The 57,671-nt window shown below is 39.0% G+C and carries 45 protein-coding genes (2 of these 45 cut by a window edge); 22 read left to right on the top strand and 23 right to left on the bottom strand.

The window, feature by feature from the left end; translation table 11 throughout:
- Together M2419_RS25920 and M2419_RS25915 are read right to left on the bottom strand one after the other, a co-directional pair.
- Positions 1-1,183 carry the 5' portion of a RagB/SusD family nutrient uptake outer membrane protein gene (locus M2419_RS25920; protein ID WP_153845699.1) on the bottom strand. The gene continues 440 nt to the left of window position 1, outside the view, so only the first 1,183 of its 1,623 coding nucleotides appear in the window; the start codon lies at positions 1,181-1,183; its stop codon lies beyond the left edge, outside the window.
- Positions 1,184-1,196: 13 nt separating this feature from the next.
- Positions 1,197-4,226 carry a TonB-dependent receptor gene (locus tag M2419_RS25915; RefSeq protein WP_259256034.1) on the bottom strand — a complete coding sequence of 1,010 codons (3,030 nt, stop codon included), beginning with the start codon at positions 4,224-4,226 and terminating at the stop codon, positions 1,197-1,199.
- Positions 4,227-4,751: 525 nt separating this feature from the next.
- Between M2419_RS25915 and M2419_RS25910 the strand changes: the two genes are divergently transcribed.
- Together M2419_RS25910 and M2419_RS25905 are read left to right on the top strand one after the other, a co-directional pair.
- Entirely contained in the window at positions 4,752-5,231 is a 480-nt protein-coding gene (locus tag M2419_RS25910) for a cation:proton antiporter regulatory subunit (RefSeq protein WP_046672804.1), read from the top strand.
- Positions 5,232-5,234: 3 nt separating this feature from the next.
- Entirely contained in the window at positions 5,235-6,476 is a 1,242-nt protein-coding gene (locus M2419_RS25905; protein WP_153845697.1) for a cation:proton antiporter, read from the top strand.
- 99 nt (positions 6,477-6,575) lie between these two features.
- Here the strand turns inward: M2419_RS25905 and M2419_RS25900 are convergent, their stop codons facing one another.
- Both M2419_RS25900 and M2419_RS25895 read right to left on the bottom strand, forming a co-directional pair.
- Entirely contained in the window at positions 6,576-6,905 is a 330-nt protein-coding gene (locus tag M2419_RS25900; RefSeq protein ID WP_046672802.1) for a metal-sulfur cluster assembly factor, read from the bottom strand.
- The gene (locus tag M2419_RS25895; protein ID WP_153845696.1) at positions 6,902-8,071 is read right to left on the bottom strand and encodes a glycosyltransferase family 4 protein; all 1,170 of its coding nucleotides are present in this window, start codon (positions 8,069-8,071) and stop codon (positions 6,902-6,904) included. The genes M2419_RS25900 and M2419_RS25895 overlap by 4 nt, the downstream gene beginning before the upstream one ends.
- Before the next feature lie 111 nt (positions 8,072-8,182).
- Between M2419_RS25895 and M2419_RS25890 the strand changes: the two genes are divergently transcribed.
- From M2419_RS25890 to M2419_RS25880, 3 genes are all read left to right on the top strand, one after another.
- On the top strand, positions 8,183-9,151 hold the full coding sequence (locus M2419_RS25890) for a polyprenyl synthetase family protein (protein WP_153845695.1): 969 nt from the start codon (positions 8,183-8,185) through the stop codon (positions 9,149-9,151).
- 84 nt (positions 9,152-9,235) lie between these two features.
- On the top strand, positions 9,236-10,012 hold the full coding sequence (locus tag M2419_RS25885; protein ID WP_046672799.1) for an amidohydrolase: 777 nt from the start codon (positions 9,236-9,238) through the stop codon (positions 10,010-10,012).
- Positions 10,013-10,278: 266 nt separating this feature from the next.
- Entirely contained in the window at positions 10,279-10,722 is a 444-nt protein-coding gene (locus M2419_RS25880) for a MarR family winged helix-turn-helix transcriptional regulator (RefSeq protein WP_046672798.1), read from the top strand.
- A 102-nt stretch (positions 10,723-10,824) separates the two neighbouring features.
- On the opposite strand, the gene M2419_RS25875 is transcribed toward M2419_RS25880, so the two are convergent.
- The 4 genes from M2419_RS25875 to M2419_RS25860 form a co-directional block, all read right to left on the bottom strand.
- A complete protein-coding gene (locus tag M2419_RS25875) occupies positions 10,825-12,381 on the bottom strand; it encodes an FMN-binding glutamate synthase family protein (RefSeq protein ID WP_153845694.1) in 1,557 nt (518 codons plus the stop codon).
- A 186-nt stretch (positions 12,382-12,567) separates the two neighbouring features.
- The gene (locus tag M2419_RS25870; protein WP_153845693.1) at positions 12,568-13,329 is read right to left on the bottom strand and encodes a Rossmann-like and DUF2520 domain-containing protein; all 762 of its coding nucleotides are present in this window, start codon (positions 13,327-13,329) and stop codon (positions 12,568-12,570) included.
- The gene (locus tag M2419_RS25865; protein WP_153845692.1) at positions 13,329-15,788 is read right to left on the bottom strand and encodes a heme lyase CcmF/NrfE family subunit; all 2,460 of its coding nucleotides are present in this window, start codon (positions 15,786-15,788) and stop codon (positions 13,329-13,331) included. The genes M2419_RS25870 and M2419_RS25865 overlap by 1 nt, the downstream gene beginning before the upstream one ends.
- A gap of 19 nt (positions 15,789-15,807) precedes the next feature.
- Positions 15,808-16,215, bottom strand: a complete 408-nt coding sequence (locus M2419_RS25860) for a cytochrome c maturation protein CcmE (RefSeq protein ID WP_046672794.1) — start codon at positions 16,213-16,215, stop codon at positions 15,808-15,810.
- A gap of 386 nt (positions 16,216-16,601) precedes the next feature.
- On the opposite strand from M2419_RS25860, the gene M2419_RS25855 reads away from it, so the two are divergent.
- Entirely contained in the window at positions 16,602-17,561 is a 960-nt protein-coding gene (locus M2419_RS25855) for a lipid A deacylase LpxR family protein (RefSeq protein ID WP_153845691.1), read from the top strand.
- Positions 17,562-17,649: 88 nt separating this feature from the next.
- On the opposite strand, the gene M2419_RS25850 is transcribed toward M2419_RS25855, so the two are convergent.
- Positions 17,650-18,900: a dicarboxylate/amino acid:cation symporter gene (locus M2419_RS25850; RefSeq protein ID WP_259256004.1), complete on the bottom strand. Its 1,251-nt coding sequence runs from the start codon at positions 18,898-18,900 to the stop codon at positions 17,650-17,652.
- 538 nt (positions 18,901-19,438) lie between these two features.
- On the opposite strand from M2419_RS25850, the gene mnmD reads away from it, so the two are divergent.
- Complete coding sequence (gene mnmD, locus M2419_RS25845) at positions 19,439-20,110, top strand: tRNA (5-methylaminomethyl-2-thiouridine)(34)-methyltransferase MnmD (RefSeq protein ID WP_182330726.1); 672 nt, start codon at positions 19,439-19,441, stop codon at positions 20,108-20,110.
- Between the two features lie 643 nt (positions 20,111-20,753).
- Here the strand turns inward: mnmD and M2419_RS25840 are convergent.
- The 4 genes from M2419_RS25840 to M2419_RS25825 form a co-directional block, all read right to left on the bottom strand.
- Positions 20,754-21,443 (bottom strand): SMUG2 DNA glycosylase family protein, encoded by a 690-nt coding sequence (locus M2419_RS25840; RefSeq protein WP_182330727.1) that lies wholly within the window; start codon positions 21,441-21,443, stop codon positions 20,754-20,756.
- Positions 21,444-21,546: 103 nt separating this feature from the next.
- A complete protein-coding gene (locus M2419_RS25835) occupies positions 21,547-22,044 on the bottom strand; it encodes a peptidylprolyl isomerase (RefSeq protein WP_046672788.1) in 498 nt (165 codons plus the stop codon).
- Between the two features lie 37 nt (positions 22,045-22,081).
- Complete coding sequence (locus M2419_RS25830; protein ID WP_259255992.1) at positions 22,082-24,082, bottom strand: thioredoxin domain-containing protein; 2,001 nt, start codon at positions 24,080-24,082, stop codon at positions 22,082-22,084.
- Between the two features lie 50 nt (positions 24,083-24,132).
- Entirely contained in the window at positions 24,133-24,975 is an 843-nt protein-coding gene (locus tag M2419_RS25825) for a hypothetical protein (protein WP_182330729.1), read from the bottom strand.
- Between the two features lie 192 nt (positions 24,976-25,167).
- Between M2419_RS25825 and M2419_RS25820 the strand changes: the two genes are divergently transcribed.
- The 7 genes from M2419_RS25820 to M2419_RS25790 all read left to right on the top strand — a co-directional run bounded on the left by M2419_RS25820 (position 25,168) and on the right by M2419_RS25790 (position 36,266).
- Entirely contained in the window at positions 25,168-25,782 is a 615-nt protein-coding gene (locus tag M2419_RS25820) for an RNA polymerase sigma factor (RefSeq protein WP_182330730.1), read from the top strand.
- Between the two features lie 2 nt (positions 25,783-25,784).
- Positions 25,785-26,795 (top strand): FecR family protein, encoded by a 1,011-nt coding sequence (locus M2419_RS25815; protein ID WP_259255976.1) that lies wholly within the window; start codon positions 25,785-25,787, stop codon positions 26,793-26,795.
- An 18-nt stretch (positions 26,796-26,813) separates the two neighbouring features.
- Entirely contained in the window at positions 26,814-29,384 is a 2,571-nt protein-coding gene (locus tag M2419_RS25810; RefSeq protein ID WP_259255955.1) for a TonB-dependent receptor, read from the top strand.
- Between the two features lie 5 nt (positions 29,385-29,389).
- A complete protein-coding gene (locus M2419_RS25805) occupies positions 29,390-30,208 on the top strand; it encodes a DUF4249 family protein (protein ID WP_182330733.1) in 819 nt (272 codons plus the stop codon).
- Between the two features lie 103 nt (positions 30,209-30,311).
- Positions 30,312-31,010: an AcvB/VirJ family lysyl-phosphatidylglycerol hydrolase gene (locus M2419_RS25800; protein WP_182330734.1), complete on the top strand. Its 699-nt coding sequence runs from the start codon at positions 30,312-30,314 to the stop codon at positions 31,008-31,010.
- A 67-nt stretch (positions 31,011-31,077) separates the two neighbouring features.
- A complete protein-coding gene (locus tag M2419_RS25795) occupies positions 31,078-33,582 on the top strand; it encodes a DUF5686 and carboxypeptidase-like regulatory domain-containing protein (RefSeq protein ID WP_259255954.1) in 2,505 nt (834 codons plus the stop codon).
- Between the two features lie 113 nt (positions 33,583-33,695).
- Positions 33,696-36,266 (top strand): flippase-like domain-containing protein, encoded by a 2,571-nt coding sequence (locus M2419_RS25790; RefSeq protein WP_259255952.1) that lies wholly within the window; start codon positions 33,696-33,698, stop codon positions 36,264-36,266.
- Positions 36,267-36,311: 45 nt separating this feature from the next.
- Here M2419_RS25790 and M2419_RS25785 read toward each other — a convergent pair whose 3' ends face one another.
- Positions 36,312-36,803: a histidine phosphatase family protein gene (locus M2419_RS25785; RefSeq protein WP_182330737.1), complete on the bottom strand. Its 492-nt coding sequence runs from the start codon at positions 36,801-36,803 to the stop codon at positions 36,312-36,314.
- A gap of 336 nt (positions 36,804-37,139) precedes the next feature.
- On the opposite strand from M2419_RS25785, the gene M2419_RS25780 reads away from it, so the two are divergent.
- From M2419_RS25780 to M2419_RS25770, 3 genes are read left to right on the top strand one after another with little or no spacing between them, the layout of a single operon-like run.
- On the top strand, positions 37,140-38,369 hold the full coding sequence (locus tag M2419_RS25780) for a hypothetical protein (protein WP_259255945.1): 1,230 nt from the start codon (positions 37,140-37,142) through the stop codon (positions 38,367-38,369).
- A 52-nt stretch (positions 38,370-38,421) separates the two neighbouring features.
- The gene (locus M2419_RS25775; RefSeq protein ID WP_259255943.1) at positions 38,422-39,471 is read left to right on the top strand and encodes a glycosyltransferase family 2 protein; all 1,050 of its coding nucleotides are present in this window, start codon (positions 38,422-38,424) and stop codon (positions 39,469-39,471) included.
- Between the two features lie 7 nt (positions 39,472-39,478).
- On the top strand, positions 39,479-40,738 hold the full coding sequence (locus M2419_RS25770; protein WP_259255935.1) for a glycosyltransferase: 1,260 nt from the start codon (positions 39,479-39,481) through the stop codon (positions 40,736-40,738).
- Here M2419_RS25770 and M2419_RS25765 read toward each other — a convergent pair.
- A complete protein-coding gene (locus M2419_RS25765) occupies positions 40,722-42,731 on the bottom strand; it encodes a glycosyltransferase (protein WP_259255927.1) in 2,010 nt (669 codons plus the stop codon). The genes M2419_RS25770 and M2419_RS25765 overlap by 17 nt on opposite strands.
- Before the next feature lie 262 nt (positions 42,732-42,993).
- Here M2419_RS25765 and M2419_RS25760 point away from each other — a divergent pair, with 262 nt between their 5' ends.
- The 3 genes from M2419_RS25760 to M2419_RS25750 are packed head-to-tail and all read left to right on the top strand — an operon-like array spanning position 42,994 to position 45,894.
- Positions 42,994-44,019, top strand: a complete 1,026-nt coding sequence (locus M2419_RS25760; RefSeq protein WP_259255923.1) for a hypothetical protein — start codon at positions 42,994-42,996, stop codon at positions 44,017-44,019.
- A complete protein-coding gene (locus tag M2419_RS25755; RefSeq protein WP_259255922.1) occupies positions 44,009-44,851 on the top strand; it encodes a glycosyltransferase in 843 nt (280 codons plus the stop codon). The genes M2419_RS25760 and M2419_RS25755 overlap by 11 nt, the downstream gene beginning before the upstream one ends.
- A gap of 44 nt (positions 44,852-44,895) precedes the next feature.
- Entirely contained in the window at positions 44,896-45,894 is a 999-nt protein-coding gene (locus tag M2419_RS25750; RefSeq protein WP_259255921.1) for a hypothetical protein, read from the top strand.
- 26 nt (positions 45,895-45,920) lie between these two features.
- Here the strand turns inward: M2419_RS25750 and M2419_RS25745 are convergent, their stop codons facing one another.
- Together M2419_RS25745 and M2419_RS25740 are read right to left on the bottom strand one after the other, a co-directional pair.
- Positions 45,921-46,934, bottom strand: coding sequence for a hypothetical protein (locus M2419_RS25745; RefSeq protein ID WP_259255920.1), 1,014 nt, complete (start codon positions 46,932-46,934; stop codon positions 45,921-45,923).
- Complete coding sequence (locus M2419_RS25740; protein WP_202883713.1) at positions 46,931-47,686, bottom strand: glycosyltransferase family 2 protein; 756 nt, start codon at positions 47,684-47,686, stop codon at positions 46,931-46,933. The genes M2419_RS25745 and M2419_RS25740 overlap by 4 nt, the downstream gene beginning before the upstream one ends.
- A 357-nt stretch (positions 47,687-48,043) precedes the next feature.
- Between M2419_RS25740 and M2419_RS25735 the strand changes: the two genes are divergently transcribed.
- Together M2419_RS25735 and M2419_RS25730 are read left to right on the top strand one after the other, a co-directional pair.
- Complete coding sequence (locus M2419_RS25735) at positions 48,044-48,709, top strand: glycosyltransferase family 32 protein (protein ID WP_182330745.1); 666 nt, start codon at positions 48,044-48,046, stop codon at positions 48,707-48,709.
- 31 nt (positions 48,710-48,740) lie between these two features.
- On the top strand, positions 48,741-49,700 hold the full coding sequence (locus tag M2419_RS25730; protein WP_182330746.1) for a glycosyl transferase family 90: 960 nt from the start codon (positions 48,741-48,743) through the stop codon (positions 49,698-49,700).
- Here M2419_RS25730 and M2419_RS25725 read toward each other — a convergent pair.
- From M2419_RS25725 to M2419_RS25700, 6 genes are all read right to left on the bottom strand, one after another.
- On the bottom strand, positions 49,695-50,804 hold the full coding sequence (locus M2419_RS25725; protein WP_182330747.1) for a glycosyltransferase family 1 protein: 1,110 nt from the start codon (positions 50,802-50,804) through the stop codon (positions 49,695-49,697). The two genes, M2419_RS25730 and M2419_RS25725, sit on opposite strands and share 6 nt — an antisense overlap.
- Positions 50,801-51,826 carry a glycosyltransferase family 9 protein gene (locus M2419_RS25720; RefSeq protein ID WP_182330748.1) on the bottom strand — a complete coding sequence of 342 codons (1,026 nt, stop codon included), beginning with the start codon at positions 51,824-51,826 and terminating at the stop codon, positions 50,801-50,803. The genes M2419_RS25725 and M2419_RS25720 overlap by 4 nt, the downstream gene beginning before the upstream one ends.
- 3 nt (positions 51,827-51,829) lie before the next feature.
- Positions 51,830-52,435: a DUF4254 domain-containing protein gene (locus M2419_RS25715; protein ID WP_075994236.1), complete on the bottom strand. Its 606-nt coding sequence runs from the start codon at positions 52,433-52,435 to the stop codon at positions 51,830-51,832.
- A gap of 108 nt (positions 52,436-52,543) precedes the next feature.
- Positions 52,544-54,028, bottom strand: coding sequence for an NADH-quinone oxidoreductase subunit N (locus M2419_RS25710; RefSeq protein ID WP_182330749.1), 1,485 nt, complete (start codon positions 54,026-54,028; stop codon positions 52,544-52,546).
- Positions 54,029-54,034: 6 nt separating this feature from the next.
- Complete coding sequence (locus M2419_RS25705) at positions 54,035-55,636, bottom strand: NuoM family protein (RefSeq protein ID WP_182330750.1); 1,602 nt, start codon at positions 55,634-55,636, stop codon at positions 54,035-54,037.
- 3 nt (positions 55,637-55,639) lie between these two features.
- Positions 55,640-57,671, bottom strand: partial view of an NADH-quinone oxidoreductase subunit L gene (locus tag M2419_RS25700; protein WP_153845665.1) — the 3' portion only. The gene runs 23 nt beyond the window's last position; the window shows 2,032 of its 2,055 coding nt (coding positions 24-2,055); its start codon lies off the right edge, out of view; the stop codon is at positions 55,640-55,642.

The following is a 57,671-nucleotide window of genomic DNA, read 5'->3' as shown; positions in this document are numbered from 1 at the left end:
CATTGCCTGATTCTTTGATGGCGTCGGTAAGTACGATCTTCTTGCCATAAAGTTCAGGGACGGAAGGATCGTTATAATACCAATCGCGTTTGATATTGAAAGATGAATTTCTGACATCTTGTTTTTCATAACTATCCAGCCACCATTGATAAGGGCGTACGTGCCCAAGACCTCTTCCACCAAGTGAGTCGGCCAAAGCAAATCCTTTTTGTTGTGAATAGAAAGGCACCCAGGCACGTTTACTCCAATCCGTGTAGCGGTCGCCGCCGCCTTGTGTATTGTATTCCAATTGGATGGCCCAGATCGTTTCTTGATTGCCGGAACCGCGATTTTGATTGTTTTCGATAAACATATCGTGGAAATAATCCCCGGGTTTATCTTTTTCGGCACCAAAACGTTGATCGTTCAATTTAAAATAGCCACTTTGAATAACTTTGTTGGCAGCTTCTGCAGCTAAATCTGGCTGTCCAGCTTCGATATATGCTTCTGCCAGGTAGTGTAAAGCAGCCCATTTCGTCAATTTACCTTCCTGAATTGTTCCTGGATTGTCGGGCAGGTTTTCACTTGCATACTTCAGGTCTTCAATCATGTGCGTCAAGATTTCAGCTTTCGGTGTACGCGTGAAATCGCGACGGGGTGTTTCGGATACCTTGTCCACCCAAGGCACATCGCCGTACAGGTTAACTAAGTAGCGATAACTATAGGCGCGGAAGAAACGGGCCGTTGCTTCCACACGTTTTGGATCGTTGTCCTTGTCTGTCCAGCTAATACCATCCTTTTTTAAAGCCTCGAGGATGGTATTGGTATTACCAATAAATCCGTAGGCATATTTCCAATAATTGCGGACATAAGACGAAGCAGGATTTAGCGTATAATTGCTGAATGGAGCCAATGTAGCGTCTGTACCTGTGTTTTTGATAGCAACGATATCTGTTCCGACCTGTAGTGCCTCCTGTGGAGTTGCTCCTTGGGAAAAGATACTACCGTTCCAGGTCAGGAATTCCATGCGGGCATAAGAGTATAAACCATTTAGTCCAGTTTCGAAGCCTTTCGTATTAATATAGGTATTATCAGGTGACTGAAAGCTGCTGGTGTCTTCATTTAAGAAGTTCTTGCTGCAGCCTGTAAAAAGTAAGCTTAGGCCAGCTAGAATTGTATATAAAGTTGTATTTCTTTTCTTCATGATCTTGATGTGTTTAGAATTGGACATTTACTCCCAATGAGAATGTTCTCGCAACAGGATAAGGACTGGCAATATTTGTCGTTGTTGGATTACCTGTGGTCGAACTTACGCTCAATGCCTCTACGTTGTAACCTTTGATTTTGGAGAATGTATAGAGGTTACGGGCGTTAATAAATGCTTTAATGGAAGAGAGATTCAATCTTTTTAGAAAATCGCCATCAAAGGTATAGCCCAAGCTAAAGTCCCTAATTCGCCAATAGGATGAATTGATATAATACGTATGGTTATTTACAGGCGTGTATCCAGGGGATGGGATGTCTGTGTTTGTACGCTCCGGTGTCCAGTAAGGCATGTCAGCAAGATAATTGGCGCCGTTGTTAGGTAAGAAACGTTCGATGTTTTTGAAATCATCTATTTTCGTTCCACCAAATGCCCCATTCATAAAGAACGACAGGGAGAAATTTTTGTACGTGAAATCATTGCCTATACCGAGTGTATAAGGTGATATTTTGTTCCCCATCATGGTGCGGTCATTGGCATCGATTTTACCGTCGTTGTTGAGGTCTGCTAACTTGGCATCGCCAGGTTTCGCTTTAGGTTGATAGGAGTTTGCGATGTCTTCGCCCTCTTGCCATACACCAATGACTTTATAATCGTAGAAAATACGGATAGGCTTTCCGATTAACCAGGCATTGGTCAAATCATCTTTTCCATCAGCGCGCAGTTTGGTGATTTTATTGTTGTTATAGGCAAAGGTCGTATTTACATTCCATTGGAAATTGTCGTTTTTGACAGGTATGGCATTCAAGGTAACTTCTATCCCTTTGTTGGAAGTTTCACCGATATTGGTCAAAATGGTGTTGTAGCCGTTCATGACAGGGACCTGTTCACTTAATAAAAGATCCGATGTTTTTGAGGAGTAGTAGTCGATCGTTCCTGAAAGTCTATTTTTGAGAATACCAAAATCCAAACCAAGGTTTAATGAAGCTGTCGTTTCCCAAGTTAGATTGCTTCCACGTCCATTGAAATTCATCACAAGTCCTTTGACTGGGTCAAGACCATAGATATAATCGACGTTGGTCAGACGGTCGTAAGTTTGATAAGGTGATACGGCCTGATTTCCATTTTTACCATAAGAAACACGAAGTTTTAACAAGTCGAAATAGTCCTGCACATTTCCTTCTTTAGAAACCACCCAGGCTCCTGCAACGGATGGGAAAAATGCATATCGGTTGTTTACAGAAAATGCACTATAACCGTCCGAACGACCTGTTAAGGTTAATAGGTAGCGATCCTTAAAGGCATAGTTGATTCTTCCCATGTAGGAAATCATCGCTGTATTTTGAAGGTTGGATTCGATCTTAAGATTTTTAGAGGCAGAAGCCATGTTGTTATATCCGGCATCTGATACAAAATCGTCTCCATTCATTCTTGAAGTTTTCAAATTTGTTTTCTGGGAAGAATAGAGGCCCACGACATTGATCTTGTGGTCACCAAAGGTACGGTCATAGGTCAAGAGATTTTCCCAGGTCCAGTCCCAGAAATGCTCATTGTAAATTGATCCGGTACCGTTCACGCCGCGTCCTGTAACCGTATTTGAACCATAGTAGGAGTTTTCGTTAATATTTCGATAGTTTGTTCCGAAGGTGGTTTTGAAACTTAATCCTTCAATAGGGAGTTTCACATCAAGCCAAGTATTCGCATAGACCGTTCTTCTAGTCTGATCCCATTGGCCTTTTTCGTCTGCAAAAGGGTGTGCCCACAATGTTTGTGCGTACATCGGGTACGTTATAGCAGTTCCATCGGCATCACGGTTTTTACTGTAAGGGGAAAGTTTTACGACACTTTCGAGGTTAGGCTGTACGCCGTCACGGTTCCCTTGAGAAGCCTGCATGGTCATTCCTAGCTTTAACCAAGAGCTTAAACTTTGGTTGAGGTTTAGATTGACATTATATCTTTCGTATGGCGTGTTTTTTACCACACCATCTTGATTTAGGTAGCTTACAGATGCATAGTAATCGGATTTATCCGTTCCACCCGAAAAACTGAGTTGATGTTCCTGAATGGGAGCGCCACTATTGAATACTTCGTCCTGCCAATTGACTTCTTCCCCTTTTTTGTATTGTTCCAATACGTTGGCAAAAAGATAATTTTCTGGGTTGAGCTGATCGCCGGTTTTTCCTTTCGAAGCCTGGTAATCACGCATAAATTGGATGTACTGTGGGCCGTTCATCAATTTAAGGCGGCGTTCTACACTTTGAACCCCAAAATAGCCGTTATAATTGATGCGTGCTTTTCCTGCTGCACCCTTTTTTGAGGTGATGAGGATAACGCCATTTGCAGCTCTTGAGCCATAGATTGCGGTGGATGAGGCATCTTTCAGTACCGAGATACTGGCAATTGTATTGGAAGAGATATCACCCAGGGAACCACTAAAAGGAATTCCATCCAGGATAATTAGGGGTGCATTGGAGGCCGAGATCGAGTTCTCACCGCGGATATTGATAGAAGCTGTTTCGCCAGGTTTGGCCGAGCCGGAATTGATCGCTAAACCAGAAATTTTACCTTGAAGTTTATCGACAACATTCGGTGAATTTATTCGTTCCAGGGATTTTGCTTCCACTGTAGCGATACTTCCTGTCAAATCGCTCTTTTTCTGTTTACCATAACCTACGACCACAACTTCATCCAAAACATCCTCAGATTTTGTCAAGGTTATTTGTGATGCTTGTGCTGCAGAGACTTCTTTCGCCGTAAATCCGATCGAGTTAAATGTTAAGATGGCACTTTTTGAACTGACGTTCAGTGAGAAGATACCGTCTTGATTGGTTGTAGTTGCTGCTGCTTTACCTTTTTCAGAAACGGTAACACCGCTTATTGGTTTCCCCGTTTCATCAACGACCTTTCCGGAGACGGCTTGCTGGAAGGGTGAACGACTGGTTATTGCAACCAAATTACGTGGATTTGCTACCCCGTAAATAGGTGCCGCTAATGACAAAATTGATAATGGTGTCAGAAGGATGAGATGACTCTTTTTGACCATAGGTGTGTAATTTAGATTCAGTAAGTGTTTAATGCGGCAATTATAAAGAAATAAAGCGTTGGCAATTCTATTGCTTCTTGGAACAAACGATTGCACGAACTACGAAAACGTTATAGAAATGGGGTTTTGTAATGAAAAATTGGAGCTAATGGAAGCTGATTTGTTCGCCTAGGAATTCCGATCGTTAATAACAGGTGTACGTCGAGCGATTTTATTGTTGTTCAGTTGTGTCATCAAGATGCCATACGTCGAAAAAAGGGATGAAATCGGTTAAAAGGGTCGTTTTTCTGCTCTTTTTTTAGTATTTTGGGGTAATTTGGTCTTTGTAGCCCATCCCGTCAGATACCAGCGGATTCGTTTAAGATTGATTTTTTGGGTAAATTTGTGTTTTAGTAGCTAAGGGCTGATGCTGTTTTTTCTAAAAGTCTTTGTTTTTTGTTAGAAAGAACCTTTAGCTTGTTTTCGTAATTGTTGTAAACAACTTTATGAAGCTTATATTATTAGTATTTATTTAAATAGAAGATTATGTCTATTGTAAGAGAGTCCGATCTGATTGGAATTGGAAAAAAATTTCAAATTGAAACCGATGCGGGAGACAATATGGTTGTTGTTATCCATGACGATGGCAGACGGGAACTTTATCGCTATGATGACGAGGAACATGAGTCACGTTGCGTCATGACACTCAATGACGATGAATCTCGGCAGATTGCGGGTATTATCGGTGGTTTGTCCTACAAGCCTAAAGCTTTGGAGACAATTGAAGTTGCTTTGGACGATTTACGTATTGAATGGTACAAAGTGGAAGGCAAAAATGAGGGGGCAGGAAAGACAATTGGAGAGCTGGAAGTTCGTCAACGTACAGGTGCATCAATTATTGCTGGCATACGGGATGATGATACGGTTATCAATCCAGGACCGTCTTATTTGATTAGCCCAGGTACCACACTTGTCATTGCTGGAAAGAAGAATAATATTAAACTTTTGAAGGAAATTTTACTGTAATTTATGCTATCACATACCTTAATACTGGAAATTGGAATCGCTGTAGGACTTGTTGCCATTGTTGGCCTAATAGCCAATAAGCTTAAGTTTTCTGTTATTCCATTTTTCATTATTATAGGAATGGTTTTGGGACAGCACGCTCCACAGGTTGGTCTGGTGGATTTAACATTTACAGAAAGTAAACCCTTTATAGATTTCATGGGACGGTTGGGCGTATTATTCCTGCTGTTCTATCTGGGACTTGAGTTTTCGGTCAATCGCCTTATTAAATCCGGTAAAGCAATTGTCACAGGCGGGACAATTTACGTCTTATTGAACTTTACCTCAGGCTTGTTGATCGGATGGCTAATGGATATGCCATTTAAGGAGATGATGGTCTTATGCGGTATCATGACAAGTTCTTCCACGGCTATTGTTGCAAAGGTTCTTACAGATCTCAAACGCACGGCCAACCCGGAGACTGAGGTTATTATGGGGATGATTATGTTCGATGATCTGTTTATAGCGATGCATATCTCTTTCCTTTCGGGCTTGATACTGACAGGAAGCAGTTCTTTTTGGACGGTAGCAGGAACGTCCTTACTGGCCTTGGGATTTATATTGACCTTTTTGATTTTGGGCAGAAAACTGGTGCCTGCGATTGATCGCTTATTGAAGGAGAAAACTTCTGAATTATTTATATTGATCATCTTTGCCTTACTGTTTATTGTAGCAGGTTTCTCTGAAACCATCCATGTTGCGGAGGCAATTGGGGCATTGATGGCAGGCTTGGTGTTAGCAGATTCGCAATACATCAAAAAGATTGAATCGATGGTACTGCCCTATAAAGATTTTTTTGGGGCAATGTTTTTCTTTAGTTTCGGATTGTCTATTGATATTATGTCACTTGGAGGGGCTGTATTTTGGGCTTCGATTGCAGCGCTGGTGACGGTGATGGGTAATCTTGCATCGGGGTATTTTGCAGCTAAATTTTCGGGCATGAAACCTAAAACTTCTTTTGATATTGGCTTTACGTTGTCTGCGCGGGGAGAGTTTTCCATTATCATGGCAAATATTGGTAAAGCAGGGGCTTTATTGCCCGTTATTCAATCCTTTGTGGTTGTATATGTTCTCATTCTTTCCATCGTATCCCCACTATTGACCAAAGAGTCCCGTAATCTGTGGAAATTACTTTTCGGTACGGACGCCAATAGCTCCAAGCCTTTGAAAAAGTTGAGTGATTTGGAAAATAATCAGACCACTTAGCGCTTCTGGATGATAGGGGTGCTCTTATATGAGTGGTCACAAACAAAGAGGATCCTACAATACTGTAGGATCCTCTTTGTTATTATGAGCTATTGAATTTTATAAAAACCCTAACTCTAGTTTTGCTTCTTCCGACATCATGTCTTTTGTCCAGGGTGGATCAAATGTCAATTCGACCAATGCTTCTTTGACACCTGCTACAGCAGCAACTTTTTCTTGAACTTCATTCATGATTTCGCCTGCCACGGGGCAGCCAGGAGCAGTCAGCGTCATTACAATCTTTGCAATACCCTCTTCCTTCGTAATGATTTCATATACAAGCCCCAAATCCACAATATTTGCAGGCTTCAGTTCAGGATCATAAATTGTTTCCAGTACAGCTTGGATTTGTGGCGCTAGACCCAGTTTATCTAATACAATGATACTCATTTATTCAATTTTTTATCGTGAATAGCGTTTTGATAGATCGCTAATAATTTCGCTTCATTTATTTCAGGAGTAAAATTACTAAAATAGTAAGCAATGCAGGTCTTTCTTATCTCATCTTTTTCATTTGTCGTTTTTGTACTCCACTCCCTTAAACATTGGATGATATCGTTTTTGTTGTGGGGATCGAAAGTTTGTCCTGTTTTGCCGGGGATAATCAGTTCGGGGAGTGGGCCTAGATTTGAGCAGAGCACAGCTGTTCCGACTGAATAAGCCTCAAGAATCGTGATCGGCATACCTTCAAAGCAAATCGATGGTACGAGTAGTGCCTGTGCTTTGGCTATCAGGGGCAGTATTTCTGACCTTTTTTTGAAACCGAGGTAGGATATATTCGGCTGGTTTTTAATGCTTCTCAAGACCTCATTTTCGAGCGGACCGCCACCAATTAGCTGTAGTTGAAAATCTGTGCCGATAAAAGTATCGATCAGATTCAATATCCCCTTTTCATCTGAAAGACGACCGACGTATACGAAGTAGGCCTGTGTACCCTCGGGCGCTATTGTGGCAGGAAAAACAAAGTTGGGTTTAATCTCGAATTTAGTAGACGGAAGGTGCAAGGTCGATTCAACGAATATGTTCTTTGCAAAGGAGCTTAAATTGATGTAGCGATTTACCTTTGCCCAAGTTCCAATTTTACGGTGAAACCAATAATTCAAAGCCAGAAGAAATGTTTTGACTGTGGAATTATTGAATGCCTTTTGCCGAATGGCCGTCCACGGAAACTCCTCTTGGAGTGAGTCTAGAAAGAGATGGTTGTGGTGGTACAGCGTCGCCGAAGGGCATAGTAAACGGAAGTTATGCAAGGTCATGACCTGGGGGATGCCGAGTTTTGCAATCGTACGAACGATAATCGGACCCGCTGCGTAATGGGTGTTGTGAACGTGAACGATATCTGGTTTGAACATCCGAATTATTTTTTTGACACGTTGAGCAGCGCAAATATTCCAAAAAGATCCTATTGTCTGTAATGCACCCTGCCAGCCCTTTTTATTTTGAAAGGTTAGCGTTTGGACCTCATGTCCTTGCGCGAGGAGGGAAGATTCCTGCTGAAATACAGTGTCTTCACCACCAGGATCTTGATAAAATGTATGGATAATCAGTATGCGCATAATAAAAGACTTATGCAAATGTACAATTTTGGTGTGACTTCCTTTAAGGGCACAAAATTGCCATTTCTATATGATTATTGCTATATTCGCAAGATTCGATCGTAAAGATATATGCAACATTTACAACAACTCGTGATAGAGGCGATAGAGACAAGTCAATTTCCTGAAACACCATCAAATTTATATGATCCGATACGGTATATATTGACTTTGGGCGGAAAGAGGGTTCGACCAGTGCTGACATTGATGGCTGCCGAATTATTCGGCATGCAAGAGATGGATGAAATTATCCCTGCTGCCAAGGCAGTGGAGTTTTTTCATAACTTTTCACTGATCCACGATGATCTGATGGATAAGGCTCCTTTAAGAAGGGGTAAAACGACAGTTCACGAGAAGTGGGATGCTAATATTGCTATATTGTCTGGAGACGGCTTGTTGGTCAAAGCTTATGAGGAGATTTCAAAGTGTAACCCTATTTACCTGCCCGCAACCTTGAAAATTTTGAGTAAAGTGGCTATGGAAGTATGTGAGGGCCAGCAATTGGATATGGATTATGAGAGTCGGGATTCGCTGACAATGCCTGAATATCTTGAGATGATCCGTCTTAAAACTTCGGTGTTATTGGGCGGAGCGTTACAGTTGGGTGCTATTTTGTCTGGAGCAGATGAACAGCAACAGCAGCTGATCTACGATTTTGGAGAGAATGTCGGCTTAGCATTTCAATTACAGGACGATATCTTGGATGCCTATGGAGATCCAGATACCTTTGGAAAGATCGTTGGTGGTGATATCATGATCAATAAAAAAACCTTTTTATTGGTGAAGTTGATGGCGGTAATTTCGGACGACGATAAGACAGTCTTACAAGGCTTATTGGACACATCTATAGAGACTGCTCCATCAAAAGTAACAGATATGCTTGCCTTATACGAGAAGTATGAGATTAAAATTGCGGCCGACGAATTGAAAGATATCTATACACAACGGGCATTTGAAAAAATGGAAGCATTGAATGTACCAAATGATCGCAAAGAAGCGTTATTAGTGTTAGCAAATAACCTTTTGGTAAGACAGCAATAAGTATAAATTCTATTAAAATTCGTATCTTGCCTGTAAATGTTTTTTTTGTAAGAAAATAATTAAATAAATTTTTAGATTACGTTCATGGAGCCTTTAAAAATCACCGTATTTCAAGCATATTTATTCTGGGAAAATATCGAGAAGAATCTAAATAATCTTGCATTGAGACTTTCCTCATTGCGTGAGAAAACGGATGTTATTATTCTCCCCGAAATGTTTAATACGGGCTTCACGAATAATGTCGAGAAATGTGCAGAACCTGCAAATGGACCTACGACAAGATGGCTATTTGAAATGGCAAGCTCACTTAACTGTGTTGTTGCCGGTTCTTTGATTATCGAGGAAGGCGGAAAATACTATAATCGCTTTGTATGGATGTTTCCAGATGGTAAATATGTAAAATATGATAAACGTCATCTTTTCGGATTATCTAAAGAAAGCGAGTACTTCGAGCCAGGAAATGAACGTATCCTGGTGGATATCAAAGGATGGAAAATTTGCCCGATGATCTGTTATGACCTTAGATTCCCAGTCTGGTCTAAAAATCAAAACGGCGCCTATGATATTTTAGTGTATACAGCCAGTTGGCCAGACAAGCGCTCCGCACATTGGAGAGCCCTTATTCCAGCACGTGCAATAGAAAACCAAGCTTATGTTGTTGGGGTGAACCGGGTAGGGCATGATGGTAATGATATTTACTATTCTGGTGGCTCTATGTGTATATCGCCACTTGGTGATGTGGTGTATTATAAACCGGAAGATGAGGATTTATATACCTTTACCTTAAATCCGAACGACCTGTTGGAGGCACGTGAGAAATTTCCTTTCTTAAAAGATTCCGACTCTTTTACTATCGGATAACATCCTCTAAATTAGGTATAATTGCAAGCATTTATTTTGTTTGTATCCTTTTTATTTATTAAATTCAGTCTAGTATAAATCAAATTGTTATGATTTATCAACATCTACTTATGACATGTTGATAAAATTTTGTTTGAGACAGCTATATTAAAGCGTAATTTAGGCTAACTATTAGCCAAAATACGTTTAGCTTTTTCTCATATTGAATGAAAGACGACGTTTTATTATTAAAATAAGTTGCGTAAACAACCATAACCATTATTCATATGTTAGACCAAGATTTAGTATCACAAGAGTATTTTTATAATTTCCTAACGGGGAAATACTCAATTGCAGTTATGCGGAGATTACAACGTAATCTCAAGGAGGCCGGGTTAAACATTACTTCTGAACAATGGAGTATCATGTATAACCTGTGGGTAGAAGAGGGGCTTACCCAGCAGGAGCTTGCTGTTCGCACATTTCGAGATAAACCAAGTGTTACTCGATTAATTAATAATCTGGAACGGGTAAATTTGGTTATCCGCGTTAATGATAAAAACGACAGACGGTCCAATCTGATCTATTTAACAAAAATAGGACGAAAGATGAAGGATGAAGGAATGAAGCAGGCAAAAAATACTATTGAACAGGCCTTAGGAGGCTTGGCCGACGATCAAATTACCTTATCAAATACCATTTTGCATCGCGTATTGTTTAATTTGAAATAAAGATACTTAGTGGGGGTTATTTTATAAGGGAACTATCAGGGTATAAAAAAGGTCCCCTATGTTGAATACATAGGGGACCTTTTTTATATGAATTTCTAGCAGTTAATCTTCGAAAAGTTTGCTTTCGAAATCTGTGTGGCTATTGACCAATTTGCCTTCCGTTCCGAAATAGATTTCCTGAAAACTTAGTGTCCGGATAGCATCGACCTTACGATAGAATTTATCTGCCGATACATCCGAAAGTGTTTTGAAACCACAAGCCTCCATAATTTCGACTGTAGCACGTAATGTGTTGCGGTGGAACTGAGCGACCCGCACATATTTATCGTTTACGTCGAGTCCTTTGTATAAATGCGGCTGTTGCGTGGCAACCCCAACCGGACAGACGTCTTCATTACATTTAAGTGCCTGAATACAACCTAAAGCGAACATCATACCGCGAGCACTATAACATGCATCTGCGCCTAAGGCAATGACTTTCAATATATCGAAACCTGTTACAATACGGCTTGATACAATAACTTTAACATGTTTTTTTAAACCAAAAGCAATCAAGGTTTTCGTTACAAATGCCAATGCGTCGTATAGTGGCATCCCCAAGTTATCCGTAAACTCAAGTGGAGCAGCTCCCGTACCACCTTCTGATCCATCTACGGAGATAAAATCCGGGAAGATCTGCGTGTTTTGCATGGCATGACAGATATCGATAAACTCATGTTTATCGCCGATACAAATTTTGAAGCCGATAGGCTTCCCACCCGATAGCTCGCGCAGCTGTTGTATGAAGTGCATCATTTCAGTCGGCGAGGAGAAAGCGCTATGTGCTGGAGGCGACATCACATCTGTTCCTGGAATGACGTGACGAATAGCCGCAACCTCAGGGGTATTTTTTGCCGCTGGAAGAATACCTCCATGACCAGGTTTAGCGCCTTGCGAGAGTTTCAACTCGACCATCTTCACGTTTTCACGATTGGATTTTTCTCGGAAAAGCTCCGCGTCAAATTTTCCTTCCTGATTCCGACAGCCAAAATAACCTGTACCCACCTGCCAAATTAAATCACCACCGTTGTTGTGGTAGTCACTGATTCCCCCTTCACCGGTATTGTGTGCAAAGTTTTGAAGTGCAGCACCTTTATTTAATGCCGTTATCGCTGTTTTACTCAACGCACCATAACTCATTGCCGAGATGTTGAACACACTTAAGCTATAGGGCTTTTTACAGGCTGCATTTCCAACCGTGGTACGCATATCGTGGTTTTCGATATGGCAAGGGAAAACAGAGTGCGCAGCCCATTCATTTCCGACAGCCTGTGGATCCGTCTGCATACCAAATGCGACAGTTTCACGTTGATTTTTTGCACGTTGGTATACGATCGAACGTTGTCTTCTGTTGAAAGGACGTCCATCCATGTCTGATTCCCAAAAATATTGTCTCAACTCAGGACGAATAGATTCAAAAATATAACGGAAATATCCAACTAAGGGATAATTGCGTAGGATGGCATGTTTTGTCTGGAAACTATGATATAACGCAATCAATAGCAATGGAAATGGGATGATAAGCAGCCAAAACCAGCTTGATGTAAATATAAATCCAAATGATACAATGATTAAATTAATCACAATCATTATTGAAAGAATGAGTTTTCTAACTTCCATAGAAAATACGATTGTTTAGTTTTAATTCGCTATTTTAATGTTTAGCCCAACTGATAATTTTATTACTCAATTAGCATTCCAAAATGCGCTTTTGGACGAAGCAAATGTACTAAAGTTCCTGAAGTAAATGGATATATTTACCCTTTGGAGGTAAGTTTTGATAAGTTTATAACTGTTTCTAACAAACTATTTTCTTTTAGTAATCTCCTGCGACAAAAGTTGATAGATTTGCTGTAAATCTGGTTTATTGCTAATAAATTGCAAATGTTTTTGCATTGTTGTGCTGTCCTGTCGGATCGCTGGTCCTGTCTGAACTGTTATTGGAATATGATTTTGCACTTTTTCTGCCGTCTCCAGGATGATTGGTTTGATTAGATCAAAGGACAAGTCGTTTTCTGCTAAGAGCTCGTAGGCCATCTGATAAAGGATGTTAGTAAAATTGTTGACCATGACCGAGGCAAGGTGGATGGCTAAGCGCTGCTGGGAATTACAATAGATGCTCCGCGGTGCAAATGTCTGTGCTAACTGAAGTAGCGCGGCACTATTTTCATCCGTGTTACCTTCAACACAAAGCGGTACGGTCGAGAAATCGACTGCTTTATTTTTGGATAACGATTGTGGGGGATAGATGACTCCCGCATTTTTAAATCCAGCCAGGACAGAAAGATCGGTCGCTCCCGAACAATGAATAACAACACCTTTTATATCTTTTGGTAGCGCTTCTACTAGCGATACAATGGCCTGATCGGTAACGGCAATGAGGTAAAGATCGGCATGCAAGTCTAGTTCAGACAGTTGGTCAATTGCCACGCAATGAAGAGCAAAGGCCAATGCATCTGCATTGGCCTTTGTTTTACTGTAGATCTGAACGATATGGTGTCCTGTTTTTTGAAACTGTTGTCCAAAATGCGTAGCGGCATTACCGCTTCCTAAGATCACAATGTTCATTATTTAAGTGCTTTTCGTTTCTCCTCTTTATTTCTTCTCACAATGGACATAATAAAACCGATGGTCATGACAATCGTTCCACACCAGAAAAAGTTGATGTATGGGAATTTAATGGCTTTAAATACGACCCATTTCTTTTCTGGAAGCGGCTTTTGATAAACCATGATTTCCAGTTTATCCTTGTCAGGTTTAATTCCCGTAAATCTGAATTTAAGTCCTTGCTCGTTGACATCTTTATTGAAGTCATAAACGCCACCCTCTTTAATTAAGTAGATTGGTTGTACTTCATACTGTTTGTTGTCGGCCGAAAATACTTTTATTTTCAATCCAACCATGACATCACTAGGACCTTTTGGAATTTTCTCCAGGTGAGCCTCTTTGTTTAAGCCTTCAATGACATAATATCCATTGCGGTAGCGTAGGGTGTCACCGATATTTACCTGATAAGTCGCCGGTTCCTCATAGTCCTCGAAACCAGTTTTGTCTTCTGCCGGAACTTTAGCATGTGTTGCTTGACTTTCAGCTGCAGCTGCAGTAATCAGTGTATACACGTCATGCGTGACATAATGTTTGGTCGCTGGAGTACCAATCAAACCGCCCATTTTCGCGTTGTTTTGCGCAAAAGGTTGTAGCACAAAATGCTCCTTCACTTTACCTGTTTCTTCGTCGATCCGCTCGTATTTTATTTTATAAAACGTATTTGGAGCCACAATGCTATCGCCGATATAGGTAATTTTGTATTCCCCCATTTGTACAGGTTCACCTTCGGTCAAGAATAAGTTGTCGCCAGGTTTCTCTACCTTGTCAAATCCCGATACAGCAATGTAACCAGTGTTGTTGACCGAGATGACCTCGTTGGTTGCTGCAGCCACCATGGCACCGATAAGTAGTAATCCAAAGCCGATATGGGCTACCGAAGAGCCGGCCAGCTTCCATTTGCCTTTGACAGCATCACCCAATACGCGGATATTCGCCAAAATACAGAAAATACTTGCGAAGGTGATCAAAATATAGATCAGGTTGGTATAAGTCTTCGTAAAATAGACGACAGCAGCCGTTAGAATGAGAGACACAACCAACGATGCTACCGTGGAAGCCAAAAACTTGCGGCTATCGGTACGTTTGTATTTTAAGAATTGCGTAAATCCGGTTAAGATCATAACGATCACTGCAAAACCCGATTGCCACTTGTTATAATGTTGGATCGGATCCAAAGGTGGAGCTACCTTGGTGCCAAAGATCTTGTTGAACACTGGAATTGATGTTGAAGCGATGATCTGTGCACATGCGACAGTCAATACCAAGGCGCCAATAAACATCCAGAATTCTCTTGAATAGATATCCTCATCCTTTTCTGTGATGGGCATCTCTTTCTTTTTGACGGTAAGAAATACCACCATGATAGCCAAAAAGACAACATTGAATAAGATCAATTGTCCGCTCATTCCCAGATCGGTAAAGGAGTGCACAGAAGTCTCTCCAAGGACACCACTACGTGTCAGGTAAGATGCATAGATAACAAGTACAAAGCTGATCATCGCCAAAAATGTAGCGGTGAAGTAGGAGTGGCCTGAATTCTTGTACGCAATCATGACGTGAACAGCAGCAATCAAGGTAAACCAAGGAATAATTGATGCATTTTCTACCGGATCCCAGGCCCAGAAGCCACCGAAGTTAAGTGCTTCGTAAGCCCAGAATGAGCCCATGATAATACCTGCGCCTAAAATCATTACGGCAAATAAAGCCCAAGGAAGTGCTGCATTGATCCATTCTTTGTAACGTTTGGTCCAAAGAGCACCTGTTGCATAAGCAAAAGGAACAATCATCGACGCAAATCCAAGGAATAGTGTTGGTGGGTGAATCACCATCCAGTAATTTTGAAGCAAAGGGTTCAAACCATTACCGTCGGTGATGAGTGATAGATAGTTAGCTTCTCTAAAGATTGGAATATCCATTGCTTCACGCAATAGGATAAACGGAGAGCTACCGATACGCAGACCGAATATTTCCACACCAATAATCATGGAAGCTAAAAATGCTTGGCATAACATGACGAAAGTCATGACAGACGATTCCCAGCTTTTTGCTTTAAACAGCAAAACAGAACCTAATACTGTTTGCCAGAACATCCAGAGCCAAAAACTACCCTCCTGACCTTCCCAAAAACTGGAAATGATATAGTAGGTAGGTAGTGTCTTGGACGAGTGCGCCCAAGCATAATTATATTCAAAAAGATGATTGTATATAATATAAAATAAAGTTGCACCAATCGCCACTACGGAGACCGCATTAGCCCAAAAGGCAATACGTGCAATTTTTTTCCATGAATTCTCTTCAGGGTATTTTGTTGCAAAAAAGTAGCTGATACAAGATAGAAGTGCAGCACCAAAAGAAAGTACAATAAAGAATTGTCCGATCTGCCCTGGTAGCAGGTGCTCACCAACGTAATTAACGTCCATTGAAAATTGATTTTACGAATTAATTATTGAAAGCAGTAGCATTGATCTCGGTGACGACCGATTTATCGTTATATTTTGACGGACATTTCATCAATATCTTACTTGCCCTAAACACATTTCCGTCCATTTTTCCTGTCAATACAATTTGCTCTGAACGTTCAATATCTTGAGGTTTGGCGCCTCTAAAAATCACTTCACATTCTGTACCATCGTTGTCACGCATGAAAAACGAAAATTTGTTGGCGTCAGTTTTGGGATCATAATGAAGCGCTTTGTCTTTATTCAATTGACCTACCACATATAGTTCGGTTTTCTTTTCTTTAGCTTCGGTAAATGTCGAATAGGTACTTGAATCGGTATAGATAACAAGTATCATGGCAATTGCGACAGCAATGATAGCGATTAGAATAATTGAACTTTTTTTCATTTGTATTTACTTATTTTATAAGTGTTTGATCTCATCGTATAAAATGAGCTCGTTTCACCCGGTTTGTTTTTTCTTAACTATGAATAGCTGTTCCAATCTGCCAGATATCTTCCTGTTTTTTTAGAAAGATTATTACCCAAACCTGACAACGTTGTGCTCGCTAAAATCCCAAATTGATTACATTTGAGACCTAATCGAATGCAAAATTACAAATAGATTCGCTAAGAAAGGAATAATGCAACTTTTCCATATTATTTATATCTATTCTAAATAGTTTGAATTAATTGGAAAAATAAGCTAGATTCGAATGCTTTTGAATAATTTGAAGTGAAATTTGCTATTTTGGTTCTAATGATATCGCATGAATTTTACAATTGCCTGTTAATATGAGTGTTGCTTTGCGATTTTTAGGCCTCTTTTGGGCTGTTATATTCCCCTGCTTTTTTGTTTTTGGACAGGTTAAATTCCGTAATCAGGAAATTGCTATCCAAAATGACAATGACGTCTATCTACTGACCGGTCAGGATCGCTATTATACCAATGGTATCAATATCAACTATAGGATTGCGTTGCCAGGGAAACCGGATAGGCAGGCTTCAAATACGGTATTGGATTTTGAAATAGGCCAGCGGATTTACAATGGTATCAGTATCATTGACTATAGACGGCAGGAAAAAAAATACGATAGACCATTTGCAGGTTACCTCTATTTTAGTGCTGGAGTAACGCGGTTTTTACCGCACGATCAGGTTGTTGAGTTCAAGACTGAATTGGCGCAGATCGGCCCTAAATCCTACGGTGAAGAAGCACAGAAGTTTATCCATCATCTCTTTGGGATGTACGAGGCGACAGGTTGGGATACGCAGCTTGGAAATTCCTTTGGTATTGATTTAAGTGCAACCTATAAAAAAGGACTATATCGCAGTCAAAACCAGCAATTCGATGTGGGAATTATAGGTGAGGGGACCATTGGACTAAATAATACCAATATGGGGATTGCGGCCCCGCTTCGGTTGGGGAAGCTGAAATCCTATCAGGCGTCCACCTTTACACATGGGCATTTGACACAGGGAAGAGCAGACAATGATAGAGAATGGTATTTTGTCTATCAACCAAGCGTGTCTCGTATTTTTTACAGCGCAACGGTAGAAGGAGGAAGAGATAAAAATGATCCCATAGGCAAGTTATACACTATTCGGCCTTGGATGCTTAGTCACCGCATTGGTTTCAATTGGTCTAACCACAAGATCAATTACGGTATCAATTATATCTTCAATTCGAAAGAGCTCAAATCGGCGTTTCACCGGCATCAATATGGCGAGCTGTTTTTTGCCTACCGTTTTTGATCAGCCGGCCATAGGTAGGGCCTACATGGATCCGCTTGATAGGATCTTCGTTGGTCCACCGTTCAAATGTTTGTCGTTTGCAGCTTGTTTAACCTGGGGTTTCGGGAATAGGGTCGGCCAGTTTTTGCCCGATCAATCTGGTGGTGAGCATAGCGGCTACGGTGTCTCCAGTGGCATTGAGCATCGTTGCCAATGGGTCGACCAGGGTTGCTATAATCATAATGGAAGGGATCACCTCCGTTGGCATCTGATAAACCGATATGATCAGCATTTCTCCGATGTAGCCACCATTAGGAATTCCGCCGGCTACGATGCTCACCAGTAAAGTAATGCCAACCGCCATAATCAGATTGGCTGGATCAAAAAATTCCTTGCCACTTAATAAAAGCGCAATATAGATTTTAAAGATACAGGCGATCGCCGATCCATGCTTGTGCAATGTCGTGCCTAGGGGAATGACGACACTAGCGACGCTGTCCGGGATTCCAATTTGCTTGGCTGCAAGTAAGTTGGCCGGCATGGTGGCGAGGCTACTGCAGCTGCTCAATGCGGTCAAGGAAGGCAATATGTTATTTTGCCAATATCGTTTGACACCCTTTAGCCCGAATGCTAAAAAAGCGAATAAACTGAATACCGTAAAAAAATAGAAGATTCCAAAAAAGTAATATAGACCGATAGGTTTAGCATAAAAACCAAAGAGCTGAGGGCCTAATGTTCCAACCTGATAGGCAAAATATGCTCCCAAACCAATGGAAGCGAGGTTCATGACCATCACGAGCAGATTTCCCATCACAACATTGCCCGAGTTTATAAATTTACGGAAGGTCTCTGCAGATGCCCCTGATTTGCGCGTAGCAATGCCAACGAGGAACGAAAAGATGACAAAGGCCAGCATATTTTGTCGTGATAATAAACTTGAAAATTCGCTAACGGTTAAAAAGCGGACCATTTTTTCACCCCAAGAATCATGAACAACTGTTTCTATGATCTTGTTTGTTTGTTCAATAGCCAGTGGAGCATCTACTGGAAAGAGGTAAAGGAAGCAGATGCTTGACAGTCCGGCGACGACAATACCCAGTACAAATACGAACGACATCATACCGATGATCCTTCCCAGTACACTGTCGCCATCGATATTGGCAACAGATGAGGATATGGCAAAAAACACCAATGGTATAACGCTGACAAATAGGAGGTTTAGAAAAATGTCACCGATCGGTTTAAGATTGTTGACGATATGTGGAAAGAAGATGCCGATCAAACTTCCAATACTGATCCCAAGGAGTAGAAGTAAGATACTGCCGTAGTTCTGCACAAAAGTTTTTGTAGCGTATTTCATAGGTGTATGATTAGTTATTTCAAAAGGAGTTCATTCGCATGGAAGAACTGCTTATATTTTCTTTGTATTTGGTCACATTGAGAATATCCAATGCTGTTGTATTGCTTGCACTTGTTGGGTTTGGATATTTCATTAGGTTTTGTGAATATTTCGTATTTAGATTGCTAAAATAGTGTTTTTCTCGAATAGGTCTATTAAAACGAGCTGAATTTATGCGTGTTTGTTCATTTTTGTTTTACCTTGTAGAAAAAAGCCGCTTTTTTCTGCAAATGTCTAGGTGATTGCTTTGTATCTTTTCATTAAGGTATCAAAGAGCTTGCTATGCTCGGTTTATGATCTACAAAAGAGTTTCCGTCCGCTTTCACAGCTGTTGATGCTGTTGAAATCAGGAAGGTTTTGATACTCGAATTGGCTTTTTTATCTTTGGACAGTAGCAGTGATAAGTGTCATGGGTAAGGAATGCGCTATTTGTTTGGATTACTGTTTAGTTGTTTAGACTTAATGTGTGAAAATTGGAACTTAAAGTATTTGTATAAAAATGGAATTTGTAACGACAGGAGATGGCTCGAAAACGTTGTTTAATGCTGAAATAGGTGAATGTTATCATTCTAAACACGGTGCAGTACAGGAAAGCAGGCATGTTTTTATAAAAACAGGGCTTGACCACTATGTACAAACAACAGGGGCAACCGACGTCGGTATCCTAGAGGTTGGGTTCGGGACAGGCTTGAATTTTTTGCAAACAGCTGATTTTCTTAGGGATAAATCCGTTCAGGTGGAATATGTCGGGATAGAAGGATTTCCCTTGCCTTTGTCCACTATTGCTGAAACGGGCTATGAGGCGACGGTAGATCCGACTGTGTGGGCAAGCTATTTGAATGCATACGAGCAGGCATTGACGGAAAACGTACGGATTAACGAGTACTTAAAGCTTCATATTGACCATACCTTATTGATGAATTTCAAATCGGATCGCTTGTTTGACGTTGTTTATTTTGATGCCTTCGCAGCAGTGCATCAGCCTGAGATGTGGAATGATGTTGCCTTAGGACATATCGCGCAGTTTGTTAAACCTGATGGTGTTTTTGTGACTTATGCTATTACCGGAAATCTCAAGCGCAGTATGAAAGCATTGGGCTTTTCTATTGAAAAGGCGCCTGGTGCGCCTGGCAAACGTGAAATGCTGCGCGCGACAAAATCTCCTTTTTGAACACACTTGGTACAACATCGTTGATCAGATGACTAACGATGTTGTATATTTTCTAATAATCTCTTCGCATAATCTATTAATATTTGCGTTGGTCCTGAAAGTCCTAGTTGAGCGTGATTACCTACGAGCCATTCAATATGCGGTTAAATCTGTTTTTTGTTTTTAGGGATCAATAATAAATGCTACTTGCTAGTCCTAGACCATTTTGAAATTTGCAGAGGACTTTCGGTTGACTATTAAGTAAGGATCTATGATGAATTTGCTATGGACCAAGAACGTTCGATTCGAGGACCTTTCATATCTCTTTCGAGACATCTTCGTGTCTCGGCAAGGGTGTGTCCGTGGTGAGAGGGGGGAGTCCGAGTTACCCTCGGTGATAAGACTGTAGCAAAGCTGTCAGAAAATGCTCTTACCCGCTTGTAAGTATGAATAAGGCCCGATGAAGATTCGAATCATCGTCGAAGAAGAGTTGTACAAAACACGGACTTTTTGATGAAAAATAATAACCCGTAACACAGCGTTGATGCTACTTGGCGAATTTACAATCGGAGAATAAATAAAAACAAATATCCTCTTAATGGATGATCTATTTATTCACAAAATAGATGCTGCTTATAAGCTAATTAACATACTTATCCATATCTTATAAGCTATTTAATAATCGGATATAATTGTCAATATACATTAGTTTGTCTTTGGATTTATATTGTTGAATATAGCGCGGATGGTCGAGGACGGTCATTTTTCCAAACAACTTTTCTTCCTTGTTGATCTTGGCGAGAAAGGTTGCATTTTTCTTTCCGAGGACAAAGACCTCCTCTGTCACCAAGCCCATGGAAATGTGCTGTTTTAAGGAATCCAACATAAAGGGGCGGACCATGTCAAAAAGTTGCTTGTCGTCGTAATAGTTTGCATTGATCCAGTTGTTGGGTTTTGTTTCTCGGACAATTGCCAAGGGAAAGGGCGAATTGATATAAAATTGTTTGTAGAAGATGTCTGGGCCACCATAAGCTTCAATCATATCGTACATAAAAACTGAAGATATTTCATGGGTATGCGCAGAATGCATTTGTATGCCACATACACTGGATAGTCTTTTGGTATCCGTAAAAGGAACTCCCGTTACACCTGCCCCGTGTCTGCTCGGATTAATGCCGATAATGAATTTTCTGGCTAGATTATCATTGTAATATTTGTGGTAGAAGTGTTCCATCACAACCAATGTCTCGGGGTTATCAAGGTAAGGGTTAATTACATTGAATTCTGAAGGAAGACTTCCTTGATAATGAAGATGTTTATTGAATAAAACTACTTTTTCCGCAAATGTTAGCATCGTTTGTGTGTTTAAAAACAAAATACGATTTTTTAAAGAGGTAAAAAACAAAGCCGGGTGTCATTTGACACCCGGCTTTGTTTTTTTGTATCTTGAGTCAAGATTAGTGACCTTGCGTACCGTCTACACCATGTGAGTGTCCATGAGACAACTCTTCTTCAGTAGCAGGACGTACAGTTAAGATTTCGATATCGAAATTTAATGTTTTGCCAGCCATTGGGTGGTTTAAGTCAGCAACAACTACTTCTGGAGTAACCTCAGCTACTACAGCGCGGAATTGGTTTCCTTGGTTGTCTTGTAAAGGCAATACTTCTCCTACTGGAGGTAAACCTGTTTCTTTGAACATATCTACTGGCAATTGCGCGAATGCTCTGTCGTCTTTTTGACCGTAAGCATCATCCGGTGCCAATTCAAATGAAATTTTATCACCAACGTTTAAGTCTGCGATGTTTTCTTCAAATTTAGGTAACATCATACCTACACCATATAAGAAATCTAAAGGTTGTTCTGCAGTTGTTTCTTCAACGAAAACTTTTTCACCGTTTTCTACTGTGTGAAGTCTGTACGTCAATGCTACGACGTCGTTTGCTTTTATAGCCATCTGATTTTGATTTTTGGAAGCCCGAGGCTACCGTTTATTAAATATAATTTATTAACGCTTGTATTGAATCCTGTGGTAGACTGCAGGTCCTGTTTTTACAAAGATATGCTTTTGTCTCCTTTCCGACTCTATGTTCTAGCAATGGAAGATTTTCTTCTGTACCGCCAAGAACAATTTTATTCGGAATATAATAGTTGCCGAGTTCATTTTTGAAAGCCATCGCTTTATCCCCCGTCAATGCAATTTCATTGATTCCATATATTTCTTCTAGCAATAATATTGCCCAATTTGAATAAGCAGAGCCATAAGTCTTGATTTGCGGGAATACATTCGCCAGCAATTGGTCTGTAATGGCGATGTAATTTTCATCATCAAAAAGCAAACCTAATCGTTTCAATTGACGAACCATTGTCGACGAAGAGGAAGGTATTACATTATCCATAATCTCGCTTTTCCGTGCGATGAGTTCCTCAGCCTCTGACGATGTATAGTAGAATGTTTTTTGTGATCCATCGTAAAACAATGCAATGGCCTTATCGGCTAGCTGTCGTGCTTTGGTTAACCAATTGAGCTCAAATGTCGCCTCATATAATGCAATAAAGGCTTCAATAGTGAATGCATAGTCATCTAGGAAGCCTGCGATCGCTCTATTGTTATCTTTTGGTTGGTGCAATAACTGGAGATCGTCTTGAATAAGATGCGTACAGATAAACTGGGCATTGTTTAAAGCGAGTTCAAGGAAATGGCTGTTTCCAAGACTGTGATAAGCATCTATTAGTCCTTTTAGAAATAAAGCGTTCCAAGCGGTCAGCTGCTTATGGTCGAGCCCTGGACGTTCTCGTTTTTCCCGATAGTCGTATAATTTTTTCTTTGAAATTTTTAAAAAATCTGCCCATTCGTCAGCTGACATATTGACCTTTGTTGCTAACTGGTCTGCATTTATGGCGCAAATAGGAATATTGGTTTTTTCTTCTTCCCAGTTGCCAGCTTCGGTGATGTTAAAATATTGGCCGAGCAGGGCGCCATCGTTCCCCAGTACCTCGTTAAATTCAACTTTGGAGAAGGAATAGTATTTTCCTTCAATACCTTCACTATCTGCGTCTAAAGCACTATAAAAGCCATGGTTCGGCGCAAGCATTTCCCGTTCGGCCCAGACAACCGTTTCTTCGATAATCCGCTTATAGAATGGATCGCGGCTTTGTTGAAAGGCTTCGGCATATAGCGATAGTAATTGTCCGTTGTCGTAGAGCATTTTTTCGAAATGAGGAATATGCCAATAATGATCGACAGAATAGCGCGCAAAGCCACCGCCGATCTGGTCATATATACCACCCGATCCGATCTTTTTCAACGTAAAGTGAACATGATCCAATAGTTCCTGATCGTTGGCAAGCACACCATATTTTAGCAAAAATAACCAGTTGTTTGGTAGCGGAAATTTCGGTGCTTTTTGATAACCACCTTCTTTTTTATCGAACATCTCGGTCCAAGGGGCAACAATTTCATTTAAGTTGTCAATCGTGTATTGATCGGGGATGGGATGGATGGGGAGTTTCTCGGCTCGCTGGATTCCGTTGTTTAGTTTTTCTGCATAGTCAAATGCGACTTCGGGTTTCTCCGCCCACATTTGTGCAATTTGTAATAAGATATTCTGCCAGTCGTGCGGTTTGAAATAAGTACCACCGTAAATAGGTCTCCCATCGGGCAGACAGATACAATTCAATGGCCAGCCCCCTGCATTGGTCATCAGTTGCACAGCAAGCATATACACTTGATCAATATCGGGGCGTTCTTCACGGTCGATTTTGACCGATACGAAAAACCTATTCATGGTTTGGGCGATGGCTGAGTTTTCAAAACTTTCACGCTCCATCACATGGCACCAATGGCAAGCCGAGTAGCCAATGCTTACGATGATCAGTTTATTTTCGTCTTTTGCCTTTTTTAAAGCTTCCGGTCCCCAGGGCATCCAATCTACTGGATTGTGTGCGTGCTGTTTAAGGTAGGGTGAATTTTCAAATTGCAATTGATTCGCCATAAGACGAAGGTAGTAAAAAAGCCTCCATGATGGAGGCTTAAATGTGTTTTTTAATATTTGGGTTCTGCAACGATCTGATAGGTCTTAATGGCATCTTTCGGAGTTCCAATTAAAGCGATTGAAGATGTACCTCTTTCCCAAATTGCTATCGGCAGGTGATTAAGCTTATTTTTGAAGAGCTTATTGTACTTATCGTTAAGTTCAGCCTGTTGATTGTTTGTCGTGGTAAGTGTGGGGCTACCAAAAGATTCGCGTGCCACTTCCATCAAATATTCTTTCTCTTTTTCAGGGGTTTGCTTTCGAAATTGATCGCCATAATATAGATTGACATAGCTATAGGGGTATTGTCCTTTTATATAAGTTTGATCGATGCGATAACCCTTTTTGTAAGAAAAGGATTGGCCTACAATGCTTCTTGTGGGTGGGTTTTCCCAATTGACATTGAAAAAATCTTTTCCAGCAATAGCCCTGATCGTTAGGTTGGCTTGTTTGACCACCTTACTATCTTTGTAAACCAATAAGTTAAATTTGTAATCGCCTGGTTTGTTGAATGTGACACCGGTCATATAACGAAAAGGGTTAACGCCTGAACTGTAATGCATAATATCATCGATATGCCAAATAATTGAATCAACAACCTCTTTTTCCCAAAGAAAAAAAGTGAAATGATCCTTATGTTTTTCTTTATCATATAAACGGATTTCACCTTGTTCAAATACATTGATAACCCTATTGTCAGTCCAAACATCCATGTTTTTGGTCATCCTTGTTGTAAGAGATTCCGCTTCTTTTTCTTCAGGTTTTATTACTTCTGATGTTTCAGGATAATTTTCTTTTGTACAAGAAAAGAAAATAAAAGAAATGCAGCTTATTAAAAGATATTTTTTTAACATTATTTTTATGTTTTTGCAAAAATAGAAAAAATACGAGAAACTTTTTTGTGGTGTGGCGTTTCACTTTTTAGTTGCGTTAACTAATTGGTTGTCGGCAAGCGTTTATAGCTTGAAAATTAATTAGATGTTATAAAATGTCCGATGAATTTGATTATTTTTACATACGTTTATTATTAGCTTTACCGAAGTCCTATGTCAAATGACGTTGACCTGCTTAAGAAGATAGTCCAAAAAGATAGAAATGCTTTTGAAGCTATTTATAAGAGCCATTTCCGTAAATTGTATATCTTGTCTTTTCGGTATGTGCGAGAGGAGGCAATCGCTGAAGAGCTCACCAACGACGTATTTATGATGTTATGGGGAAATGCGGACAAGTTGGCCATTAGTCAATCACTGGGAGCTTACCTATCACGCAGTGTTATCAACCTTTCGCTCACCTACCTTAAAAAGAATCAGCGTTTATTGGAACGGAATAACGATTATAGCAAAGAACTGGATCTGACGGATGATGAAGATGAAATTGATCGCGCCGCACTTTACGAATCCAAGTTGTTGATGATCGAAAGTATACTGGAAGGGCTACCGCCGCAGTGCCGAAAAATCGTTCTTATGAGTAAGTACGATAAGATGAAACAACAAGAAATCGCGGATCAATTGGGAATTTCAATAAAAACGGTTAAAAATCATTTGACCATTGCTTACGATAAAATTCGGGTCGCATTGGCCAAGCAAAAAGCTTTTCTGTTGCTTCTAATCGGCTTTTTATTTTTTTCATTGGGACTTTTTGTCCAGTTTATTATCTTATAGTTATGGAAGAAAACAATACTTCAAGATTTATTCCTTATGACTTGATTCAGAAAGAGCTGGATGGGACTATTTCCGAAAGGGAAGGAGTGTTGCTTGGGCGTTGGATTTCGGAGGATGTGGCGAACCACGAGCTATACCATGAAGTTAGAAGTATAGCTGATGACCTTATAGCACTGGAATGCTATAAAAAGGTAGATGCCAGTAGCCAATGGGAAAAATTTAAAAATCAGTTGGATAAAACAGGGGATCAACAAGAAGCGGAGATCGAGACGCCTGTACGAGCAATCTGGAAACCCTGGATGAAATTTGTGGCTGCAGCCGTATTGTTCGTGGTCGGTTTTGCCGGTTACCTGAACTTTGACCGTTGGATGGGGTATGAAGTCCGATTATACGGATCGGAAACACAGCAGCCTATCGTACTTCCCGATGGTTCGATCATGACACTACAGGCCGGAGCCGAGGCGATGTTCAACAAAAGGACATTTCCACAGCAAAGAACTGTTGAGCTCAAAAAGGGAAAAGCGCTATTCGATGTCAAACATCAAACAGGGACCTCCTTTGTGGTTGATCTTGAACATAATTATGTGCGTGATATCGGCACTACCTTTGAAGTCAATTTACTGGAAGATGATGTCGAAGTCCTTGTTAAGGAGGGAAGTGTAGCCTTGAGCAGTGGAAAGGGCGATCATGCAAAAGAACTTGTTTTACAGAAAAATCAAAAGGGACTGTATAAAAGACTAACAGCGTCTTTATCTAAAATTGATCTGTTGGCAGATAATGATACTGATGTCGCACAAAAGTTGAGCTACTCAAATGTTCGGTTGGATAGTATCTGTACAGATCTAGAAAAGCATTTTCGGGCGAATATAACTGTCGTTGGAGATAGTTTAAAAGCACGCAAGCTAAGCATGTACTTTGATGGGCAAACGCTCAACGAGATTGTTCAAATTCTTTCCAAAACTTTAAATGTGAAGTGGAAAGCCGGTAAAAAAGGATATAGTATCTACGAATAGGCTCTTCGCTTTGCTGATATGAAAGATAGGATTCTGTATCGTTTGCCCTTTTTCTGCTGGTTGGTTATAGCGATGTGTCCGAAAGCCATGGGACAGAACTCCCCTGCCGAATTACGGATCTCAATTGATACACATAACAAACAGATTCTTCAGATACTTGCTGAAATTCATAAAACATACGATATATCCATGTCTTATGACGAGCAGGTCTTTAATAAAAAGATTATTTATAGTCGATCGTTTGACAAATCCAGTCTAGAAGAGGTTCTAAATTATTTACTGAAAGATTCCAATGTTGGATTTACAATGATCAATAGGGCGCTGATCTTCTATGAAGAAGATAAAACTTTTACTGTTAAGGGGCGTGTTGTGGACAGTTTAAGTGGTGAAAACCTGATTGGTGCCACCTTGTTGATCGCGGAGAAAGGTAAAAGTAGTTTAAGTAATAAATATGGGTTTTACTCACTGACATTACCACGGGGCGAATACAGTTGTTATGTAAGTTATCTGGGCTATAAGACAAGGTTGGTCTCATTAAATGCTGAGTTAGAAAATAATTACCTGGTCATTAAGCTCGCTCCAGTGGATTTTAACTTGAGCGAGGTGGTGGTTAATGTTGATTCTTCCTTCACAGCGCAGCACATGGGAAGTTTCACAGATAAGGTCAATTGGACCCAAGCACGAAGAAATGCCTTTTATAAAGGTGAGGCTGATATCATGAAGGTATTACAGATGCAAAATGGGATTAACGGATTAACAGAAGGCGGCAGTAATCTTTTCGTAAGGGGGAGCGGTAAAGACCAGAATCTTATCTTGCTTGATGAAGCTGTTGTTTATAATCCATCGCATCTATTCGGTTTAACCTCTGTGTTTAATTCGGACATCTTGAAGAATACGCAGCTTTATAAGGATGCTATCCCTGCAAATCTAGGGGGGCGTCTTTCTTCCATCATGGATATGAGTACCAGAGACGGTGATGCCAATGCCTTTCATGTTTTTGGTGGATCAAGTCTATTGATTGCTCGGGTTGGTGCTGAGGGGCCATTTATAAAAAAGGGAAAAGGTGCTTTCATTGCCACTGCACGGGGAAGTATATTAAATGCTTTTAATACGGATTATCGCTTATTTAATGTTAAAGGTAAGTACAGTGACTATAACGTGAAGTTCAACTATACATTTGACGAGAAAAATCGGGTTTACCTCTCGGGGTACTATGGGCAGGATAAAGTTATTTCTCCGAATAGGAATACCAATCGTTGGGGTAACTGGACTTCTACTTTGCGATGGAACCATGTGCATAGTGATCGGTTGTTTATGAACCTTTCGGCCATATTCAGTGATTATCATAATAAATTGGATGTCAGTAAACCCGAATCGAGTGACAATCAAATCTGGTTGACACGGATACGTGACTTTAGTTTGAAATCCGATTTTACGTATTTTATGGGATTAGACCGCACCTTGGATTTTGGTCTTCAGGGAACCCTGCATCGTTTTAATCCCGGGGAGATATCGCCGATAAATTCAAACACGGAAGATAATATTTTTAGGGCGCAAGCTTATGATTATACGGGGTATGTTTCTTTTAATTGGAAGGTCGATTCAGCCTTCCGGATTGTTGCGGGAATACGTGCGAATGCCTTTTTTAATGCCTCCTTTGGACGCTATTATTTATTGGATGGCAGCTCGTATAAGCCGTTGTCGAACGATGCCGACAAGAAAAAGTCGTATTATGGTTTAGAGCCACGCCTGTCTTTGCAATATAAAATGGGCAATGACTATGCTTTCAGACTGGCTTATAATCGGAGTTATCAATATTTGCAGTTATTACAGAATGATGAACTTGCCTTTTCCTCATTGGAAGCTTGGGTGCCTGCGGGATTAAATATTAAACCACAATATGTTGATGCTATTTCTTTTCGTATCAACAGGTTATTGTATCATGGAAATATTGGACTGGAAGGGTACTGGAAGAAGATGGGCAATCAAGTCGAATTGATCGATCATGCGCAACTGATACTCAACCCATTTATCGAAACACAGCTGCGACAAGGGAAGGGGCATGCTTATGGACTGGAATTATCTGTCAATCAGCGTATCGGTGAATTTACGGGCAGTATCTTCTATAGCTGGTCGAGATCTTTTCGTAAGATCAATGGCATCAATAAAGGAAAAGAGTATGCGGCTAATTTCGATATTCCACATGTGCTTAAGAGCAACTTGTCCTACGATTTGGGGAGGTCGGTGCATCTCAATGCTTTTTATACAATTCATACGGGAAGGCCATTAACCTATCCAATAGGATTTATGGAATATGAGGGTATATATGTTCCGGTGTATTCAAGCCGTAATTCCCATCGTATGCCTACATTTAGTCGGTTTGATTTAAATTGCTCAGTAGATTTGGAAACGGTAAGACAGCGAGAGCGAGGAAGAAGACATACCTTGAATTTTGGATTATATAATGTATTTGATCAGCGCAATCCACTTTATTATAGTTTCTCCGAAGATAGTAATGGGAATTTAGCTATTCAGAAAACATCATTTTCTGGGCGAGTTCCCTCAATTAGTTACACAATGAGATTTTGATTGATATGAGATTCTTATTGATTATAGTTACTTGTTTCCTAGCGGTTTCTTGTCAGAAATCAGCTGTAGACGAAGGACAATCCTACGATATGATTGTTGAAGGCGGGATTAATACGATGTACAAAGAGCAGTATATCCAATTAAAGAAATTGGATGGGCTAAAGTCTAATTCAGGGACTATCGGGATTAGTGGAGCCACGGTACGTGTAACCAATGGTTCCAATATAATTGAATTCAATGATTTGGGTGAGGGGCTTTATTATGGTGAGCTGTTCAATCTGAGGGACACGGTAGGAAATGTATTTCAGCTTACGATTACTTTGAATGGGAAATTGTATGAAGCACAAGATCAATTGATACCTGTGGTACCTATTGAAAATGCCTTTCTACCGGTAGAAAAAAGTAATTTGAACAACAAGTGGACGGTAAAGGTTAATAAACATCTCTTCGGGATGCGAACCTCCAATAAATGGCTTATTATGCCGCAAAAGGATTTTTCTGAAGATGATATTTCTTCTTTTCGTTCTCCTTTTAGCTACAGTTATCGTTTGGGGGCACCCAATGTACTGAATAACTTACTTGGGAAGACATACAACTATGAAGTTTCGTTGAAGGACAGTTTAATCGTCTCTAAGTTTTCTGAATCGCCACGTTACTCCCGGTTTATTTATAATCTATTTCAGGAGACAGAATGGAAAGGATTATTGTCTGCAGTACCTGCCAATGTTGAAGGTAATATTTCGAATAATGCCCTCGGCTTTTTTTATGTGATGGACGGTGTGCGCAAATCTATTCCAATAAAGGACATTAGAACCAGTAAATAGTGCCTTAGGGGAGGATTTAAAAGCGTATTTATTGATGAATCGCTCCAGGTGGTCAAAGACATTGTTATTATTCAAAGCAAATATTTACACATAATATATACACATGAACACTGCACATTATAAAGCAGATAGATTATTGCTATTTCTATTTTTCTGGTTATGTTTGGCCCTAAGACCAATACAGGCGGAAGTACTGCCAAATTACGTTATTCCACTTAAAGATACCAATAACAAACAAAAGACAATGCTTGTATTTATTACGGGCGATGGTGGTTATAATGATTTTAGTAAAAGCCTGTTATCTTACTTCTCACTCGATGGATATCCTCGTTTGGTCATCGATGCAAAAAAATATTTCTGGAAAAAGAAAACTCCGCAAGAAGCGGGAAGGGAATTCGAACGATATATTGACCATTTCAGGAAAGAATGGGACTGCGATCAAATTTATTTGATAGGACATTCATTTTCTGCCGGCGTGTTACCTTTTGTTCTGAATAATTTCTCGGATCCGTTGAAAAAGTCAATCCGGCATGTTACTTATTTGTCGCCCGATCAGTATGCGAGTTTCGAGGTGACCGTATCGACTATGCTTAACTGGAAACAGAAGCCCAATGGCTACGAAGTACTAGCTGAAGTCTTGAAGCTAAAGCAATTCCCTTCGACTTATGTCTTTTGTAAAGAGGGCGAAGAAGATCTCGTGAAAATGTTTCGTAATGCGGGATTAAAGGTCGATGTACTGGCAGGGCCGCATAATTATAATCGTGATTTTAAGACTATTTATAATACTGTTCGATTGAGATAGCATTCGTATTAGGACTTTTTTATAAAAACCTTGTCATCCTACTGAATTTAGATGCAAGGTTTTTTTTATGCAATATCGTTTTTTATTGATTTTATTGTTCTTTACTTCTCGACTATTTGGACAAGGAGCTTCATTAACAGGGATTGTCCTCGATGCCTCAACGGCAAAACCTATACAAGGTGTTACTGTAAAGCTTTCCAATACGGCAAAATCTGTAGCAACAAATAAGGAGGGACAGTTCCAGTTACCATCCGTGCCTGACAATTGGGAGTTACTATTTAGTGCCGTTGGCTATAAAAAACAGGTATTCCCGATGAGTGTCGCACAGGGCAAGAAAGTTCTTATTATCCGTTTGGAAGATGAACAACAAAGTCTCGATGAAGTTGTCGTGAATGCGCCTAAAAAAAGAAAATACACGAATAAACATAATCCAACAGTAGATTTAATCCGTAAAGTAATTGAAAAAAGAGATGAAAATAATGCGTTAAATGGAACAGCCGGTAGCTATCAAGAATATGAGAAGCTATCGATGTCCTTGTCTATCCAAAATCAAAAGGTGGATAAATCCCGCTTGCTCAAACGTTTCGGGTTTTTAAAACAGGGGATGGATACGCTAAAATATCCCGGTAGGTCGCTGGTCCCGATATTTATGGATGAGAAAATTGGTCAGCGAAAATTGGATGCTCTTAAAGGTAACAGCTTTGTTTTACTGGGTGAGAATCAGTCGCGCGTAGATCAGTACCTGGATGAAGACGGTATTGATGAGTATTTGGATAAAATCTATGGTGAAACAAATATCTATGATACGGATGTCTCTATTGGGAATAGACGTTTTTTGAGTCCTATAGCAACGTTGGGGCCTTCGTTTTATAAATATTACTTGGTTGATACCTTGAAAGATAGTAAACCTTGGCATGCCAAAATACGCGTAGAGCCAAGGAATAGAGAGGATGCACTTTTTTCAGGCTTCATCTATATCCGCTTAGACGGGAGTTATGCATTGGATCAAGCGGAGCTGACCATCAACGAAGCGACCAATATCAACTGGGTAAAGGGCTTAAATATTGTTTTGAATTATTCAGAAAATCAAGCGCATCGTTTTTTTCTGAGCAGGGGAGTACTGACGATAGACATGGGGATTTTTAAGGATGGTATGGGCTTGTTTGGGGAGAAAGTGACCAGCAGATCAGCTTCCAATGAAACACAGCTCGCTGTCAATGGTAAAGCATTGACACGGACAGGGCCACAGAATCCGAATGGGATTGACTGGAATCTTGCGAGACCTGAGAAACTGAGTAGATTGGAGGAGCAGGCCTTTACGAACATCGATAGTTTAAAACAGTCAAAATCCTTTAAAAATTTGATGGCTTTGGGCTCCTTTATCATGTCGGGTTATTATGGGCGCGGTGTTATCGAAATAGGGCCAGTACCTTCATTTTATAGTTTTAACCCTGTAGAAGGAAGCCGATTTAAATTTGGTGGCAACACGACGGATATCTTTAGCAAGACATTGGTCCTGGATGGTTATGGTGCCTATGGTACGAAAGACAGGCAATGGAAATATAATATGGGTGCCACCTACTCCTTTAACGGAGAATCGGTCTACAAATTTCCTGTAAAGTTACTCTCTGCTAAGGTTAGTAAAGAGGTACAGGTGCCGGGACAGGATCTAAATTTTATTGATAATGACAATTTTTTGCTTTCATTCAGAAGAGGGGAAAATGACAAAATGTTTTATCTACAGCGGAGGCAGATCGAATACTGGCAGGAATTTGAAAACCATCTATCCTTTAAAGTAGGGTTCTTTAATCAAATCCTTAGCCCAGGTGGCATATTGGAGTTTGACCGTCGAGCTTTTAGAAGAAGTAACGGCAATGAGCTGTGGACCTCTGCTTTCACCGGAGAAATTCGCTGGGCTCCACATGAGAAATTATACCAGGGGAAACGTTATCGACGTATTATCAATACAGGTCAGCCCATTTTTACCTTAGCCGCACAGGTTGGCGTGAAAGGTTTGTTGGGTGGAGATTATAACTACCAACGTTTTATATTAAATGCCAATAAGCGATTTTTTGCGTCCCAATTTGGTTTTGCCGATATCGTATTTGAATCGGGCATCCAATTTGGAAAGGTTCCCTATCCGCTGATGATTATTCACCGGGCAAATCAAACCTATTCGTATCAGCTCAACTCATACAATTTGATGAATTCAATGGAATTTATGAGCGATAAGTACACGTCACTATTGCTTCAACATTCATTTAATGGTTTTTTTCTGAATAAAGTTCCGCTTCTGAAAAGACTGGATCTCCGGGAGATCGCCTCTGTAAAAATGTTGTATGGAGCTGTCGATGCCTCCAATAGATACACGAAAAGTTTTGATGAATTACCCAAGGATCCTCGCGAACCGCAGCTGTTCTCCCTCAATAATGGAGCCTATATAGAAGGAAGTTTTGGCTTGAGTAATATCTTTAAAATTCTACGTGTCGATCTGGTTCGCCGTTTTACTTACCTGAATAATCCAGGTGTATCTCCATGGGGGGGCAGGGCAAAGATCGGTATTGATTTTTGATGCCTAAAAAAACAAATCGGATTGGGACTATTTTAAAGTAATGATGTCATTAGTAAAAGTGATTTAGAAAAACGAAATAATTGGGTTTGTCAATTTGAGAGGTAATTATGCTGATGAAAAACAAAATGTTGATCTGGAAATCCTTATTGGGCCTATTGGTCATTTTGGGTGCCGTTTATTTTTTTGCAAATCAGAGACAGGAGCTGGCATCGTCGGTAGGGCTTATTCAGTCAAGTTCGTTGTTTTGGGTGGCAATCGGGATCGTGGTTTCTTTGGCATACATCGCTATGCAAGGTTTGGTCTATGTCTATAGTTTTAAGTCTTTGCAACAAAAGTTATCACTGGGTGGAGCTACCCGTTTATTTCTAAAGAGAAACTTTATCAGTGTCTTTCTTCCGGTAGGTGGATTTACCTCACTGGCTTTCTTTAAGAAAGAAGTTAATCAGGAGGGAATTGATGATGCAAATGCCAATCTTTCTTCTGTTATCTACGCAGTCATTAGCCTAGTGTCCTTATTTATACTCTGTCTTTTTGTTTTTCTGTTTGTAGGAATCGCAGGTCTTGATGTACAAATCATTGGAATTATGCTTGTTTTTAGTGTTCTATTGCTGGGGTTTGGCTGGTACTGCAGATCATTTTACCGTGGAAGAGGAGCTTATAATTTTACAGTACGTCATTTCCCTTCAGTTGCAGGTACCTGGGATGAACTCCATAAAAAGGGTGTGGATTTTTGGGCTGTATTGCAAAGTCTCATTTGGGCGACAGTCATTGAGCTGGTAGGGATTTTGCATATCTATATTGCAATGCTTGCTTTAGGCTTTGAAACATCGTTATTGGCCTGTACAGTAACCTATGCTGTCGGAACGTTGGTCTATTGTTTTTCACCATTGATGAAGGGGGTGGGACTGATCGAAGTATCTATGGTTGTCATTCTGTGTAAGTTTGGCTACAGCGAAGAACAGGCTATTTCTATATCCCTTCTATATCGTTTATTTGAGTTTTGGGGACCATTGGCATTGGGGGGAATTAGTTTCTTCGTGAATAAAAACAACATCTTTGTTCGGATACTTCCATCTGTTTTTATTTTAGTGATGGGGCTTATTAATATCATCTCTGTCTTGACGCCGGCGATTCATAGCCGTGTCACGGCATTAAAGCAATTTATATCTTATGATGCTTTAAACTTTTCAAATGCAGCGGTACTTTTCTTCGGTATATTATTGGTGATGTGTTCGGGTTTTCTGTTGAAGGGGCTACGTATGGCTTGGTATGTTGCGGTTGCGCTATGTTCGCTTTCCATTGTTGCTAATCTTTCCAAAGGGCTGGATTTTGAAGAAGCCTGGTTCGCCTTTTTGGTGCTGTTGATGCTTCTTTATTCATCAAAACACTATTTTGTACAAAGTAATAGAAGATTCAGCTCCTTAAACCTCAGCTTGGTTTTGTGGCTTATTGGGGTTGTGCTGTTGTATGGAATTACTGGGTTTTATTTTCTGAATGCGAAGCATTTTAACATGGATTTTACCATTTTAAATGCGGTAAGCAGTACGCTGCACGGTTTTGTGCTACTTAATGGTGATGTTGCGGAACCTCAGACAACGATAGGACAGTATTTTTTGTATTCCATTAATTTTTTTAGTGTGATCAGTCTGTCTGCATTGTTCTACTGGATGGTCAATCCATGTCAGTTAGCGGAAGAAGAGGTTGATGGGCAGATTGAAATTGCACAGCGCCTCTTGGAGCGTTATGGTAAATCACCTGTTGATTATTTTAAGACGTATGGGGATAAAGATCTTTTCTTTAACACGGAGCGGACGGGCTTTATTGCGTATAAAAAATGTTATGGTTTTGCTATGGTGCTCGAAGGACCCGTTTGTGAGGATACTGAAGATGCGATGAAAGAACTGATTAATGCATTTGAACGTTATTGTCGCAAATCGAGTTTAAAAACAGCCTATTACCGCGTTGATGGTAGACATCTAGGGGTTTTCAAGCAGTTGGGCAAAAAATCTTTTCTGATCGGAGAAGAGGCCATTGTCAATGTCGATAATTTTTCGCTGGAAGGAAAGAAACGTAAATCACTTCGAAATGCGGTGAATAGCATTGAAAAAAAAGGTTTTGTTTCGAATTTATACCGCGCACCGTTATCCAATGGTTTGCTTCAGAAACTGCAGGTTGTGTCTGATCATTGGTTGAGAGACATGAAGCGTTCAGAACGTGTTTTTTCTCAAGGCATGTTCGATGTTGGTAAGATTAAAAATAGCCATGTAATTACTTTGGAGGATAACGAAGGGCGCATTTTGGCCTTTTTGAATATCATTCCCAATTATGCTCCGGACGAGGCGACGTATGATCTTATCCGGAAATTGCAAGATGCGCCAGGCGGAAATATGGATGTATTGATTATCCGCTTTTTAGCGTATTGCAAAGAGGAAGGTTATTCTTTTTTAAATATGGGACTGGCTCCTTTTTCGGGATTTGACAAGAAGAAAGGGCTTTTTGAACGTTTGATCAGTTTTCTATATGAAAATAATCCTTACTTCCGTCAACCAAAGGGCCTGAAAGAATTTAAGGAGAAATTTGATCCTTGTTGGGTCGAGAAGTTTGTGGTGTATTCACATGATTTGGATTTGATTTCAGTGCCTTTGGTGATTGATAAGGCAATGAAATCAAATGCGGGTAAGTGATGGGGGGACTTTTGCTGAAAGTCTGTTTGTTCTTTGAATAAAATTTTAATCAATTATTTGCACAAGATCTGCGCAATTGCCGCTGAGCATCTGAAATGTGAAACCGGTATCGAGTTTTATTTCAGCGCATGATGATGTACGTAAGTAGGCTGATTTACGGGTTAAGTATTCAACAAAATCAGTTAGTGTAGGATTATGACCAAAGAGTAGAACATGATTGATATGATCGGGGATCGCATTTATGATGGATAGCAAATGCTTGTATGTACATTCATAAATTGTTTCTTCAATTTGGATGTCAAAAGAAGAAGAACCCATCACCTCCAGAAAAATACGTGTTGTTTGGAGTGCACGATTGGCTGGTGAACTGATCGCAATACTGTTTTCATCGAGGGTCAATTTTGCTGCCAGCTTAGCCGCAACCTGTTTTGCATGTTGTATTCCGTCGGAGGTAAGGGCGCGGTCAAAATCGTTTATGCCCGGAATAGTTTCGGCTTTGGCATGTCGGATGATATAAAGTTTTTTACTGTTGTCCATGATTAAAATTTTTGATTCTTATACAATATAAATAATAACGCTTGTTGTTCCGGTTCATTGTGTTTGGGCAATGAGCAGGCTTGCGTATGAATACAAATAATAATACAGGAAGTTTTGAAAAGTATATACTCTATGAATAGTTTTTTTACCTCAAGTGATACGTTTAATATCGTATCAAAGCTAAATCGTTGTTTTATTTTAATAAAATTATGCTAATTTCGCAGCGAAAAACAATAATTTGTTTTATACATCTATTTGCCATTAGCTTATTTTATTTATTGAAAAACATCGTTAGCCAAGTCGCATTTTTTTATTTCTACCGTTTGATTTTTACTTATGATTCGTAATTTTTTGATACTTCTTTATGGAAGTATTTTTCTAGTGGCTTGCAGCCGTCCGGAGGATTTTTTTGCGGGTGATGTTGAAACTCCTATTTGGACTGTTGAGCCCATTGATTCCGTTACTTTTGATAGTGATGAAGGTTTGGTCAATATACATACTGTTGCTGACGCTAATTTTAAGGGACTAAAAAATGCCAACGATTTTATAGATATCTCGGGCGCAAATGCCAGTTATTGTCATCCAGATGTTCTTTATTTTCCAAATAAACTGAATGGGTATAAGTATTGGATGGTTTTCACCCCTTATTTTGGTGCAGTGGGGACCAATCAAAATTCAAAGAAATTTGAAAATCCCAGTGTTGTTGTATCAAATGATGGTCTTGATTGGGTAAATCCACCGGGATTGAGCAATCCAATTATCAATGCACCCTTCCCGACAGAAAGTTTCGGTGAAAACAAGGTTGATCCGATTCAAGGTTTTTGGTCAGATGTCGATTGGATCTATTTAAATAATCAGTTTTATCTTTATTATAGAGGCAGTTTTATCACTGCTCAGTCTTTGAAAGGCAAATGTGTGTTAAGTAATACCAATTTTGATCGATTGAAACAAAATGCACATCGCACTATTGTACAACAAACATCTACAGATGGTATAAAGTGGTCGAATCTGAACGTCGCTTTTACCAGCAATCCACCTTTCACCCCCAAGGATGACCATTTATTGTCTCCCTCTTTTATCCATGACGGAAGTGAGTTTTTGAGTTATGAAATCGAACTCAATCTTAATCCCAAGAATTTTAAAGGTAAAGACCCCTCTTATGTTGTTCGTAGAACGTCGACTGATGGGATTAATTTTACAGGGTTTCGGGACAGCAAAATAGTTAATTTCTTTAATAAACCCTGGCTGAAGGAAGGTAATGGTAATTCGCCATGGCATATTCAGGCAACATATGCTGACGGTTATTACTTTTTATGTATTGCTGTTGGTGAAGTGAAAAGATACACGGCAGAGTTATTATATGTGGCTTATTCGAAAGATGGATTAAATTTCAAAGTATTCCCGAAGCCCTTATTAAAAAATAATGCCTATCGAAGTTCTATTTTTCCAATGGGCAGCAATGAATCTTTAATCAAAATGGGGGCAATGATCGGGAATAAATCCGGGGAATTCCGATACCGGGAATTTACGTTAAACAAAGATAGGATCGAAAAATCTTTAAAATGATTTCGGTATTTGATATATAATTCGTCTTGCTATTTTTGTATATTGAATGTCAATGATGGAAAAAAATGGTAGTACGAAGGGGACTTTTCCCGTTGCTGTGTCGGTAGTGATTCCGGTATACAATGTCGAAAAATATTTAGATGAGACAATTCAAAGTGTGCTTAATCAAGAATTGCAGGATTTTGAAATTATTCTTGTCAATGATGGTAGTCTGGATTCTTCTGCTGCAATATGCCAAAAATATGCATCCTTAGATCCGAGAATTTACTTTTTTGATCAGGACAATGCCGGTGTTTCCGTTGCGAGAAACAATGGTTTGAGTCATGCTCGAGGAGAGTATGTCTATTTTTTGGATTCTGATGATACGATTGCCAGCGAATTTTTATTAGGAGCATTTACGATTGCTCGTAATTCTGATGCTGATATTGTTGTGTTGGGGGAGTACTTTACACGGATGCTTCCGTCGCCAACTGCTTTACCTACATGCGGGCAGATGGTCAAAAGAGATTTTTTGGTAAACCACGCAGATATCAGATTCCCTGCTGGTATTCAGCCTTGTGAAGACGGATTATTTTCACATCGATTGTTGGCACTGACAACTAAGTTAGCCGCATATCACGAGGCTATTTATTTTTATAGACAACATGGAGATCAAAATCACGTTAAAATTCATGATGATTGTTGGAAGGTTTTACATCAGATTCCACAATGGTTGGATATTTTGAAACAATTTTATCAGTCCCATACTTTGTTGCCTGAAAAGGCATTGCATTTGGCTAAGTTTTTAGAGCATGAACCTTTTTATCTAAGATACACTGAAATGCCTTTAGATGCTGATCAGAAGAAATATTTATTTGATTTAATAAGATCTTTCTTTTTCGAAAATATTGAGGCTTATCTTAAGCCTGAACAAAAGGAGTCGTTCGGTAAACCATTTTTATTTTTTTTGAATACAACGACTTATTTGGCGTTTGACTCATTTTACGTGAAATATAAGAAAAGTCGTGCACGAAAGAAGAAGATATATCTGCTGCTGACCAAACTAATATTGGTTTCCCCAATTAAGAAAAAAGTAAGACATTATTTACGCAATTATTATTAGTTCGTCAATGAAAATCTTGATTATTCAACATTTGTATTTCCTCAATGGAACTGGTGGTACTGAGAAAATAGCTTGTTTTTTGGCCAATAACTTCAATCTAGCCGGACATGAAGTAGAGATAGCCACAAACGAAAATATACAGGGCGATGCCAAATTTCCGTTAAATCGAGGAATCAAGGTTACCAATATTTTTGATTCCAGTGTTGTTCAAATTGAAAAGGAAGCTATTTACAATTATAAAGGTAGAAATCCTCTTTTATGGATAAAGCATAAGGTTAGGAAAAAGCTTGCAAAAAGAGCGAATAGAAGTTTATTAAGAAAAATGGGCGGTGAAGCACAACTGTATACATTTAATCTTCAGCAGCGATCTGCAGGATGGAAGAAATACATAGATTCAGTAGAACCTGATCTTATTGTAACAATGTCTATTGCTAGTTTATTGGAAATAACATATCAAAATACCTTTAAAATTCCGATCATAGATTCTGTTAACGGTCGCCCTGACTATGATTTTACAAATACGTTAGGTGGAAGAGAGTCTTTTATGTTGGATTTATTATCTTCATCATTTAGCCACCTGAGCGGTATCCAGATTTTATTTGAAAGTTATAAGCAATATCTTCCTGAAAATTTTTCCGGTGCTTGCCATGTGATACCAAACCCTGTGCCCCAAATAGAACCGCATGAATTGGTGAATCATCAAGTAGAAAAAAAACGGCGGAAGATTATCCACATTGCTAGATTGGATATTGGTTGTAAACAACAAGATATTCTGATCAACATGTTTTCGAAATTAGCTCAAAAATATACGAATTGGGATATGGAACTCTGGGGAGTGGGATCGGATCATGATTTTCTGAAAGAACAAATCCAAGCGCTTGATTTGGAACATCGGATATTTCTAAAGGGGTTTACCCAGGATCCCCTGCAAAAATTGAAGGAAGCAGATCTGTTTGCATTTCCAAGCAAATATGAGGGGTTTGGTTTGGCGTTGGCGGAAGCGATGTCTTTGGGCCTTCCTTGTGTCGGTTTCAGCTCCTGCTCGGGTGTCAACGAACTTATCAAAGATAAACAGACAGGATATTTAGCTTCTTCTATTGCTGAGTTTGAAACCTGTCTTTCGCTTCTAATGGATGATGGTATGCGACGGGCACAATTTGGATTAGAAGCACATCGATCGATGGAGCAATATGCTACTGATATGATCACTTCATTGTGGGACAAATGTATCAACGAAATTGTTGAAAAGTTTAATGTACAGCATTAATTATATCCACTAATGTTGTTTTGAGCTTCTCCTTGGAAAAGGGCTCAAGACTTTTTTCTGAGTTCGATTGTAAATGGGTCCACAATAATTTATCGGTATATAGCGATAGTATACTTTCTGCAAATTCTTCCGCACTTTCAGCTAGAATAGCATTGGAGTTGTCGATCAACTCCATTCCCTCTGCACCAATTTTACTGGTAATAACAGGGAGAAAATATTCAAATGCCTGTCCTATTTTTCCTTTGACACCTGCACCCGATCTTAATGGTGCAACCATTAGCTTATTATGATAGAAATAGGCTGTTATATCTGGCACATAACCATGAAATTTAATATTAGGATGATTAATATCTGTGACCAATGTATTTAAATTGCCGACGACATTTAATTTAATTAAAGGATTTTTCTGCCAAACAATTGGCATAATTTCCTCGGCTAAAAATCTTACCGCATCGATGTTTGGATGGTGTTGCGAACCGATGAATAAAATGTTTTGGCGCTCCTCAAAACTTGGTACCTCGTTCAGACTAACTTTGCTGTAATGAACATTTGATATAACAGCCATTTTTTTAGGGGAAAAATTGTCTTCCATATAGATTGCTTCCTGCAATGAAATAGGTACAGTTATATCTGCATTTTCGGAGGCAAATGTCTCGGCGCGTAAGGTTTCCTGATATTCTTTTTTGTAATGTTGATTAGTAGGCTCCCGTTCTAATGCACGAAGATATCGAAGATGGTGAATGTCGACCATATCAAAGATAAATTTTCCCTGAGGCCAAATTGATTTAGTCAATTGATAGTGCTTTTCAAATGTTATCCCTGTGGAAAACCAGCAGATAGGGTTTTGTAATGTCAGTTCTTTTGAAAAGTGTATACTATCATGACGTAATGTATGATCGTAGTACACACAGATGCCTAGTTTTTGAAAGTACGTATTATAAGGATTATCAAACCGATTTTTAGGAGCTATTAATGTAATATAGTAATCCATTTCAACAAATGCGTTAATAATTTCTGTTAAACGCAACTCTCCAGAGTTATTATCAAACTCCGGGATTCTATCATGAAAAACGACTAGAGATTTGTTTTTGTATAGTTCAATGACTCTTTCTTGAACAAGCTTCGCATTTGTTTGTGCGAGTACATTGTGCCATTTTTCGTTAAATATTTCATTGTTTTCTGTCAACAGATTATTTTCTTGCCCTCCCTTTTGTTCTTTCTGCAAGTTATATATTTTGGAAAATGGACAGAAGTAAATATTTTTGTTTTGTACCTGTGTCAGTGTAAGACACAGGTCTTTATCTTTAAAATAAACAGCAGTATAATGTTCATCAAAAAGGTTAATTTTATTGTTGTCGGTAAATTTTCTAAACAATAGACCATTATAGGGACAGAAATCTGTTTTATAGGAATAATTTGCCTGTGGGAAATAAACCGGTATGCCATTATTTTTTTCAATACCTTTTTTTACAAAAAATAGCTCAGTTTCTTGTAATGTACCATCCGGATTAAGAAGCAAAGATCCTACAGCTCCGACATCCTTTCTAGTATTGAATACATGAAGTGACTCGTCCAAAAAACCAGAAGTAACAATCATATTATTTGTAAGAAGATAAATGTAATCACCTTTCGCATAGTTGATACCTTGATTGACATTAACTAAAAAATCAGTCGTTGTCACAAAGTTTAAAACCGAAATATTTGGAATTTTGGTATACTCCAAATATTCGTTATCTGAATTGTTTATTAGAATAATCTCAAAGGGTATTTTGGGGAGATTGTTCGAAATTGATGCTATGCAATTTAATGTTTGGATAGGTTGATCGTCACAGGAAATAATAATGGATACTAGATAGTCAGAAAAAAATGGAATATTGATTTGATGTGTTGTTATGTCGCTATCAATGTATGATGCGTCTTTATCCGTTTTCTTGAGTTCTTTTAGATAGTTTCTTTTATTATTAAAATCCTTGAATAGTCTTCTTAATCCCATATGAATGTCCAGTAATTAGCTGTAAAAATAAGAAGAAATTGGCTATTAATATTTAAATGATTGGTATGTTGTTGAATATTCCATACAGTTTTGTCGAATATCGATTTAACAATGTTTCTAAGACATATTATACTTTGTAAATTATCCTTTCGGAAGCTTGAAAAATTGGCTGCTTTCATGTGTTTTTTGTCAAAAAATCCAGTTATATCCTTGATATTTTATGTATTTTTGATTGAAAGATTTTTCAGTTAATAAATAATGAATGGGTAAAAAAAAAGTCTTACTTCTGGCCCCTGATAGCTTTGGTTTATATAAATTAATTGCTGAAAATTTAGCGTATTTGGGATACGATGTTGTACATATACAAGATCGTGGATATCCTTTTTCATATGGCACCTTTGGACAAAGGGTTTTAAATGTAGTAAGAAAACTAATTTTTAGAGATAAATCTTATAAAGGTAAATTACAGAATAAGCTGAATCGGAAGAAACAACTGGAAGGTATTGAAGCATACGAACGATTTGACTTCTCTTTAGTTCTTAGAGCTGATTTTTTTGATAAAGATACCATAGCGCTCATTCGTCAAAAAACTGATTTCATGCTTAGTTTTCATTTCGATGGCATAGGGCGTGATCCAATCATATTGGACTACGTTTCCTATTTTGATCGATTTTATGTTTTTGATGAAAGTGACGTTAAAGAATTCCCTAATTTTCATTTTAGATATTCACCTAATTTTTATTTCGATTTCCCTTTTAAATTTGATGATTTAAGACCTCTGGAGAGAAATAATATTTATTATGTAAGTACATTTCATGAAAGCAGAGTTGAATATTTGAGCTTTATATACCACTTTCTGAAATCTAGATTTGATTCTGTCAAATTTATTGTTGTTTATAACAAACATAAATATGGATTAATTCCCGACGATGTTAAAAATAATATGGAACTGACAACCGATGTTATTTCATTTCAAGAACAGCTAAGGCATGTTTCATCTTCGGATTTGATTATAGACTTAGTCATTTCTGAACATAATGGCTATTCATTCAGAATTTTAGAAGGTCTTAGGTTTGCCAAAAAAGTAATTACGACAAATGTTTCGGTCCGCAATGCTGATTTTTATCATCCCAATAATTATTTTATAATAGAGAGTGCTACAGATAGTGCTATGGTGGGCTTCAATGAATTTCTTGAGCAACCATATTTTCAACCAAGTAGCGATATTTTGAAAAAGTATTCTTTTACGAATTGGCTCAATACTAAATTAAACATTGATGAAAACTAATTTAATGTCGAATAGAAATTTAGTTAGCATTATAATACCGGTTTTTAATAATCAATCTACTGTCGAGGAAACGGTTTCGTCTGTTCTAGCGCAGGACTATGATAATTTGGAAATTATTCTTGTAAATGATGGTTCCACCGATAATACCCAAGAAATTTTAGAAAAATTATCGGATCAACATGAAAATATTCAATTATATAGTAGAGGGAACGAAGGGGTATCTGCATCAAGAAATTATGGGTTTAAACGTTCCCGTGGTAAATATGTCGTTTTTTTAGATGCAGATGATCTATTGGCAGACACTTTTGTTTCTGAATGTGCTCATATAATGGATAGTCAAAGTACGTTAAGTGTTGTTTATACTCAGGTCAAGTTTTTTGAAAGACAGTCAGGTATTTTCAAATTGCCAAATTTAGATTTTCAACGTCTGTTAACAGGTAACTGTTTAACTGTGACGGCGATGATTAGAGCCGAAATGTTTGAAAGTGTGAACATGTATGATGAGAACTTGAGTTATGTAGAAGACTGGGAATTTTGGATACGATTACTGCATAAATATCCATATTTCCATAAAATTGAAAAACCTCTTTTTCTCTATCGTAGAAGAGATTCTGAAGATTCGGCAACTGATTTAAATGAAAAAAATGATTCTTTTATTGATGCATCATTATATGTTTATAGAAAACATTATGCACTATATAAGAATCATGGACTCACTATGGATGTGCTTTTAGATAAGGTTAATGAAGCGGCACTATATAAAAGGAAGTATTACAATGTCTGGTATAGAAGGCTATTTTATTTGGTTAAAAGAAGCTTCAAGAAGAAATAAAATTATAATAAAGCTTCTCAAATTCATTCTGAATAAAATAATAGATGGAATCTGTAAAAAAAAGAATTATTCTTGGAATGCCAAGAACCTTCAGTATTTATAAGGTATTGATAAGTAGACTTGACCAGCTCGGATTTGAGGTGATTGATATTAGCTATGATGATGATGTTTTCAAGTACCGAAATTTTTGGGATAGACTTGTTAACCTGTATCGGAAAACAGTCCTGAAAGACAAAGGGTACAAAAATCGATTGAAGTTTAAGGCATTGGGAGAAAATGTGATGCGGCGCTTGCAGACGATGAAACATCCGACAGATTATTGCTTATTGATTCGACCTGATATTTATCCCGAGGAAATTATTGATCAAATAAAGTCGAAAACAAATAAATTGATCGCTTATCAATGGGATGGCATTGATCGATATCCGGCAGTAAAGCGACTTGTCTCAAAGTTTGATCGCTTTTTTGTATTTGACCGTAAAGACGCCAATCGGGAGGATGATAGGTTCATTCCAACTACCAATTTTTATTTTGGGCATTTCAATAGGCGTGAAGTAATACCAAAAAAATCTTCTTTCTTTTTTGTCGGAACTTTTATGAAGGTAAGGTGGTCGCAAACTAAAGATGCTGTTGACCTTATTGTGCAAAACAGTGGTACACCTAATTTCTATTTATATACTGGAGAGCGGGATTTGCCGAGCGAGTACCAGTTAGCGGGTATCACCTACATTAGTTCTCCTTTGGCCTATGAAGAAAATATTCATTTAGCGTTGCAGAACGAAATCCTTGTCGACTTTTTAGTGGATGCTCATAGTGGATTGTCTTTTCGTGTATTCGAAGCAATTGGATACAGTAGAAAGCTGATAACAAATAATAATGAAGTTAAGAGTTATGATTTTTATCACCCGAATAATATCTATGTTTTAGATAATGATGAGCGCACTTTAGGTGAATTTTTGAATGCTCCTTATGCTGAAATTCATCCAGAAATAGTGGATAGATATAATTTTGATAATTGGATATTTCGGATTTTGGAGAATTAAAACAGTATTTTAATTTGGTATACTCCCTAATAGCTGGAGATCATATTTTTAGATTCAAACGTCGAGGAAATTCCAAAAATATGATCTACCCAATGATTAAGGGAATATTTTTGATATAAGCTTGTCGGAATTCTCTGATATGACAAGGTGAAAAATTGATTTTCAATATTGGAAAGATCGTCATTAACAATTAAAAAGTTTTCTGGTTTATAAAAATCATAGGTCTGAATAGATTGATTATCGGTTATAATCTTTTTTCCGAGAGCCATCGCTTCAAAAACCCGAAAACTTAATCCAGCCTGTCCTTCGCGCATTAAATCGATGATAACTTTGGATTTTTTATACTCTTCTAGTATTGTTTCATTATTTATTGGCTTTTTCCGGAATTCTATGAGGGCTGAACCAACCGGTCTTAATATAAAGTTACGTAGTTTCTCTTTCCATACTTGTTTTCCAACTACAATAATCTTACTCCGTACTTCCAATGCAGAGAGACGAACCGTGAGTTTGCGAAGGAGCTTAATACGTCGTTTATCATAGGAAGTAATGTAAAATAAATCATTTTCGATTTCTTCGGCCTGAATGGGTTGTTCTGAAAGATAGTTGTAGTTTGTTATCTTTTCAAAGCCATATTTTTTTACATCTTTGTCCTCAAACGAGTAGATCTTATCAAATAACTTAAGACGGTCCTCTACAGGAAAACGCTCCAGGTTGTCATAGAGATAAGAAATTAAGTAAGGTGTATATGATTTGATCTCTTTGATGGTCTGATAATCTAATGTATGGGGATTTAGAACGAGTATCTGATCTTGGGGACCTAGTTTTTTCAGTGTATTTACTACGTACTCCTGACGTTTTACATGTTTGATGTTTTTATTCAGAAAAATTTTGCTGATTGCATTAGAAGCCCGCTCACCGAAGTTTTTGTATTTATAGGCACCCATATTGATATGTGATGCATCAATACCCTTCTCTTGCAATTTCTTTACAATGTGGTGGTCGTAATTCCAGTAATCAAAGCTTATAATGCAAATCTTCATTTTTTTTCTTCTCTTTTCAATGACTTAAAAGTTTCATGTACACTGAGACTCTGTAAGTAGCAAAGTTGGTATCCTCGTCGCCCATCTAATATTCCTAGTTTCAAAAAGTATGCCTTAAAAAATTTAAAGGACACTTTAGCTAGGTGACTTAAGAGCGAATACCGCTTATTTTTGGCGTATAACTCTCTCCCTTTAAGCTGGCCATAATGGACCATTTTTTCCTTATAACTCGCGTAGTCTGCAAAGGAATAATGCCATATCTTGTTTTTTAAGCTACCAATCGTGCCATTAACCAGTAATGTCTCGTGCACCTTTTTTTTGGTGTCGTATGTTGCTTTACTTTTTTTGAACAGACGGAAATTTTTATCATTTTGTGTTCCCGAAAAATTAATGCGTTCGCCACAAAAGAAAAATAAGCGATACATGTAATACGCGTCTTTTGCTTGCGGATCGTTTATTGTCGATAATATCTCCGTTTGGCAAGCAGCAGTCAAACGCTCGTCGGCATCCAAAAAAAGTACCCAATCGTTATTCGCATAAGTCAAGGCCAAATTGCGCTGTTTGGTGAAATCCTCAAATTTGTTCTGATAAATTTTCACTTTGGGGTGCAAACCGGCTAACTCAACCGTTCGATCAGTACTGAATGAATCTAAAACGATGATCTCATCTGCAAACTCCATGCTTTTGAGGACTTCTACTATATTATCCTCTTCATTGTATGTAATGATTAAAGCGCTTATTTTTTGACTCAAGGTATACGATATAATTGAAAAATTGGACCATACGCTATTGTAACGTGAAAGCTCACTTATTCGTTACAATTTAGTTGAAAAAATGACATTTAATGTTTTCACAATGTAGATCACCAAGGTGGGCTTTATTGCTTTGTGACAAATATATTACATATTTTTTGTAATAAAATATAAAAAAAATGAAATGTTTGTGAAGTGAATAGGTATTGTTCTAATTAACACTAGGCGATTAACTAAATATTAGAAAATACGTGTTTGTAAGGGATATATCGTTATTTTTGCATGTTTTATAGTTTTGAATTTATTTTTACATCACTATACACGCTGTTTATTACCATAATTTAATTTTTATTCCAAGTGGCGATTCCAAAAGTTATCTATCAGACTTTTAAGACCAATAAGATACCCTTGTTGACAAAGTTTTATATTTGGCGATTTTTAAAGCGAAATAAAGGCTATACTAGACAGTTTTTTGATGATGGTCAAATTGATACACTCATTAGTGAAAATTTTGATCAACGTACTTATAAGGCTTTTGCCCGGTTGCAGATCGGTGCCGCTAAAGCGGATTTTTTTAGGTATGCGGTTTTGTATGTTCATGGCGGTATCTATTTGGATTTAGATAGTGATATTATTGGCGTTTTGGATGAAGTGATTAAACCAGAAGATACGGCGGTGATTACGCATGAGAAGAATAGAAGTCTTTATGCGCAATGGGCATTGATCTACGATAAAGGACACCCATTCCTGAAAAAGACGATTGAATTGATCGTACGAAATATCGAGGAAAATAGATATCCACATGATGTCCATCAGATGACAGGACCAACGGTCTATACGGAAGCAATAAATCTAGTTTTAGAAGAAGATCCTCAGGTTGCCTATCGTCGTATTACCGACGATTATCAGGGACTTTTGAAGTTCAAGTATAAACTAAGTAAAATTCTGATTTACGGCGATCGCTCACTACATTGGAAAAAAATGCAGCTTCGTGTACCTGTGGTCAAACCTAAGGACGATTAGATAACGACAGCTCTTATTTCTTATATATGCTATGAAGTTGAATTTCAAGAAGATCTTTTTAAAAAATAAGAATGTTAAATTCTTTTATTATTTGAGTGTATTTGGACGACAGCTGAGACCAAAGTTTCTGCTACGGAAAAAGGCCTCGGTGTTGCTGAACAGAGATTTGACCCAGCAGTCTGAATGGGTTCGGTTTCGGATAAACTATTATAATAAACTATCTCCGCAGCGGTCTTTGTCAATCGATGCAATTCCGATCAAAGATTATAAGATGCCCGAGAAGATTCGTGTTTATTATTTTGATAGTAAACAATTTCTTGATTATTTTAATCAGCAACTGAAATTTCAGATCCTTCCAGGTGATATTATTGCTATTCCGGATAAACCTGCCTTAGTGAAAAGTAGGCCAATCGCAGGTGACAATGCCAACTCGGTATTGTTGAACCTGGATAAGAGCCGGCACTTTAACTTTATTACCGACCATGTTGCTTTTCGGAAGAAGAAAAATAGACTTGTTGGGAGGAGTGAGTTTGCACAGGCACATCGGGAACTATTTTTTCAACAATACCATAGTCATCCCTTATGTGATTTAAAAAGAGCGTTTAGGTCTTCTGATCACGATTACCTTTCTATCACTGGGCATTTAGCTTATAAATTTATTCTTGCCCTGGAAGGAAATGACGTAGCGACCAACTTAAAATGGATCATGTCGTCAAATTCCATCGCTGTCATGCCGATGCCAACGTATGAAACCTGGTTTATGGAAGGAACCTTATTACCGGACTATCATTTTATCTGTATTAAAAACGATTATTCGGACCTGGAAGAAAAATTACAGTTTTATATAGATCATCCCGACGAGGCTGAAACAATTGTTAAACAGGCCAATGCTTATGTGAAATTATTTATGGATCAGGCACAAGAAGAGTTCGTTTCTCTTCATGTATTGAAGAAGTATTTTGTTTCAACGGGTCAGTCGGTCGATTTATAAGCTGGCATAAATAGAAGCCATCTGTTTGGCAACAAGTTCATCATTAAATTTTTGAACAAATTCCAATCCTTTTTCGATCATTTCATCTCGCTTGGAGGAATCACTAAGTAAGGATATTATAGCATGCTTTATCTCTGAAATATTTGTAGGGTCAATATAACAAGATGTCGGCCCCCCCGCTTCTGGGAATACGCCCATTTTACTGGTGATCACAGGTGTACCAGAGTAGAGTGCCTCTATAATGGGAATGCCAAAGCCTTCATAAATTGAGGGATAAATGAAAATTGTTGCCGATGCATAAAGAACGGCCAATTCTTCCATTGCTAATCCTTGGAAAAAGAATATCCTGTTTTCCATGTTGTTTTGTTGCAGATAGGCCATGATCTCCTGATAGTAACGTGTTGGTTTACCTACGATAACAAGGGGGATATCAAGGTCTTTTATGGCCTTCACTACTGGTAAAATATTTTTACGCGGTTCAATGGTTCCAACATTCAATAAGAAATCCTGCGGTAATTTTAACTTCTCTCGAAGATTTGCTTTCTGCTCTTCAGTTTTGATAGTTTTAAATGCTTCATGGCAGCCTTGGTAAACAACATCGATTTTTTCTTCGGGTATATGAAAAAGGTCGACAATATCGTTTTTAGTACATTCACTTATGGCAACGATACGATCAGATGCCTCGCAGGCATGCTTGAATTTCTTCTTATAAATCCAACGGTCAATTGGATGATAAAGTTCAGGATGTCTCAAAAAAATTAAATCATGAATGGTAACGATAGATTTAATATGTGCCTTTGCTAAACCTAATGGAATTTCACCAGACAGTCCATGGTAAATATCAACTTTATCTTTTTTCAAATCCTGAACAATACGTTGATTTCGCCAGAGATTAGGCCAAGTAGTGTTGATAAAACCCTGTGGCAACCGGATATTTTTTTGAGATGTTGGTTGATTGATATATTGATCACCAGTTTTTGGTGTATATTTTAGATACTCATTTTCGGGAGCATACTTTTCGAGCATACGAATTAAGTCCCGACTATAATTCCCTAGACCGGTCTTGTTTAAAAAATAGCGTTTTGCATCGAACCCAATCCTCATCTTATTCCGTTTATTTTTTCGATCACCATTTCCGGTGTAATTAAATCAATTGCTTCTATTCCATCACAATCACAGGGCTTGTTGCCATAGACTGAACTTGGTCTATTGGGGTGCTCAACTTGGATGCAGTCTGTTAGCTGCTGCCCATAACCTGTGAATCCAGCATAAGGATGCGTTGCTCCCCACAAAGAAAGACACCTTACGCCCATTAACGATGCCATATGAAGTCCCGAAGAATCCATGCTGATCATAAGATCCAGATTGGATATCAAATCCAGTTCCTCCCGCAGCGAAAATTTGCCTATGGTATTATAGGTGTTGGGAAATCGCTCAGTCCAGTTTTGGGCAATTTGGAACTCTTGTTCGCCACCGCCGAACAACAAAACATCATAGCCATTGTGCGTGAGTTCGTCTATCACATTTTCCATTTTGGTTTGAGGGAAAATCTTATAACGATGTTGTGCAAATGGAGAAATGCCAATTTTCTTTCGATCGAAGTTTGCGAACATACTAAAAGCAGCTTTGGGTACATCTTGCAAATTAGAAACCAATTTTTTGCTGAGCTCAAATTTGAAGCCTAATGCACGAAATACGTCTGCATAGCGCTCGACCGTTAGCTTTAAAGGAATCTTAATTTTGTTGTTTTCCCGGGTTAAGGCTTTTTTTTCTTCCCGCCCTTTGTCAAGCTGCTTTACTTTTACGCCCGATAGGGAAAATAAAAGATCGATTACGCGGGAGCGTAAATTGAAATGTAAGTCTGCCACAGCATCTGCGCCGTATTGAGCCAGTTCCTTTTTTAGCTTGACTAATCCAAAGAAACCTTTATGAATTGTTTTGGGCTCAATAGCGTGAAACCGTATACTTTTGATTCCATCAAAGAATGGGGCAAAGAATTGCCTGCTGACCATAATAATTTCTACATCAGGGTACTGAATGCAGAATTCTTTCAACACTGAGGCAACCATGGCAACATCGCCCATAGCTGAAAATCGGGTTACTATGATCCGTTGCGGTAAGGACATGTTTTATTTTCCTGAAGAATATAGGACAGGGTTCAATGAAGGGTCGTTATACATTTTCATCTGTTTATAAACCTTCATGTATTTATCGCCAGATGCGATTGCGGTCATCAATTCATCAATACTTTGGGACAAATCTTTCCGTTGTTCCAATAAAACGTTCAGTTTTTCTTGGCAGGAAATAATATGTGCTTCGGAAGCATCTGTGCGCAATGTTTCCTGTTCCATGTGGTAGATTTTTAAAGCCAGAATGGAAAGTCTATCAATAGCCCATGCCGGACTTTCAGTATTGATTGTTGCTGTAGGACTCGCCTGTATATCTTGAAATTTTTGTAGAAAATAACTATCAATATACTCTACGGTATCTGTGCGGTACTGATTGGATTCATCAATACGTCTTTTCCAGTATAAGCCTTCTTGGGGTTCAATCGAGGGATTACGTACCACATCTTCCATATGCCATTGCACGGTGTCAATCCAGCATTTTAAATAGAGGAGATGTTCCAGGGATTGTTTGTCATACGGATTTTGGATTGGATGATCAATCTGATCGTATACGTGGTAATCCTGGATAGCACGCTGAAAAATTGGATTTGCTATTGCACTAATCATGGTACAAATATAAAATATATTATGGAGTTATTCTTACTATTCAACGCAGACATTAAGGGAATGAATTGGACAATAGACTTATTTAAAATGAAAGAAGTTTCCTGTTTTCTAGAATACCGAAAGTAATAAATCGGGAAAGATACCTAAGATCAACACGGCTACTGTACATAAGATTCCGATACACAAGAGTACCATATTGAAATTAACTGCTGGAGATCCCGTATTGTCCCTTAAAAACGCATTCAGTGGTATTTTAAAATAATAAAATAGGGAAATGACAGAGGTCAATGCACCAACTAGGAGCAATGCCAATAAACTAAAGGATTGGAAGTTTTGGTATTGTTCGAACACTTTGGAAAAGACCAAAAGTTTTCCAACAAAACCTGCAGTAGGGGGGAGCCCCACCAAAGCGATTAAAACAATTGAAAAGGAGGTGAACAGCAGTGGGTACTGCTTTCCTAAGCCGCGATACGATTCAATTGAAGTATTTCCTAAACTAGCTTCTAGAGCATCAATAAAGATGAATACCGCAATATTCATCAAAGCGTATATGGATAGATAAAATAACAACACATTTGATTCATTATTTTGATAAACCAATACAGCCATAAGAAGTATCCCCGTATGCCCAATAGAAGAATAGGCCATCATCCTTTTGGCATCCTGTTGGCGTAAAGCTGCTAAATTACCAATCAGCATAGTTGCAATGGCGATCGCAATAATCACATAAGTCAAGAAATCACTAAAATAAAAGGACACGTTAAGCCAGGCTGAAAGTATCTTGGATAATAGCACAACAACAGCAATTTTGGGTACTGTAGCGAGATAGGTTGTAATAACTGTTGGGGCACCTTGGTAAACATCCGGACTCCAGACATGAAAAGGGAAAAAACTCAGTTTGAAACCAATACCTGTCAGCAAAAATAGTAAAGCAATGCTGATCATGATCTGGGGTGCTTCCATCAAGCCAGCAATGTGACTTGGAGCGTCAAAATTCAGGTTTCCCGTGAAACCGTATAATAAAGACAAGCCATAGAGCATAACGGCAGCACAGATCGATCCAAAGAGTACATATTTTAAAGCAGCTTCCGATTGAATTTTAGTGGTGGAGAAATAACCCACCATGATATAGGAGCTAATCGAAACCGTTTCGACAGCAATAAATATCATCAGCCAATTGCTCGACATAGTCAATAGATTCAGGCCCAATGTTGCTGTCAATAGTACCGCATAGAGATCACCTAAGGGGCGGTCATACGCTTGATGGCGTTGTTGAATGAATATACAAATGAGAATTGTTGACAACAGGATAATCAGTCGTGCCGAAGTAGCGAAAGCATCAACCTGGATCATATCAAAAAAGCCAGCCATCTCTACCTTAGTGAGGCCTTGTCCAACGAGGTAACAGCCGCTGAACAATAACCCGATGATGGTTACGACAAAAGACGTATTCTTCCAGTGTTTGTCAGCAAAAAGACTAGCTAGAATAGTTCCAATAAAAGTGATGATCAGTGTCAGTTCAGGTTTGAAATACGGAATACTGACGATAATCTGATCGATGAAAGAACTGATATATGGACTGAATGCGAGCATGCTGGATTAGATAAATTGTTGGATAAAGCTCACAAGATTCAGAACACTTGCGTTCAAATTGTTAAATACTAAAGCTGGCATAATACCAAGTAATAAGGCGAGCGCTAGGGTAGGAAATAAGATGATCTGTTCGCGTGAATTTAGGTCTGTAAGTGCATTACTCCAAGATTCACCACCTTTTAAGCGAATTTGTCCAAAGAACATACGTTGCAGTGTCCAAAGTAGATAGGCTGCACTTAATAGGATACCTATGGAGCCCGCAAGTGCCATCCAGCGCGGTAACCCGGTTCCTATACTCGCTGCATTGAAGGAACCGATAATGACAAAGGCTTCACCAATAAAGGCTGAAAAGCCGGGCAGGCCCAGGGATGCGAAAAATGCGACAGCGACGTAACCGGTGTATTTAGGCATAATTTGAGCTAGGCCACGGAAACTATAGATATTTCTGTCATGTACTCGGTCATAGACCACGCCAACAAGGAAAAAGAGTGCCGCTGATAAGAATCCATGGGAAATCATCTGAAACATGGCGCCAGAAATACCTTCGGCAGTCAGCGATGCAATACCAAGCAGCACAAAACCCATATGAGAGACCGATGAATAAGCAATCATTCGCTTCAGGTCTTTTTGTGATAAGGCATTCAAGGCACCATAAATAATGGATACAACACCGATTAATCCAAGCCACCAATTGGATAAGGCTGCCATATCGGGAAAGATGCTATAACAGATACGGATGATACCGTAACCACCAATTTTCAGGAGGATACCGGCAAGAATAATAGATACTGGTGTCGGCGCTTCAACGTGCGCATCCGGTAGCCAAGTGTGTAGGGGAACAATGGGTACTTTAATGGCAAAGGCAAAGAAGAGCACAATGAAACCGATCAGCCGAGCCGAAATGCCCAAAATTTCCTGGTAACCCTCCCAGCCGAAAATAGAACCCTCAAGATAATTCTGTGGATTCATCATATAGATCATGTTGAAGGTATGTGCTCCAGTCAAAGGGTTGATTACTGAAAAATACAATCCTACGATAATCAGCAACATAAATACAGACCCGAATAGGGTATATAGAAAGAATTTTATAGCCGCGTATTCGCGTCTTGCACCACCCCAGATACCGATCAAGAAGTAGAGTGGCAGTAACATGACTTCATAAAACAAATAGAATAGGAAGAAATCCAATGCGCAGAAAATCCCCATAACGGCCATATTAAGTACCATGAGCAAGGCAAAGTATCCCTTCGGACTTTTCTGGATATTCCAAGAGGCGCCTATAGCCATCAGCATAACGAAAGCACTCAGCAATAACAAGGGCATGGAGATCCCATCAATACCAATAAGATAATCGATCTCTAATTTACCTATTGATCCTAAATCTAATCGGATCCAGGAAAGCTGTTCAACAAATTGATAGCCCGCCAGATCTTGGACTCCTGTTTTGCTTGCATCAAATTGTGCATAACATATTCCGGCTAGTACAAATTGTATTGCTGTGAATGCTAAAGCAATATATTTGTAACTCGATTTATATCGTGTTGGTAGGGCGAGAATGAGCGCCGTAGCCAATAGCGGTAAAAATATCAATAAGGATAAAATAGGCATTTCCTAAAAGAATATAAGATAAATTAAACCAAGTAAAACTAATAAAAAGACGGAATACAATGTTGTCTGTATCTTTCCGTTTTGGACCAGGCGAACCTGATTGCCTGTCCAATAGGCTACAGTAGCAACCGTATTAACAAAACCATCTACAATATATTTGTCTATCCAAACACTTAGCTGAGAAAGGGATAAGACGATAAACTGAATCAAAGAAACGAAAGCGTCAACGATATGACGGTCAAACCAATAACAGAACTGTGCTAATTTTAATGTGCCATTAACAAAGACTGCTTCGTAAAACTCATTGATATACCCCTGGTTGAAAGCGGCTTTTAACGCCTGGCTAGCGGGGTTTAAAGGGTATTTATTTTGTACATACCATTTCCAGCCGATGATCCAGCCAATAGCAGAACCAAGAAGCAGTATTGCAGGGATAATAAGGTGTGCACTGTGACTTGGTGCAAAAGTATATTCATCCAATAAAAGGCCGTCCATCAACCAGGAATCGTGATACGAAAAAGGGTTGAAAGAAAATAGTGGGAATAAGCAGAACAGTCCCAAAAAAAACATGGGGATCAACATGGTTTTTGGCGCTTCATGTAGCGGTTGATCATGTAGTTTGCCCTGAAGTTGTTTCAACAGTCTGAACTCCCCAAAAAAGGCTTTGAATAGCAAACGACCAATGTAGAAAGCCGTTAAAATACTCACCAGAATCAAACTTATGGGGATGATAAGGTATAAGTTACCTTTTGAAATAGCCCATTCAAAGGAGGAGATAACAATACTATCTTTGGATAGATAACCTGAAGTCAAAGGGAATCCTGCAAGTGCTAGCGAAGCTATGCTCATCAGCACGAAGGTCTTTGGCATATATTGACGTAGCCCGCCCATATTCCGTAAATCCTGCGGGTCAAAGTCCAGGTGACTATGTTCTTTAAGATGGGCCATTTCATGAATGACAGCTCCGGCGGAAAGAAACAACAGACACTTAAAGAAAGCATGAGTTGTCAGATGAAATAAAGCAGCATCCCATGTTCCAATACCAATTCCAACCATCATAAAACCAAGCTGCGATATGGTCGAAAAGGCAAGAATACGTTTGATGTCGTATTGGCCAAGCGCAAAGTATGCGGCCAAAGCAGCGGTTATTGTACCAATGATGGCAATAAATAATAAGGCAGATTCATTAAATAATGGAAATACGGTAGCCAGCAGGAATACACCAGCAGCAACCATTGTCGCGGCGTGAATCAACGAAGATACGGATGTAGGGCCTTCCATGGCATCAGGAAGCCATACATGTAACGGAAATTGTGCAGATTTAGCCATAGCTGCCAAGAAGAAGGCTAACCCTGCAATGGTAAGCCAAATCTGAGGTAAGCTATTGACTGGAGATATCCATAATCCTTGGGCGATTGTGGATTGATAGATTAAGCCATTGTCCCCAAATAGATCGATTAAATTGAGGGTTTTGAACTGTGTAAATAGGATCGCAAGCCCGATTAGAAAACCGAGGTCGCCGATGCGATTGACCAAAAATGCCTTTTTATTGGCTTGTACAGCTGTTTCACGTGTGAACCAGAAGCCGATGAGGAGATACGATGCAAAACCGACCAATTCCCAAAAAACATACATCAACAGTAGGCTATCCATAATGACCAATCCCAACATCGCAAAACAGAAAAGGCTGAGATACATCCAATAACGGTGAATACCTGAATCGCCATGCATATAGGCTCTGGAGTATATATGTACGGGTAAGGCAACAGTCGGTACCAAAAAAAGCATCAAAGTGCTCAAATTGTTCAGCAGGATACCAACTTTAAATGATGTTTCACCAATGGTGAACCAATTTACCTGAATTGATACTGTCGGATTATTCCATATGGAGAACCAGGTGAAGCCGCCAGCGATAAAGCTAAGGATGATAGCCGTGAGAGAAACAAGGCCGGACTGGTCGCGTTTGCCTACTATTGCTTGATATATGAATGCCGCTAATGGTGCTGCCAAGGTAAGTAGCGCGGTCAAATGGGGC

The sequence above is a fragment of the Sphingobacterium sp. BIGb0116 genome (assembly GCF_024808035.1).
Taxonomy (GTDB): domain Bacteria; phylum Bacteroidota; class Bacteroidia; order Sphingobacteriales; family Sphingobacteriaceae; genus Sphingobacterium; species Sphingobacterium paramultivorum.
This window is presented reverse-complemented; position numbering and strand designations above follow the sequence as displayed.

Excerpts from the sequence above, each read along its gene's own strand:
- M2419_RS25915 (WP_259256034.1), bottom strand. The coding sequence starts at position 4,226 with ATGGTCAAAAAGAGTCATCTCATCCTTCTGACACCATTATCAATTTTG.
- M2419_RS25910 (WP_046672804.1), top strand. The coding sequence starts at position 4,752 with ATGTCTATTGTAAGAGAGTCCGATCTGATTGGAATTGGAAAAAAATTT.
- M2419_RS25905 (WP_153845697.1), top strand. The coding sequence starts at position 5,235 with ATGCTATCACATACCTTAATACTGGAAATTGGAATCGCTGTAGGACTT.
- M2419_RS25900 (WP_046672802.1), bottom strand. The coding sequence starts at position 6,905 with ATGAGTATCATTGTATTAGATAAACTGGGTCTAGCGCCACAAATCCAA.
- M2419_RS25895 (WP_153845696.1), bottom strand. The coding sequence starts at position 8,071 with ATGCGCATACTGATTATCCATACATTTTATCAAGATCCTGGTGGTGAA.
- M2419_RS25890 (WP_153845695.1), top strand. The coding sequence starts at position 8,183 with ATGCAACATTTACAACAACTCGTGATAGAGGCGATAGAGACAAGTCAA.
- M2419_RS25885 (WP_046672799.1), top strand. The coding sequence starts at position 9,236 with ATGGAGCCTTTAAAAATCACCGTATTTCAAGCATATTTATTCTGGGAA.
- M2419_RS25880 (WP_046672798.1), top strand. The coding sequence starts at position 10,279 with ATGTTAGACCAAGATTTAGTATCACAAGAGTATTTTTATAATTTCCTA.
- M2419_RS25875 (WP_153845694.1), bottom strand. The coding sequence starts at position 12,381 with ATGGAAGTTAGAAAACTCATTCTTTCAATAATGATTGTGATTAATTTA.
- M2419_RS25870 (WP_153845693.1), bottom strand. The coding sequence starts at position 13,329 with ATGAACATTGTGATCTTAGGAAGCGGTAATGCCGCTACGCATTTTGGA.
- M2419_RS25865 (WP_153845692.1), bottom strand. The coding sequence starts at position 15,788 with ATGGACGTTAATTACGTTGGTGAGCACCTGCTACCAGGGCAGATCGGA.
- M2419_RS25860 (WP_046672794.1), bottom strand. The coding sequence starts at position 16,215 with ATGAAAAAAAGTTCAATTATTCTAATCGCTATCATTGCTGTCGCAATT.
- M2419_RS25855 (WP_153845691.1), top strand. The coding sequence starts at position 16,602 with ATGAGTGTTGCTTTGCGATTTTTAGGCCTCTTTTGGGCTGTTATATTC.
- M2419_RS25850 (WP_259256004.1), bottom strand. The coding sequence starts at position 18,900 with ATGAAATACGCTACAAAAACTTTTGTGCAGAACTACGGCAGTATCTTA.
- mnmD (WP_182330726.1), top strand. The coding sequence starts at position 19,439 with ATGGAATTTGTAACGACAGGAGATGGCTCGAAAACGTTGTTTAATGCT.
- M2419_RS25840 (WP_182330727.1), bottom strand. The coding sequence starts at position 21,443 with ATGCTAACATTTGCGGAAAAAGTAGTTTTATTCAATAAACATCTTCAT.
- M2419_RS25835 (WP_046672788.1), bottom strand. The coding sequence starts at position 22,044 with ATGGCTATAAAAGCAAACGACGTCGTAGCATTGACGTACAGACTTCAC.
- M2419_RS25830 (WP_259255992.1), bottom strand. The coding sequence starts at position 24,082 with ATGGCGAATCAATTGCAATTTGAAAATTCACCCTACCTTAAACAGCAC.
- M2419_RS25825 (WP_182330729.1), bottom strand. The coding sequence starts at position 24,975 with ATGTTAAAAAAATATCTTTTAATAAGCTGCATTTCTTTTATTTTCTTT.
- M2419_RS25820 (WP_182330730.1), top strand. The coding sequence starts at position 25,168 with ATGTCAAATGACGTTGACCTGCTTAAGAAGATAGTCCAAAAAGATAGA.
- M2419_RS25815 (WP_259255976.1), top strand. The coding sequence starts at position 25,785 with ATGGAAGAAAACAATACTTCAAGATTTATTCCTTATGACTTGATTCAG.
- M2419_RS25810 (WP_259255955.1), top strand. The coding sequence starts at position 26,814 with ATGAAAGATAGGATTCTGTATCGTTTGCCCTTTTTCTGCTGGTTGGTT.
- M2419_RS25805 (WP_182330733.1), top strand. The coding sequence starts at position 29,390 with ATGAGATTCTTATTGATTATAGTTACTTGTTTCCTAGCGGTTTCTTGT.
- M2419_RS25800 (WP_182330734.1), top strand. The coding sequence starts at position 30,312 with ATGAACACTGCACATTATAAAGCAGATAGATTATTGCTATTTCTATTT.
- M2419_RS25795 (WP_259255954.1), top strand. The coding sequence starts at position 31,078 with ATGCAATATCGTTTTTTATTGATTTTATTGTTCTTTACTTCTCGACTA.
- M2419_RS25790 (WP_259255952.1), top strand. The coding sequence starts at position 33,696 with ATGAAAAACAAAATGTTGATCTGGAAATCCTTATTGGGCCTATTGGTC.
- M2419_RS25785 (WP_182330737.1), bottom strand. The coding sequence starts at position 36,803 with ATGGACAACAGTAAAAAACTTTATATCATCCGACATGCCAAAGCCGAA.
- M2419_RS25780 (WP_259255945.1), top strand. The coding sequence starts at position 37,140 with ATGATTCGTAATTTTTTGATACTTCTTTATGGAAGTATTTTTCTAGTG.
- M2419_RS25775 (WP_259255943.1), top strand. The coding sequence starts at position 38,422 with ATGATGGAAAAAAATGGTAGTACGAAGGGGACTTTTCCCGTTGCTGTG.
- M2419_RS25770 (WP_259255935.1), top strand. The coding sequence starts at position 39,479 with ATGAAAATCTTGATTATTCAACATTTGTATTTCCTCAATGGAACTGGT.
- M2419_RS25765 (WP_259255927.1), bottom strand. The coding sequence starts at position 42,731 with ATGGGATTAAGAAGACTATTCAAGGATTTTAATAATAAAAGAAACTAT.
- M2419_RS25760 (WP_259255923.1), top strand. The coding sequence starts at position 42,994 with ATGGGTAAAAAAAAAGTCTTACTTCTGGCCCCTGATAGCTTTGGTTTA.
- M2419_RS25755 (WP_259255922.1), top strand. The coding sequence starts at position 44,009 with ATGAAAACTAATTTAATGTCGAATAGAAATTTAGTTAGCATTATAATA.
- M2419_RS25750 (WP_259255921.1), top strand. The coding sequence starts at position 44,896 with ATGGAATCTGTAAAAAAAAGAATTATTCTTGGAATGCCAAGAACCTTC.
- M2419_RS25745 (WP_259255920.1), bottom strand. The coding sequence starts at position 46,934 with ATGAAGATTTGCATTATAAGCTTTGATTACTGGAATTACGACCACCAC.
- M2419_RS25730 (WP_182330746.1), top strand. The coding sequence starts at position 48,741 with ATGAAGTTGAATTTCAAGAAGATCTTTTTAAAAAATAAGAATGTTAAA.
- M2419_RS25725 (WP_182330747.1), bottom strand. The coding sequence starts at position 50,804 with ATGAGGATTGGGTTCGATGCAAAACGCTATTTTTTAAACAAGACCGGT.
- M2419_RS25720 (WP_182330748.1), bottom strand. The coding sequence starts at position 51,826 with ATGTCCTTACCGCAACGGATCATAGTAACCCGATTTTCAGCTATGGGC.
- M2419_RS25715 (WP_075994236.1), bottom strand. The coding sequence starts at position 52,435 with ATGATTAGTGCAATAGCAAATCCAATTTTTCAGCGTGCTATCCAGGAT.
- M2419_RS25710 (WP_182330749.1), bottom strand. The coding sequence starts at position 54,028 with ATGCTCGCATTCAGTCCATATATCAGTTCTTTCATCGATCAGATTATC.
- M2419_RS25705 (WP_182330750.1), bottom strand. The coding sequence starts at position 55,636 with ATGCCTATTTTATCCTTATTGATATTTTTACCGCTATTGGCTACGGCG.